Source organism: Actinomadura luzonensis (genome assembly GCF_022664455.2).
Classification (GTDB): domain Bacteria; phylum Actinomycetota; class Actinomycetes; order Streptosporangiales; family Streptosporangiaceae; genus Nonomuraea; species Nonomuraea luzonensis.
This window is the reverse complement of record NZ_JAKRKC020000003.1, coordinates 341,660-397,047: the sequence shown is the minus strand read 5'-3', so window position 1 is coordinate 397,047 and position 55,388 is coordinate 341,660. Positions and strand designations below refer to the sequence as shown.

At 72.9% G+C, this 55,388-nt stretch carries 57 protein-coding genes (2 of these 57 running past the window's edge); 34 read left to right on the top strand and 23 right to left on the bottom strand.

Annotated elements, in window-relative coordinates; translation table 11 throughout:
* Positions 1-715, bottom strand: the beginning of a protein-coding gene (locus MF672_RS46890; RefSeq protein WP_247815793.1) for an FtsK/SpoIIIE domain-containing protein. The gene continues 4,316 nt to the left of window position 1, outside the view; only the first 715 of its 5,031 coding nucleotides appear in the window; its start codon is at positions 713-715; its stop codon lies off the left edge, out of view.
* A gap of 747 nt (positions 716-1,462) precedes the next feature.
* On the opposite strand from MF672_RS46890, the gene MF672_RS46885 reads away from it, so the two are divergent.
* The 12 genes from MF672_RS46885 to MF672_RS46830 all read left to right on the top strand — a co-directional run bounded on the left by MF672_RS46885 (position 1,463) and on the right by MF672_RS46830 (position 11,821).
* Positions 1,463-2,131, top strand: a complete 669-nt coding sequence (locus MF672_RS46885; RefSeq protein ID WP_242375636.1) for a hypothetical protein — start codon at positions 1,463-1,465, stop codon at positions 2,129-2,131.
* A 1-nt stretch (position 2,132) separates the two neighbouring features.
* Positions 2,133-2,849: a hypothetical protein gene (locus tag MF672_RS46880; RefSeq protein ID WP_242375635.1), complete on the top strand. Its 717-nt coding sequence runs from the start codon at positions 2,133-2,135 to the stop codon at positions 2,847-2,849.
* Positions 2,846-4,141 (top strand): TadA family conjugal transfer-associated ATPase, encoded by a 1,296-nt coding sequence (locus tag MF672_RS46875; RefSeq protein WP_242375634.1) that lies wholly within the window; start codon positions 2,846-2,848, stop codon positions 4,139-4,141. The genes MF672_RS46880 and MF672_RS46875 overlap by 4 nt, the downstream gene beginning before the upstream one ends.
* Positions 4,142-4,144: 3 nt before the next feature.
* Positions 4,145-4,996, top strand: a complete 852-nt coding sequence (locus MF672_RS46870; protein WP_242375633.1) for a type II secretion system F family protein — start codon at positions 4,145-4,147, stop codon at positions 4,994-4,996.
* Positions 4,989-5,912 carry a type II secretion system F family protein gene (locus tag MF672_RS46865; RefSeq protein WP_242375632.1) on the top strand — a complete coding sequence of 308 codons (924 nt, stop codon included), beginning with the start codon at positions 4,989-4,991 and terminating at the stop codon, positions 5,910-5,912. Before MF672_RS46870 ends, MF672_RS46865 begins: the two co-directional genes overlap by 8 nt.
* Positions 5,909-6,142: a hypothetical protein gene (locus tag MF672_RS46860; RefSeq protein WP_242375631.1), complete on the top strand. Its 234-nt coding sequence runs from the start codon at positions 5,909-5,911 to the stop codon at positions 6,140-6,142. Before MF672_RS46865 ends, MF672_RS46860 begins: the two co-directional genes overlap by 4 nt.
* Entirely contained in the window at positions 6,123-6,611 is a 489-nt protein-coding gene (locus MF672_RS46855; protein ID WP_302893410.1) for a TadE/TadG family type IV pilus assembly protein, read from the top strand. Before MF672_RS46860 ends, MF672_RS46855 begins: the two co-directional genes overlap by 20 nt.
* On the top strand, positions 6,608-7,015 hold the full coding sequence (locus MF672_RS46850) for a TadE/TadG family type IV pilus assembly protein (protein ID WP_242375630.1): 408 nt from the start codon (positions 6,608-6,610) through the stop codon (positions 7,013-7,015). The genes MF672_RS46855 and MF672_RS46850 overlap by 4 nt, the downstream gene beginning before the upstream one ends.
* Positions 7,012-7,413, top strand: a complete 402-nt coding sequence (locus tag MF672_RS46845) for an Rv3654c family TadE-like protein (protein WP_242375629.1) — start codon at positions 7,012-7,014, stop codon at positions 7,411-7,413. The genes MF672_RS46850 and MF672_RS46845 overlap by 4 nt, the downstream gene beginning before the upstream one ends.
* 69 nt (positions 7,414-7,482) lie before the next feature.
* Complete coding sequence (locus MF672_RS46840; RefSeq protein ID WP_242375628.1) at positions 7,483-10,248, top strand: bacterial transcriptional activator domain-containing protein; 2,766 nt, start codon at positions 7,483-7,485, stop codon at positions 10,246-10,248.
* Positions 10,245-10,892 carry a hypothetical protein gene (locus MF672_RS46835; RefSeq protein WP_242375627.1) on the top strand — a complete coding sequence of 216 codons (648 nt, stop codon included), beginning with the start codon at positions 10,245-10,247 and terminating at the stop codon, positions 10,890-10,892. The genes MF672_RS46840 and MF672_RS46835 overlap by 4 nt, the downstream gene beginning before the upstream one ends.
* A complete protein-coding gene (locus MF672_RS46830) occupies positions 10,889-11,821 on the top strand; it encodes a hypothetical protein (RefSeq protein ID WP_242375626.1) in 933 nt (310 codons plus the stop codon). Before MF672_RS46835 ends, MF672_RS46830 begins: the two co-directional genes overlap by 4 nt.
* 29 nt (positions 11,822-11,850) lie before the next feature.
* On the opposite strand, the gene MF672_RS46825 is transcribed toward MF672_RS46830, so the two are convergent.
* The 7 genes from MF672_RS46825 to MF672_RS46795 all read right to left on the bottom strand — a co-directional run bounded on the left by MF672_RS46825 (position 11,851) and on the right by MF672_RS46795 (position 18,091).
* A complete protein-coding gene (locus MF672_RS46825) occupies positions 11,851-12,282 on the bottom strand; it encodes a MarR family winged helix-turn-helix transcriptional regulator (protein ID WP_242375625.1) in 432 nt (143 codons plus the stop codon).
* Positions 12,283-12,348: 66 nt separating this feature from the next.
* Positions 12,349-13,230, bottom strand: coding sequence for a hypothetical protein (locus tag MF672_RS46820; RefSeq protein ID WP_242375624.1), 882 nt, complete (start codon positions 13,228-13,230; stop codon positions 12,349-12,351).
* A gap of 37 nt (positions 13,231-13,267) precedes the next feature.
* Positions 13,268-13,774 carry a methylated-DNA--[protein]-cysteine S-methyltransferase gene (locus MF672_RS46815; RefSeq protein WP_242375623.1) on the bottom strand — a complete coding sequence of 169 codons (507 nt, stop codon included), beginning with the start codon at positions 13,772-13,774 and terminating at the stop codon, positions 13,268-13,270.
* The gene (locus tag MF672_RS46810) at positions 13,771-15,165 is read right to left on the bottom strand and encodes a DNA-3-methyladenine glycosylase 2 family protein (protein ID WP_302893409.1); all 1,395 of its coding nucleotides are present in this window, start codon (positions 15,163-15,165) and stop codon (positions 13,771-13,773) included. Before MF672_RS46810 ends, MF672_RS46815 begins: the two co-directional genes overlap by 4 nt.
* 81 nt (positions 15,166-15,246) lie before the next feature.
* Complete coding sequence (locus MF672_RS46805) at positions 15,247-16,185, bottom strand: NYN domain-containing protein (RefSeq protein ID WP_242375622.1); 939 nt, start codon at positions 16,183-16,185, stop codon at positions 15,247-15,249.
* Between the two features lie 107 nt (positions 16,186-16,292).
* The gene (locus tag MF672_RS46800) at positions 16,293-16,505 is read right to left on the bottom strand and encodes an acyl-CoA carboxylase subunit epsilon (protein ID WP_242375621.1); all 213 of its coding nucleotides are present in this window, start codon (positions 16,503-16,505) and stop codon (positions 16,293-16,295) included.
* Positions 16,502-18,091: an acyl-CoA carboxylase subunit beta gene (locus tag MF672_RS46795; protein WP_242375620.1), complete on the bottom strand. Its 1,590-nt coding sequence runs from the start codon at positions 18,089-18,091 to the stop codon at positions 16,502-16,504. Before MF672_RS46795 ends, MF672_RS46800 begins: the two co-directional genes overlap by 4 nt.
* A 36-nt stretch (positions 18,092-18,127) precedes the next feature.
* Here MF672_RS46795 and MF672_RS46790 point away from each other — a divergent pair, with 36 nt between their 5' ends.
* From MF672_RS46790 to MF672_RS46780, 3 genes are all read left to right on the top strand, one after another.
* Positions 18,128-18,937, top strand: coding sequence for an ABC transporter ATP-binding protein (locus MF672_RS46790; RefSeq protein ID WP_242375619.1), 810 nt, complete (start codon positions 18,128-18,130; stop codon positions 18,935-18,937).
* Positions 18,934-20,499 (top strand): hypothetical protein, encoded by a 1,566-nt coding sequence (locus MF672_RS46785; RefSeq protein ID WP_242375618.1) that lies wholly within the window; start codon positions 18,934-18,936, stop codon positions 20,497-20,499. Before MF672_RS46790 ends, MF672_RS46785 begins: the two co-directional genes overlap by 4 nt.
* Positions 20,500-20,567: 68 nt before the next feature.
* Positions 20,568-23,189, top strand: a complete 2,622-nt coding sequence (locus tag MF672_RS46780; RefSeq protein ID WP_242375617.1) for a phosphoenolpyruvate carboxylase — start codon at positions 20,568-20,570, stop codon at positions 23,187-23,189.
* Between the two features lie 7 nt (positions 23,190-23,196).
* On the opposite strand, the gene MF672_RS46775 is transcribed toward MF672_RS46780, so the two are convergent.
* The 4 genes from MF672_RS46775 to MF672_RS46760 all read right to left on the bottom strand — a co-directional run bounded on the left by MF672_RS46775 (position 23,197) and on the right by MF672_RS46760 (position 28,644).
* A complete protein-coding gene (locus tag MF672_RS46775; protein WP_242375616.1) occupies positions 23,197-24,360 on the bottom strand; it encodes a hypothetical protein in 1,164 nt (387 codons plus the stop codon).
* Between the two features lie 90 nt (positions 24,361-24,450).
* Positions 24,451-25,536, bottom strand: a complete 1,086-nt coding sequence (locus MF672_RS46770) for an epoxide hydrolase family protein (RefSeq protein WP_242375615.1) — start codon at positions 25,534-25,536, stop codon at positions 24,451-24,453.
* 64 nt (positions 25,537-25,600) lie between these two features.
* A complete protein-coding gene (gene fdhD / locus MF672_RS46765) occupies positions 25,601-26,443 on the bottom strand; it encodes a formate dehydrogenase accessory sulfurtransferase FdhD (protein ID WP_242375614.1) in 843 nt (280 codons plus the stop codon).
* Positions 26,440-28,644, bottom strand: a complete 2,205-nt coding sequence (locus tag MF672_RS46760; protein ID WP_242375613.1) for an FdhF/YdeP family oxidoreductase — start codon at positions 28,642-28,644, stop codon at positions 26,440-26,442. Before MF672_RS46760 ends, fdhD begins: the two co-directional genes overlap by 4 nt.
* Before the next feature lie 33 nt (positions 28,645-28,677).
* Here MF672_RS46760 and MF672_RS46755 point away from each other — a divergent pair, with 33 nt between their 5' ends.
* From MF672_RS46755 to MF672_RS46710, 10 genes are all read left to right on the top strand, one after another.
* On the top strand, positions 28,678-29,499 hold the full coding sequence (locus tag MF672_RS46755) for a biotin--[acetyl-CoA-carboxylase] ligase (protein WP_242375612.1): 822 nt from the start codon (positions 28,678-28,680) through the stop codon (positions 29,497-29,499).
* A gap of 64 nt (positions 29,500-29,563) precedes the next feature.
* The gene (locus tag MF672_RS46750) at positions 29,564-30,076 is read left to right on the top strand and encodes a PH domain-containing protein (protein WP_242375611.1); all 513 of its coding nucleotides are present in this window, start codon (positions 29,564-29,566) and stop codon (positions 30,074-30,076) included.
* On the top strand, positions 30,073-31,032 hold the full coding sequence (locus MF672_RS46745) for an adenylate/guanylate cyclase domain-containing protein (protein WP_242375610.1): 960 nt from the start codon (positions 30,073-30,075) through the stop codon (positions 31,030-31,032). Before MF672_RS46750 ends, MF672_RS46745 begins: the two co-directional genes overlap by 4 nt.
* Positions 31,033-31,047: 15 nt before the next feature.
* Positions 31,048-32,136 carry an S-(hydroxymethyl)mycothiol dehydrogenase gene (locus MF672_RS46740; protein WP_242375609.1) on the top strand — a complete coding sequence of 363 codons (1,089 nt, stop codon included), beginning with the start codon at positions 31,048-31,050 and terminating at the stop codon, positions 32,134-32,136.
* Positions 32,133-32,753, top strand: a complete 621-nt coding sequence (locus MF672_RS46735) for an MBL fold metallo-hydrolase (protein ID WP_242375608.1) — start codon at positions 32,133-32,135, stop codon at positions 32,751-32,753. The genes MF672_RS46740 and MF672_RS46735 overlap by 4 nt, the downstream gene beginning before the upstream one ends.
* A gap of 121 nt (positions 32,754-32,874) precedes the next feature.
* The gene (locus MF672_RS46730) at positions 32,875-33,051 is read left to right on the top strand and encodes a (2Fe-2S)-binding protein (protein ID WP_080042937.1); all 177 of its coding nucleotides are present in this window, start codon (positions 32,875-32,877) and stop codon (positions 33,049-33,051) included.
* A 23-nt stretch (positions 33,052-33,074) separates the two neighbouring features.
* Positions 33,075-33,566: a bacterioferritin gene (bfr, locus tag MF672_RS46725; protein WP_242375607.1), complete on the top strand. Its 492-nt coding sequence runs from the start codon at positions 33,075-33,077 to the stop codon at positions 33,564-33,566.
* A gap of 130 nt (positions 33,567-33,696) precedes the next feature.
* The gene (locus MF672_RS46720; RefSeq protein ID WP_242375606.1) at positions 33,697-34,686 is read left to right on the top strand and encodes an NAD-dependent epimerase/dehydratase family protein; all 990 of its coding nucleotides are present in this window, start codon (positions 33,697-33,699) and stop codon (positions 34,684-34,686) included.
* Positions 34,687-34,804: 118 nt separating this feature from the next.
* On the top strand, positions 34,805-35,473 hold the full coding sequence (locus MF672_RS46715) for a response regulator transcription factor (RefSeq protein ID WP_043620820.1): 669 nt from the start codon (positions 34,805-34,807) through the stop codon (positions 35,471-35,473).
* A gap of 4 nt (positions 35,474-35,477) precedes the next feature.
* Complete coding sequence (locus MF672_RS46710) at positions 35,478-36,755, top strand: ATP-binding protein (protein ID WP_242375605.1); 1,278 nt, start codon at positions 35,478-35,480, stop codon at positions 36,753-36,755.
* Here MF672_RS46710 and MF672_RS46705 read toward each other — a convergent pair.
* Positions 36,739-37,224 carry a GtrA family protein gene (locus MF672_RS46705; protein WP_242375604.1) on the bottom strand — a complete coding sequence of 162 codons (486 nt, stop codon included), beginning with the start codon at positions 37,222-37,224 and terminating at the stop codon, positions 36,739-36,741. The genes MF672_RS46710 and MF672_RS46705 overlap by 17 nt on opposite strands.
* Before the next feature lie 191 nt (positions 37,225-37,415).
* Here MF672_RS46705 and MF672_RS46700 point away from each other — a divergent pair, with 191 nt between their 5' ends.
* The 3 genes from MF672_RS46700 (at position 37,416) to MF672_RS46690 (ending at position 40,043) form a co-directional block, all read left to right on the top strand.
* A complete protein-coding gene (locus MF672_RS46700; protein WP_302893408.1) occupies positions 37,416-38,564 on the top strand; it encodes a 5-(carboxyamino)imidazole ribonucleotide synthase in 1,149 nt (382 codons plus the stop codon).
* A gap of 85 nt (positions 38,565-38,649) precedes the next feature.
* Positions 38,650-39,126, top strand: coding sequence for a 5-(carboxyamino)imidazole ribonucleotide mutase (gene purE, locus MF672_RS46695; RefSeq protein WP_242375639.1), 477 nt, complete (start codon positions 38,650-38,652; stop codon positions 39,124-39,126).
* A 32-nt stretch (positions 39,127-39,158) separates the two neighbouring features.
* The gene (locus MF672_RS46690; protein WP_242375602.1) at positions 39,159-40,043 is read left to right on the top strand and encodes a GNAT family N-acetyltransferase; all 885 of its coding nucleotides are present in this window, start codon (positions 39,159-39,161) and stop codon (positions 40,041-40,043) included.
* Here MF672_RS46690 and MF672_RS46685 read toward each other — a convergent pair.
* The gene (locus MF672_RS46685) at positions 40,040-41,353 is read right to left on the bottom strand and encodes a UDP-glucose dehydrogenase family protein (RefSeq protein ID WP_302893407.1); all 1,314 of its coding nucleotides are present in this window, start codon (positions 41,351-41,353) and stop codon (positions 40,040-40,042) included. The genes MF672_RS46690 and MF672_RS46685 overlap by 4 nt on opposite strands.
* A gap of 155 nt (positions 41,354-41,508) precedes the next feature.
* On the opposite strand from MF672_RS46685, the gene MF672_RS46680 reads away from it, so the two are divergent.
* Positions 41,509-42,672 (top strand): acyl-CoA dehydrogenase family protein, encoded by a 1,164-nt coding sequence (locus MF672_RS46680; RefSeq protein WP_242375600.1) that lies wholly within the window; start codon positions 41,509-41,511, stop codon positions 42,670-42,672.
* A gap of 467 nt (positions 42,673-43,139) precedes the next feature.
* Here the strand turns inward: MF672_RS46680 and MF672_RS46675 are convergent, their stop codons facing one another.
* Complete coding sequence (locus MF672_RS46675; RefSeq protein WP_242375599.1) at positions 43,140-43,913, bottom strand: MerR family transcriptional regulator; 774 nt, start codon at positions 43,911-43,913, stop codon at positions 43,140-43,142.
* A gap of 201 nt (positions 43,914-44,114) precedes the next feature.
* Here MF672_RS46675 and MF672_RS46670 point away from each other — a divergent pair, with 201 nt between their 5' ends.
* A complete protein-coding gene (locus MF672_RS46670; RefSeq protein ID WP_242375598.1) occupies positions 44,115-45,353 on the top strand; it encodes a serine hydrolase domain-containing protein in 1,239 nt (412 codons plus the stop codon).
* A 4-nt stretch (positions 45,354-45,357) separates the two neighbouring features.
* Here the strand turns inward: MF672_RS46670 and MF672_RS46665 are convergent, their stop codons facing one another.
* From MF672_RS46665 to MF672_RS46650, 4 genes are all read right to left on the bottom strand, one after another.
* Positions 45,358-45,912 carry a VOC family protein gene (locus MF672_RS46665; protein WP_242375597.1) on the bottom strand — a complete coding sequence of 185 codons (555 nt, stop codon included), beginning with the start codon at positions 45,910-45,912 and terminating at the stop codon, positions 45,358-45,360.
* Positions 45,913-45,945: 33 nt separating this feature from the next.
* Positions 45,946-46,911, bottom strand: a complete 966-nt coding sequence (locus MF672_RS46660) for a helix-turn-helix transcriptional regulator (RefSeq protein WP_242375596.1) — start codon at positions 46,909-46,911, stop codon at positions 45,946-45,948.
* A gap of 71 nt (positions 46,912-46,982) precedes the next feature.
* Positions 46,983-47,414, bottom strand: coding sequence for a GvpU-like protein (locus MF672_RS46655; RefSeq protein WP_242375595.1), 432 nt, complete (start codon positions 47,412-47,414; stop codon positions 46,983-46,985).
* A gap of 20 nt (positions 47,415-47,434) precedes the next feature.
* Entirely contained in the window at positions 47,435-48,283 is an 849-nt protein-coding gene (locus tag MF672_RS46650; protein ID WP_242375594.1) for a GNAT family N-acetyltransferase, read from the bottom strand.
* 95 nt (positions 48,284-48,378) lie between these two features.
* Between MF672_RS46650 and MF672_RS46645 the strand changes: the two genes are divergently transcribed.
* Positions 48,379-49,932, top strand: a complete 1,554-nt coding sequence (locus MF672_RS46645) for a serine/threonine-protein kinase (protein WP_242375593.1) — start codon at positions 48,379-48,381, stop codon at positions 49,930-49,932.
* On the opposite strand, the gene MF672_RS46640 is transcribed toward MF672_RS46645, so the two are convergent.
* Positions 49,933-50,367, bottom strand: coding sequence for a hypothetical protein (locus MF672_RS46640; RefSeq protein WP_242375592.1), 435 nt, complete (start codon positions 50,365-50,367; stop codon positions 49,933-49,935).
* Positions 50,368-50,770: 403 nt separating this feature from the next.
* Here MF672_RS46640 and MF672_RS46635 point away from each other — a divergent pair, with 403 nt between their 5' ends.
* From MF672_RS46635 to MF672_RS46625, 3 genes are all read left to right on the top strand, one after another.
* On the top strand, positions 50,771-51,196 hold the full coding sequence (locus MF672_RS46635) for a VOC family protein (RefSeq protein ID WP_242375591.1): 426 nt from the start codon (positions 50,771-50,773) through the stop codon (positions 51,194-51,196).
* A 63-nt stretch (positions 51,197-51,259) separates the two neighbouring features.
* On the top strand, positions 51,260-51,985 hold the full coding sequence (locus MF672_RS46630; protein ID WP_242375590.1) for an MBL fold metallo-hydrolase: 726 nt from the start codon (positions 51,260-51,262) through the stop codon (positions 51,983-51,985).
* Between the two features lie 98 nt (positions 51,986-52,083).
* Complete coding sequence (locus tag MF672_RS46625; protein ID WP_242375589.1) at positions 52,084-52,896, top strand: hypothetical protein; 813 nt, start codon at positions 52,084-52,086, stop codon at positions 52,894-52,896.
* Between the two features lie 18 nt (positions 52,897-52,914).
* Here the strand turns inward: MF672_RS46625 and MF672_RS46620 are convergent, their stop codons facing one another.
* The 3 genes from MF672_RS46620 to MF672_RS46610 form a co-directional block, all read right to left on the bottom strand.
* Complete coding sequence (locus MF672_RS46620) at positions 52,915-53,658, bottom strand: DUF4097 family beta strand repeat-containing protein (protein WP_242375588.1); 744 nt, start codon at positions 53,656-53,658, stop codon at positions 52,915-52,917.
* Between the two features lie 119 nt (positions 53,659-53,777).
* On the bottom strand, positions 53,778-54,617 hold the full coding sequence (locus MF672_RS46615) for an LLM class flavin-dependent oxidoreductase (RefSeq protein ID WP_242375587.1): 840 nt from the start codon (positions 54,615-54,617) through the stop codon (positions 53,778-53,780).
* A protein-coding gene (locus tag MF672_RS46610; protein WP_242375586.1) for a GNAT family N-acetyltransferase crosses the window boundary here: on the bottom strand, positions 54,614-55,388 show its 3' portion. It continues 56 nt past the right edge of the window; only the last 775 of its 831 coding nucleotides appear in the window; its start codon lies beyond the right edge, outside the window; the stop codon is at positions 54,614-54,616. Before MF672_RS46610 ends, MF672_RS46615 begins: the two co-directional genes overlap by 4 nt.

Below are 55,388 nucleotides of genomic sequence, written 5' to 3'. Positions count from 1 at the left end.
TGATGACCGGCGTCATCAGCGCGACGAGCAGGTAGTAGGGCTGCTTGAGCGCGAAGGCGAGGGTGACGCCGAGCACGGCGGGCAGCAGCGCGGCCAGCAGCTGCAGGCGCATGCCCTCGCTCCTGACCGGCTCCTTCGGCCGGACGAACGCGCGCTCGGGCTCGGGCCGCCGCAGCCGGGGCGGCCGGTTGTAGGCGACGCCGCCCTCGCCGAGCGGCGCCAGGTGGGCGTCCTTGGGCTCGACGGCGGTCAGCACGAACACCGACGTGCCGCAGGTGAGCACCGCCTGGTCGGGCCAGGGGACGGGCTCGGTGAGCGGCCGGCCGTCGAGCTGCGGCACCTCGGTGTAGCCTGCGGCGTGCTCGGCCGCCTCGCGCTCGGCGACCCGCGCGGTCAGCTCGGCCACCTCGTCGGCCCACCGCCCCTTGAGCTTGGGCCTCGGGGCCTCCTGCTGCGCCCGCCAGGTGCGCTCCACGGTGATCGCGTCGGGCGTCACGCGTACGGTGACCGCCTCGGGCGCGAGCGCCGGGTCGGCCACGGCGATCGCGCACATGGGGTCGGCGCCGATGACGTGCGCGCCGAGCCCCAGCCGGTGGACGGCGCCCGCCCCCGGCCCGCCCACCACCCGCACCTCGGCCACCCCGCCGGGCTCCTCGATCACCGTGGCCCTGGACAGCCGGGGGTCGAGCGTGACGAGGTCGCCGTCGCGCAGCACGGACGCGGCCCGGCGCGGGGTCGAGCGGCCGCCCGTCGCGCCACATGACCGGCGGCTCCGGCCCGGCCGCGTGCTCGGGCCGGCGCGGCGGAGGCACGTGCGGCCCGCCGCCGGCACCCGAAGGCCCGCCGACGGCACCCGAAGACCCGCCGCCGGCACTCGAAGGCCCGCCGCCGTGGCTCGAAAGCCCGCCGCCGGCGCCCGCAGGCCCGCCGCCGTGGCGCCCGGGGGCGCCGCCCGCGTCAGGGGCCAGGCCGTAGGGGGCGCGCGCCCTGGGCAGGCGGACGACCTGCGCCAGGGGCCCGTGCCCGTCGAGCGCCGCGCAGACCCGGCCCACGGTGGCGTCGTCGTCGCCGTCGATCACGACGTCACGGCCGCCCTGCCCGCCGAGCACGGTGAGCATGATCCGCATCGTTGGGTCTCCTCGCTCGACGACGGAGGGCATGATCCGGGCGCCAAGGTAGCGCCCGCAGCGAGGCTAGACCCGCTGGTTGACACGGATGGCATGAGAACGCGGTTCTGTGGATAAACGCGCGGGAAGGGTGTGACTTATGTGACGCAAGAGGCCGACTTAGCGGAGTAAATGCCGTTCCGTCAACTCGGTAGCGACAATAGGCATCGCTTATTCCTCATTGACATCCCGCCACCTGCGAAACGAGCATTGGTCCTCGCATTCCGCCCCCGCCACCCCGGCATGCCCCACATAATGGCGTGGATTCCGCAATTCACTTTGGGAGCCCCCCACCCATGAGGACCAGTGAAAAGCCTGCCGTCAACGCGACGGCCGGGCTGTCCGGCCCGGCCTCGCGCAAGCTCCCGGTGCCGCCCAGGGAACGCAAGCCGGCCCTGGCCGCGCTGGCCGTCCTGCTCATCCTCGGCGGCGCGCTGGCCACGACTCTGCTCGTGCTCAACAGCGGCGGCCGGGTGTCCGCCATCAGGGTCACCCAGCAGGTCGGCGCAGGCCAGCGGTTCCCGGCCGCGGCGCTGGAAGAGGTCAAGATCGCGGGCGAGGGCGTCGACTACGTGAGCTGGTCGCAGCGCCAGCAGGTCGCCGACAGCTTCGCGGCGGTCACGATCCTGCCCGGCACGCTGCTGACGAACCGGATGGGCGCCCGCACCAGCACCGAGCTCGGCGAGGGAAAGGCCACCGTCGGATTGGCGCTTAAACCCGGGCAAATGCCAGCGGGCATTCAGCAGGGCGACCGCGTTCAGGTCATTTACGTACCGAGCCGGACGAGCCAGGGCCAAACCCGCGTGCTCGCCCCCGACGCGCTCGTCTTCGCCGCCGGCGACAAGTCCAGGTCGGGAAATTCCGGCCAGCTCACGGTCGTGGTGGATTCCAGCGCCGCACCGGAAATAGTGGGTTTCGCCTCCACCGGCGAGATCGCCGTCGCCGAACTCCCGGGAGCACGCTGACGTGGGACTCATCGTGCTGGCCGCCGACAAGGGCGCGCCGGGCGTGACGACGGCCGCCACGGCGCTGGCCGCGGTGTGGCCGCGGCCGGTGCTGCTGGCCGAGTGCGACCCGGCCGGCGGCGACCTCGCCTACCGCCTGCCCGCCGCCGACGGCGGCGTGCTCAATCCCGGCAAGGGCCTGCTCACGCTGGGCGCCACCGCCCGGCGCGGCCTGGAGCCCGCGCAGATCCACCAGCACACGCAGAAGATCGTCGGCGGCCTCGACGTGCTGGCCGGGCTCACCCACGCCGAGCAGGCCACCGGGCTCACCTGGCTGTGGGGCCCGCTCGGCCGGGCGTTCGCCGCCATCCCCGACGCCGACGTGATCGCCGACTGCGGCCGCCTCGGCGCCCACCCCCAGATCGGCGACCTGCTGGCCGAGGCCGAACAGGTCGTGCTGCTCACCCGCGCCACCCTCGACCACGTCGCCCACCTGCGCGAACGCCTCCAGGTCAGCAAGGCGCACGGCGTCGTCGTGATCGCCGACCCGCGCGCCTACCGCGCCTCCATCGACGACGTGCGCCGCATCGTCGGCCCGTCCGTCCAGTTCGTCTACGGCCTGGCCCACGACCCCAAGGGCGCCGAGCTGCTGCGCGGCCAGTGGGGCGGCCGCCTCGACCGCTCGCTCCTCATCCGCACGGCCCGCGACCTCGCCGCGAGGCTGGTGAGCCACCGATGATCGATCACCTGCTGGTCAAGCGCTTCCGCCAGGAGGTCGGCGACCGCCTGGCCCACCAGCGCCGCCTCGACCAGGCCAACGGCCTGCCCGCGATGACCGGCGAGGACGAGCGCCAGTTCGCCAGGGCGCTCATCTCGCAGGTCCTGGAGGAGCACGCGCGCAGCGAGATCGGCCTCGGCCGCACGCCGCCCACCGCCGAGGAGGAGGAGGCGCTGGCCGCCGGCATCCACGCCGCGCTGTTCGGCGTGGGCCGCCTCCAGCCGCTCCTCGACGACGCCCAGGTCGAGAACATCGACATCAACGGCTGCGACCGCGTCTTCGTCAGCTACGCCGACGGCCAGGAGCTCATGCACGACCCGGTCGCCGAGTCCGACGACGAGCTGATCGAGCTGATCCAGATCCTGGCCGCGTACTCGGGCCTGTCGAGCCGCCCGTTCGACACCGCCAACCCGCAGCTCGACCTGCGCCTGCCCGACGGCTCGCGGCTGAGCGCGGTCATGGACGTCACGGTGCGCCCGGCGGTCTCCATCCGCCGCGCCCGCCTCGGCAAGGTCTTCCTCAGCGACCTCGTGGGCAACGGAACGATAGGCCCCGACCTGGGCCGCTTCCTGAGCGCGGCGGTCGCCGCCCGCAAGAACATCATGATCGCCGGGTCCACCAACGCCGGCAAGACCACGCTCCTCCGGGCCCTGGCCAACGAGATCCCGCCCAGCGAGCGCCTCATCACCGTCGAACGTGCCCTGGAGCTGGGCCTCGACCAGTTCTCCGAGCTGCACCCCAACGTCGTCGCCTTCGAGCAGCGCCTGCCCAACTCCGAGGGCCAGGGCGAGATCACCATGGCCGAACTGGTCCGCCGCTCGCTGCGGATGAACCCCAGCCGCGTCATCGTCGGCGAGGTCCTCGGCGACGAGATCGTCACCATGCTCAACGCGATGACGCAGGGCAACGACGGCTCCCTGTCGACCATCCACGCCAACTCCAGCATGGAGGTCTTCAACCGCATCGCCACGTACGCGCTGCAGGCGAGCGAGCGGCTGCCCATCGACGCCACCCACATGCTCATCGCCGGCGCGATCGACTTCGTGGTCTTCGTCGAGAAGCGCAACGACTACCACCGCGGCGGCAAGCTGCGCCGCTACGTCTCCAGCGTCCGCGAGGTCAACGGCTGCGACGGCCGCGTCCTGTCGAGCGAGGTGTTCGTGCCGGGACCGGACGGCGGCGCGGTGCCGCACGCCCCGGTCTCCTGCCTGGACGAGCTCATGGCGCACGGCTACACCCCGGGAGGCTGGTGACCGATGGGCCTGTCGACGAACCCGTTCGCCCTGCTGGCCGGCGCCCTCGCGGGCGGCGGGCTGTTCCTGCTGATCCTCGCGGTCCACGGCGTGCGCCCCCGCCCGCCGCGGCCGCGCCGCCACCTGGTCAAGACGCTGACCACGCGCGGCGCGATCGCCACCGTGACCGGCTCGCTGGTCCTGGTCATCACGCAGTGGCCGGTGGCCGCGGTGGGCTCGGTGCTGCTGGTGTTCGCCTGGCGCGGGCTGTCGGGCGGCGCGGCCGAGGAGCGGGCCGCCATGCGCCGCCTCGAAGGGCTCGCCGCCTGGACCGAGTCGCTGCGCGACACCATCGCCGGCGCCGCCGGCCTGGAGCAGGCGATCCCGTCGTCCATCAGGGCCGCCGCGCCGACCCTGCGCCCGCACCTGCGGGCCATGATCGACCGGCTGCACACCAGGATGGCGCTGCCCGAGGCGCTCGCGCTCTTCGCCGACGAGCTCGACGACCCCTCGGCCGACCTGGTGGTGGCCGCGCTCATCCTCAACTCCCGGCTCCGCGGCCCCGGCCTGCGCGACGTGCTCGGCGCGCTCGCCGTCTCCGCCCGCGAGGAGCTGGACATGCGCCGCCGCGTCGAGGCCGAGCGCCGCTCGACCCGCCGCAGCGTGCAGATCGTGGTGGTCACCGCGCTCGGCTTCGCCGCGCTGCTCGTGCTGTTCAACGGCGAGTACGTCGAGGAGTACCGCGGCCCGCTCGGCCAGGCCGTCCTGGCGGTGGTCGCCGGGCTGTTCGGCGCGGGGTTCGCGTGGATGCGGCGGCTGGCCAGGTTCGACAAGCCGACGCGGCTGCTGATGACCGGAAGGGGCGGCGATGGTTGAGGGCGCGCTGGCCGGAGCCGCGCTCGGGCTCGGCCTGTTCGTGCTGGTACGGGCGATCTTCCCGGCCCGTCCCGGCCTGGTGGCGCGGCTGCTCGCGCTGGACGCCGTCCGCGAGGACACCGGCGCGCCCCGCCTCCAGCTGCTGCTGCCCGAGGAGGAGGTCGGCGCGTTCCGCCGCAACCTCGGCGTGCGGATGGCCGCCTTCTACGCCGCCCGCGGCTGGGAGGTCAGGTCGGTCAAGTCGGACCTGGCGCTGGTCGGCCGCTCGTTCGAGGCGTTCCTCGCGACCAAGGTGCTGCTGGCCGCCAGCGGCCTGCTGGCGTTCCCGCTGCTGCTCGGCTGGCTCGTGCTCATGGGGTGGGGCGCCTCGCCGGCGATCCCGTTCTGGGTGGCGGTGCTCGCCGCGATCGTCTTCTTCTTCCTGCCCGACCTGCAGATCCGCAAGGAGGCGGCGGCCAGGAGACGCGACTTCCGGCACGCCGTCGGCGCGTTCCTCGACCTCGTCTCGATGAACCTGGCCGGTGGCCGCGGCGTCCCCGAGGCCCTGATGATGGCGGTCACGGTCAGCGGCGAGCAGCCCAACTGGGCGATGGGCCGCATCCGCGACGCCCTCAGCGGCGCGCGCATCGTCGGCATCACCCCCTGGCAGGCGCTCGGCCAGCTCGGCGAGGAGATCAACGTCGACGAGCTGCGCGACCTGTCCGCGGCGCTCGGCCTGGTGGCCGACGACGGCGCGAAGGTCCGCTCCTCGCTCACGGCCAGGGCCGCCACGCTGCGCCGCCGCGAGCTGGCGGAGATCGAGGGCCGGGCGGGCGAACGCTCGCAGTCGATGCTCGTCGCCCAGCTCCTGCTGTGCGCCGGTTTCGTGATCTTCCTGAGTTATCCCGCCGCGATGAAGATGTTGGGGGTCTCATGAACCATCCCTGGATCGACTATCTCCGCGCGTGCCTCGCGGTGCGCGTCCACCGGGCCAGGACGGCGCCCACGCGAGGCGCCTCCGCCGTCGAGTGGGTGATCATCACCGCCATCATCGCCGGGGTCGCGCTCGGCCTGGCGACCCTGATCAGGACGCTGGTGGAGCAGCAGCAGGGGCAGATCGAGCAGAGCTTCGGCGGTGGCGGCGGCGGTGGCGGCAACGGCGGCTAGGCCGCGCCCGGGCCGCGCCGCCCGAGCAGGTGAGCGCCCGGGCCGCCCGGCCCGGGCCGGTGAGCGCGGCTCGAGCGCGGTCGAGCTGGTGCTGCTCATGCCGGTCGTCCTCGCCGTGGCGCTGCTCATCGTGCAGGTGGCGCTCTGGTTCCACGCCCGGCAGGTCGCCGAGGCGGCCGCCCAGGAAGGAGCCAGGGTGGCCAGGGCGGCGCCGATCGACTCGGGCGCCTGGCAGGACGCCGCCACGGCCAAGGCCACCGAGATCGTCCGCGCGATCGGGCCCAAGCTGCTCGGCGGCGCGAACGCCACGACGTCCGAGAAGGAGCCCGACGAGCGGTTCGTCACCGTGACCGGCAGCGCCGTGCAGGTCATCCCGCTGCTGCCGCCGCTGGCGTTCACCATCAGCGCGACCGCGGGCGGGCCCGTCGAGTGCTTCCGTCCCGACAACGGCGGCGAGGACTGCCAGTGAACGCCGGCGGAGAAGGCGCGGAGCGCGGGTCGATGGCCGTCGAGACGGTCATGCTGGCCCCGGTCTTCCTGCTGTTCCTCATGTTCCTGGCCGGCGCCGGGGTGCTGGTGGAGTCGCAGGGCCGGGTCAACGGCGCGGCCAGGGACGCCGCCAGGGCCGCGTCCGTGCAGCGCACGTTCGACGAGGCCGAGGGCGCCGCCGAGGCCATCGCCACCGGCACGCTGACCGGCCCCTGCGGCTCGCCGCAGGTCTCGCTGGACGGCTCGCGGTGGCAGGAGGGCGGCCGGGTGGAGGCCGTCGTCACCTGCCGGCTCGACCTCGGCTTCCTCGGGTTCGGCGCGACCAAGGAGCTGACCGGCACCGCCGTGGTGCCGCTGGAGCAGTTCAGGAGGGTCGAGCGGTGAGGGAACGCGGGTCGATGTCGGTGTTCACCGTGCTGTTCTCCGTGGTCGCGTTCCTGCTGGCGGGGCTGCTGGTGGACGGCGGCGGGGCGATCAACGCCCGGCTGCGCGCCGCCGACGTGGCCGAGCAGGCCGCGCGGGCCGGCGCCGACCAGATCGACGTCGACCAGCTGCACGCCGACGGCGAGACCCGGCTGCTCGGCGAGGACCAGGTGTGCGCCCGCGCCGACGAGATCGTCGCGGCCCAGGGCGACGACGTGCGCGGCGGCCGGTGCGCGGTCGAGCAGAACCAGGTGACGGTGACCGTGTCGGTGCGCTGGCAGGCGTTCTTCCTCGGCGCGATCGGCTTCCCCGGATCGGACCTGACCGGCGAGGCCACGGCCGCGCCCCAAGCGAGATAGACCGAACGGCTTCACCCAGTGGCAGGCGGAACGCGCGAGGCAGGACGCTGAGGGCGGAAAGGAGAGGCGATGCCGACGCGAGAGCCGACGCGAGAGCCCGCGCGTCCCCACGGGCGTCACACCCCCGCGCGCATCCCGGCCAGGCGCCGCGCCGGTGACGTGCTCGCCGGCCTCGGCGCGCTGGTCCTGCTGGTCGCGCTCGTGGGCGGGGTGCCGTACGCGCTGCTCAGGTTCGGGCCGCGGATCAGTCTCAGCCAGTTCAGCCTGGAGACGTTCACCGGTCAGCTCGGCCCCTCCACGATCACGGCGCTGCTGGGCGTGCTGGTGTGGCTGGCCTGGTTCCAGCTCTTCGTGTGCGTGCTCGTCGAGGTGTACGCCGGCGTCCGCAGGATCGGCATGCCCGCCCGCGTGCCGCTGTCCGGCGGCACCCAGGCCATCGCCAACAAGCTCGTCGGGGCCGTGCTGCTGCTGTTCACGACCGGCGCCATGGTCGCGCCGATCGCGAAGCTCGCGCCGCAGCCGGCCGCGCCGCCGGTGACCGCGGTCGCCTACTCGGCGCCGATCGTCGAGAAGACGACGCTCGACACCCACAAGACCAAGAAGGTGTACGTGGTGCAGCCGCCGCACGGGCGCCACCACGAGAGCCTGTGGGAGATCGCGGAGAAGTGCCTCGGCGACGGCCGCCGCTACCACGAGATCTACCGGCTCAACCAGGCCAAGGAGCAGCCGGACGGCTCCCGGCTGCGCATGGCCGACCTCATCAGGCCCGGCTGGGTGCTCGACATGCCGGACGACGCCCGGCACGCGCACATCGTCCCGGTGGACCAGCCGCGCGAGCAGACGTTGCGCGAGCACCCGGGCCGGGCGCACGTCCCCGCGGACCGGCACGCCGAGCAGCGGACCGAACCCGAGCGGACCGAACCCAAGAAGGACACCGAGCACCGGGGCGGCGCCAAGCACCGGCTGCCCGAGCAGGAACAGCGCCAGGAACAGCGCCAGGAGCAGGGCCGCGACGCCGGGCCGCGCCGCGAGCAGCCCGTGCTGCGCGAGGCCCCGTCCGGCGAGCTGGTCGAATACCTCGCCTCGGCCTCGCTGGCCGCCGCCGGGCTGCTGTTCGTGCTCGCCCGCCGCCGCCGTGAGCAGCTCTGGAACCGGGTGCTCGGCCGCCGCATCGCCCGCCCGCACGGCGACGCCGCCGAGGCCGAGGTCGCGTTGCGGCTGGGCGGCGACGCGCCGGGGGCCCGCATCCTCGACATCGGCCTGCGGCTGCTCGGCGCCGAGCTGGCGGCCCAGAACCGCACCCCGCCCACCGTGTACGCGGCCCACCTGTCCCCCCGGACGCTCGACCTGTGGGTGCACCCGCCCGACCCCGACCCGCCCGCGCCGTGGACCGCGCAGGACGGCGGCCAGGTGTGGCGGCTGCCCGCCCACGAGGGCCGGCTGCTGGAGGACCAGCCGGGCGGCGCGCCGTACCCAGGGCTGGTGTCGATCGGCACCAACGCGGGCGGCCGGGTGCTCGTGGACCTGGAGGCCGCGCAGGGGCTGATCAACGTACGCGGGCCGCAGACCACGGCCGCGCTCGCCGCCATCGCCGTCGAGCTGGCCACCAACCGGTGGTCCGACCGCATGCGGGTCACGCTCGTCGGGTTCGGCGCGGAGCTGACCGCGATCGCGCCCGACCGGATCAGGGCCGTCGGCGGGCTGGCCGAGGTGCTGCCCGAGCTGGAGGCCGCCGCGGCCCCCCGCAGGGAGGTGCTGACCGGCCGGGTGACCGGCAGCCCGCGCGAGGCCCACTACCTGCTGTCCGCGGTCGCGCCCACGCACGAGGAGGCGCGCCGCCTGGCGCTGCTGGCCCGCCGCGACACCGCCGGGTACGTGGTCGCGGGCGACGTCCCGCACGCCACCTGGACGCTGGAGATCACCGAGGACGGCAAGGCCCGCATCGCCGAGCTGGGCTTCGAGGTGCAGGCGCAGCTCCTGCCGCGCCGCCACTACCGGGCGCTGGTCGAGCTGTTCCGCACCGCGGGCCGCATGGACGGCGAGCCGATCCCCGGCCCCGAGCCGCTGACCGGGCTGCACCCGCCGGCCGTCGAGATCCGCGTGCTCGGCCCCGTCGAGATCCTGGGCGTGCGGCCGCTGGAGGAGGGCCGGATGGCGCTGGCCGCCGAGATGCTGGTCTACCTGGCCACGCATCCGGGCGGCGTGCATCCCGTCGTGCTCGGCGGCGTGTTGTGGCCGCGCGGCGTGCAGTCCATGGTCAGGGACGCCACGATCGCCCGCGTCGCCGAGTGGCTGGGCCCCGCCCACCTGCTCACGGACGAGGCGGGACGGTTGCGGCTCGGGCCGGGCGTGCGGACGGACTGGATGTTGTTCAGGGAGCTCGTGCGCCGCTCGCACGGCGACCCGACGGCCCGGCCGATCCTGCTGGAGAAGGCGCTCGGCCTGGTCCGAGGGCCGCTGCTGACCGGCCGGCCGCCCGGCAGGTACGCCTGGCTGGCGGCCGAGGACCTGGAGTACGACGTCGCGGCCGAGGTGGCCGACGCCGCGCACCAGCTCTGCGAGCTGCGTCTCGCCCAGGGCCAGGCGGACGCCGCGGTGGCGGCCGTCCGCCAGGCGCTGCTGCTCGCGGCCGACGACGAGGGGCTCTGGCGCGACCTGCTGCGGGCCACCCACGCCACGCAGGACAACGTCCGGCTGCGGGCCGTCGTCGAGGGGCTCACCAGGCGGGCCGCCTCGCACCCGTACGGCGGGGGCCTGGCCCCCGAGACCGAGGCGCTGATCGAGGAACTGCTGCCCACGTGGCGCATCCACGTCGTGAGGGAGTCGTCGGCATGAGACGGATGACCGCTCTGATCGGGTTCGCGTTGTTGCTGCCGGCGGCGTGCGGGCAGGCGGAACGGGCGTACACGCCGGGGGAGGCGGCCACCGCGAGCGCCGCCGCCTCCCCGGCCCGGCCGGCGCCCACCGGCACCGCCCCCGCCACCCCCACCACCGCCGCCACCCCCGCGTCTGGCCCGGGGGCCATCGTGATGGGCGGCGGCAAGTTCCAGGTGCGCATCGACTGGCCCGCGAAGCCGGACCCCCTGCTCCGCCTGGTCACCGGTTACCTGGTCGCCACCAGGAAGGCGCTCGTCGCGGGTGACGATCGATACCTGCAGGATCTGGATCTCGAACTCTCGGCCGCTCCGCTGGCGTACGACTGGGTGCACGGCTACCTCGAGAAGGAGCAGACGGTGAGGGGCGTCACCCGGCTGTACAACCTGCGCGTCGCCGCCAAGGTCGGCAACGGCGTCCAGGTCAACGCATGCGTGGACGAGACGGGCGCGCGGGTCGTCTCGGCACGTACCGGGAAGGCCGTCTCGCCCCGGCCCCAATGGGTGCTCGCCCCCTACCTCCAGGCAGTGATCGCGCACCGGGGTGACGACGACGTGTGGCGGATCAGGGACATCCGCTACGACTTGAAAGGGTGCCCAGGATGAACCGACTCCTGTCGATGGCCGTCGCCGGTCTGCTGACGTTCCCCGGCGGGGCGACCCCGCCGCCGTCCGGCCAGACGATCGACGAGGGGCGGACGAAGGGCGTCGTGCTCAGCAACTCGAAGATCGTCATCTCGGGCAGCGGGGCCAGGGGCGGCAAGTCCGACGGTTACGTGCTCAAAAGACCCTGCTGGTACGAGCCCGGCATGGACGCGAGCGACATGCTCAAGTCGCAGGAGTCGCTGCGCGCGTACTTCTTCAGGTTCACCAAGAACGCCACGGAAGAGAAGTTCGAGAAGTTCATCAAGCAGTTCAAGGACAAGATCGGGCAGCCGGGCCGCTGGTGGGGGCCCGCGTACAACGCGGCCGACCCCAAGGGCGAGGCGTGCTTCGCCGATCTCGACCCCTTCGTCTTCGTCCCGCCGAACAACACGCCGCCCGCCGGCATCACCATCCAGGAGCTGGCCGAGATCGCCCGGGCCGCGCTGACCGTGCCCGAGCCCACGGTCCGGCTGAGCCCCGACGCCAAGAGCTACGTCAACCTGCCGACCTGGGTGTGGCTGGAAGGCATCGGCGAGCCGCGCAGGTCGGTGACCGCGACGATCCCCGGCGTCATGAGCGCGACCGTGGTCGCCACGCTGCGGGACGTCAAGATAGATCCCGGCACCACCGCCGACCGGGCCGAGGTGACCGAGAGCGGCTGCGGCACCGCCGGGAAGCCGTACGTGAAGGGCGGCACGTTCGCCTGCGGCGTGCGTTACCTGCGCTCGTCCATCGACCAGCCGCAGGAGAAGTACACGCTGACGGTCACCACCGTGTGGCCGGTCGCCGTCCAGGGGGACGTGGTGCCGTTCCAGTTCGCCCCGGTCGAGGTGGGCACCACCCGGGACGTCCCGGTCGGCGAGATCCAGAGCAACGTCCGGCCCGGGTAGGCCCCGCCCGCCTCAGGTGAGCGGGCCCTTCAGGTGAGGACGGCGGCGAGCGGGGCCAGCTCCGGCTGCTCCGCCGCCTCGGCCAGCACGTCCTTCAGCACCGCGTCGTGCGTCGGGCCCGCCTCGGCCAGCAGCTCGCGCCCGGCCGGGGTGACCTCGGAGTAGATGCCGCGCCGGTCGTCCTCGCACAGGTAGCGCCGCAGCAGACCGCGGTTCTCCAGGCGGGTGACCAGCCGGGTGGTGGCGCTCTGGCTGAGCACGACCGCGCGGGCGAGCTGCTGCATGCGCATGTGCCAGCCGTCCTGCCGGCCCAGCACGTCCAGCACGGTGTACTCGCTCACGCTGAGCCCGTGCTCCTTCTGCAGCGCCCGCTCCAGCCGGTCCTCGATGCGCGCGTGCAGCGCCGCGAGAGTACGCCAGCCCTGGGCACGCGCCTCGACGGCGTCATCGGCGAGGGGCATCTTCCAGTCTCCTTGGCGATAGTGGGCGTGTGCAAACACCACACCCGCCCACTCTATGCCGTCGCCTCAGTCGAAGAGCTCGTCCACGCTCTCGACGGTGACCGCCTTGGCCACCCAGGAGAGCAGGAGGTCACGATCCTCGCAGGCGCGGATGCGCTCCTGCGCCTCCTCCGGCACGGAGAGCCCCCTCGTCCTCAGGACGGTGAGGATCGATTCGGCTTCTCCTTGCGCGATGCCTTGCTCGACGCCTTGCGCGATGCCGTCGTCGATCAACTCGCGGAACAGCTTGCTGCGAGGCTCCTTGAAGGTGCCCATAACCATCATGATCTCCTTGAACGTGGCGACGGCGGACTCGGGTAGCACCGAGAGCACGAGGTCAGAGTAACCCTGCGCCTCCTCCGGCAGGTGCTCTTGTGACTCGTGCAATGTTTGCAGGACCTTAAAGCCCTCCTCCGTGGAGCCGTGCACGATCGCGGACAGGGCGGTGAGCTCGGGCTCGGCGATCGCCTGTTCGAGATCGGTGATCATCGGCACCTGCTGCGGACCGAGGACGATCGGGCGGAGGGTCCATCCCGGATGGCCCATCTCGATGGGCTTCGCGCAGCGCAGGGCTTCCTGCGGATCGGGGCAGAAGACCAGCAGGATGCACGGGCACTTGATGCGGGCCCGCAGGGTGGTCAGGTAGACGGGCCAGGACCAGGTCTTCTCCTCCCGGTGCTGGCGTTGCACTTCCAGGACGACGCCGGAGACCGGCTTGCTGCCGTCCAGGACGACGACCGAGTCCGCCCGGTATTCGGTGGGGACGCAGTTGGTGAAGTCGGTGCTTTCGAGCCGTGCCTGGGTGAAGGACGGCACCGGCACGCCCATCTCGGTGAGCAGAGTGGCCACCAAAGACGGGCGATGCCGGACCAGTTCGATCAGGAACTCGTGTTCCTGGGTGGGGGACATGGCGAACACATTACCGAATGTGCTCGACCTATTACGTTCAGTAGACGTTACGTCCCGATTCGTGGGCGATCAGCCACTCCTTGACCGGTACGCCGTAGTAATACCCGCCGTACCCCCCGCCGCTGGGCAGCACCCGGTGGCACGGCACGAACGGGGCGATGAGGTTCTGGGCGCAGGCCGAGCCGGCGGCGCGGGCGGCGCTCCGCGGCAGGCCGGCGCGTTCGGCCAGCTCCGCGTACGACACGGTGGTGCCCGCCTTCACCTCGCGCAGCGCCGCGTGGAGGCGCCGCCGGGTGGGCGAGCCGGGCTGCTCGACGGGTACGGCGTCCAGCGCGTCGAGGTCGCCCGCCAGGTACGCCCGGGTGGCCTCGGTCGCCGCCCCCAGGTCGTCCACCACGTCCAGCCCCTCCGCCTGCAGCGCGGGCGTGAGCCGGACGAACATCTCGGCGGGCTCGGCGGTGAAGCCGGCCGCCACCAGCACGCCGTCGCGGGCCAGCAGGGCCAGCGGGCCGACGGGGGTCGGGACGAGCTGTGCAGCGATCATGATGAGCTCCAGAGGTGAAGTGCGGCGTAGGCCCGCCAGGGCCGCCACCGTTCGGTTTCGTCGTCGGGGATGCCCAGGGCGGCCATCCGCTTCCTGAGCACGAGGTCGCCCGCGGGCCAGGCGTCCGGGTCGCGCAGCGCCCGCAGCGCGACGTAGCCGGCGGTCCACGGGCCGATGCCGGGCACGTCCAGCAGCGCCGCGACGGCCTCGGCGGGGTCCTGGCCGCCGTCCAGGTCGAGCTGGCCGCCGGCGAGGCGGGCGGCCAGCTCCTTGAGGGTGGCGATGCGGCGGCCGGTGAGGCCGAGCCCGGTGAGGTCGGTCTCCAGCAGGTGCTCGGGCGTGGGGAACAGGCCGCCGGGGGCGGCGGCGCGGGCGACGATGCGGCCGAGCAGCGTACGGGCCCCGGCGACGGACACCTGCTGCCCGACGACCGCCCGCACGGCCAGCTCGAACCCGTCGAACGCCCCCGGCACCCGCAGCCCCGGCCGGGCCGCGACCAGCGGCCCGAGCGAGGTGCGGCCGAGCGCCTCGGAGATCGCGTCCGGGTCGGCGTCCAGGTCGAGCAGCCGGCGGCAGCGGGCGACGACCCGGGCGAGCTGCCGCGTGTCGGTCACCGCCACGTCCAGCGCGACGTGGCCGGGCCGGGGCGTGAGCGTGATCGTCCCGCCGGGGACGGCCCGCTCGTAGGAGTCCCGGTCCGCGCGCTCCAGCCCCGGGATCGCCCGCGCGGCCAGGAACGCGAAGACCGCGTCGGCGTCGAACGGCTCCCGCCGGTGCAGCCGCAGCCGCAGCAGCGCGGGGTCGGAGGCGTCCGGGCGGCGGCCGGCCGTGGCGCGCAGCTCGCTCGGCGTGAAGCCGTACGTCTCCCGCATCGTCGCGTTGAACTGCCGCACGCTGCCGAACCCGGCCGCGAACGCCACGTCGGTGACCGGCAGCCCGGTCTCCGTCAGCAGTTGCTTGGCCAGCAGCAGCCGTTTCGTCCTGGCCACCGCGAGCGGCCCGGCCCCCAGCTCGGCGGTGAACAGCCGGTGCAGGTGCCGCTCGGTGATGTGCAGCCGCCGGGCGAGCCCGGCGACGCCCTGCTCGTCGGCGGCGCCGTCGTCGATCAGCCGCAGCGCGCGGCCGATGAGGTCGCCCCGCAGGTCCCACCCGGGGTCGCCGGGCGAGAGCTCGGGACGGCACCGCTTGCACGGCCGGAACCCGGCCGCCTCCGCCGAGGCCGCGTGCCGGTAGAAGCGCACGTTCCTGGAGGAGGGGGTGCGGGCCGGGCAGATCGGACGGCAGTAGATGCGGGTCGTCGTCACCGCCGTGTAGAAGCGCCCGTCGAACCGGGCGTCCCTGGCGGAGACGGCCCGGTAACAGGAGTCGAAGTCAAGCTCCAGTGGCGACATGCCTTCGACGGTACGCCCTGCCCGCGAGCGGTGACTGGCGGATTTCGGACGTCAGCGTCCCTCCCCCGGACGCGGGCGTCCCTACTTGGACGAGACCCCGACCCCCAGGTCGAACTCCCGGTACACGCGCGCCCAGAACCCGTCACGCAGCCACACCCGCGCCTCCGGGAACGGCCGCAGCGAGTGGCCCAGCTCCTTCTCCGCCTCGATCAGCAGCTCGGTGTCGATGACGGTCGGCAGGATGGGGCCGGGCAGCAGGTCACGGATGTTGTCGCGGCCGCGGGTGAGGATCCACTTCTGCGCCACGTGCTCGCCCACGTCCTCGACGCGCGGCCTGGACGGGCCCAGCTTGGCCACCTGCCCTGGCTTGACGTGCGGCTTGACCGGCGCGCGGCCGGCGAAGACCTGCGCGGGCGACGGCGTGACCGGCGGGGCGACCGCCACGGGCTGCGGGGCGCGGCTGAAAAACGGTCTTAGGAAATCAGCGGAGATCACTTCAACGGTGTCGGACTCCCACACCAGGCGCTCGGCCTGGTTCGTGCCGTACGGGGGCTCGACGCCCCACAGGTGGATGCGCACCCCGTACGCCTGCGCCGCCTCGACGGCCGGGACCATGTCCTCGTCGCCCGCCAGCAGGATGGTGTCGGTGACCGCGTGGTGGCGGGCCAGCGCCTCAAGATCGCTCCTGATCTGCGCGTCCACGCCTTTCTGCTGGCCACGGGCGTTCAGGTTGCCAAGTCGTACCTTGACCCAGGGAAGCTGGGCGATGACTCGCTGGTCGACGGTCGGCACACGGTCGCGGGCGGCGTCATACCAATAGATCCGCAAGAGTTCGCCAGAAATACGTTCCTCTGCATGTTTCTGCAGGCTCTGGATGAGCTCATCTGCGGCCACCCGATATTCCTTGCGTTCCTTCGCACCCAGCAGCACTTCACCAGCCGCCGCGTACAGATAACCGACATCCACCAGGACGGCGTACTTGGCTGCCACAGGATGCGGCATGAGGTCTGGGATGGCCATGTCGTCCTCCAGGCCGCGGTGTTAGTTGATCGGCTGACTATATACGCCTACTTTCTCTAGATAGTCCCAACTCCCGGGGAACTTGACACCCGATTCCCAGGATCTATCTAGGGTAGGGCGCTCATCCGCCATGCCGACTTCCCGGGAAGGACAGGCTTACGCATACCTCTAGCTGGGTTTCGCCACCTTTGCGGCTGGGGTCGCGGAGCGGGCTCCGGCGCCGCCTGCCGGGTGGCCAGCGCGACCACCAGGGCGGCGAGCTCCTCGGGTGTGGCGTCGCCGCGGACGACGCGCAGGTGCGGGGTGTCGGGCCGGCTCACAGCGGGATGTTCCCATGCTTCTTGGGCGGGAGCGAGGCGCGCTTGTTGCGCAGCGCGCGCAGCGCCCGGACGACCTGCGGGCGGGTTTCGGACGGCCGGATCACCGCGTCCACGTAGCCGCGCTCGGCGGCGATGTACGGGTTGGCCAGCGTGTCCTCGTACTCGGTGACGCGCCGGGCGCGCTCGGTGTCGGGGTCGTCCGAGGCGGCCAGCTCGCGCCGGTAGAGGATGTTGACCGCGCCCTGCGCGCCCATGACCGCGATCTGCGCGGTGGGCCAGGCGAGGTTGACGTCCGCGCCGAGGTGCTTGGAGCCCATGACGTCGTACGCGCCGCCGTACGCCTTGCGGGTGATCACGGTGATCAGCGGGACGGTGGCCTCGGCGTAGGCGTAGAGGAGCTTGGCGCCGCGGCGGATGATTCCGTTCCATTCCTGATCGGTGCCGGGCAGGAATCCCGGAACATCGACAAAAGTCAGGATCGGAATATTGAACGCATCACATGTTCGAATAAAGCGGGCCGCCTTCTCCGATGCGTTGATATCCAGACAACCTGCGAAATGCATCGGCTGGTTCGCGACCACGCCCACCGACTGGCCGTCCACCCGCCCGTAGCCGACCACGATGTTCGGCGCGAACTGCGCGTGGACCTCCAGGAACTCCCCGTCGTCCAGCACGTGCCCGATCACCTCGTGCATGTCGTACGGCTGGTTCGGCGAGTCGGGGATCACCTCGTCCAGCTCGGGATCGGGATCGAGGTCGTCGGCCGCCTGGTAGGCCGGGGGCTCGTCGAGGTTGTTGGACGGCAGGTACGACAGCAGCGCCTTGACGTAGTCGAGCGCGTCGTTCTCGTCGGCCGCCTGGTAGTGGGACACGCCCGACCTGGTGCTGTGCGCGTGCGCCCCGCCCAGCTCCTCGAACGTGACCTCCTCGCCGGTCACCGTCTTGATGACGTCGGGGCCGGTGATGAACATGTGCGACGTCTGGTCCACCATCACCACGAAGTCGGTCAGCGCGGGGGAGTAGACGTGGCCGCCGGCGGCCGCGCCCATGATGAGCGAGATCTGCGGGATGACGCCGGAGGCGTGCACGTTGCGCTTGAAGATCTCGGCGTACAGGCCGAGCGCGACCACGCCCTCCTGGATGCGCGCGCCGCCGCCCTCGTTGATGCCGATGATCGGGCAGCCGGTCTTGAGCGCCAGGTCCAGCACCTTGACGATCTTCTCGCCGTACACCTCGCCGAGCGAGCCGCCGAAGACGGTGACGTCCTGCGAGAAGACGCAGACCTGCCGCCCGTCGATCGTGCCGTGCCCGGTGATCACGCCGTCGCCGTACGGCCGCCGCTTCTCCAGCCCGAACATCGTCGAGCGGTGCCGGGCGAACTCGTCGAACTCCACGAACGAGCCCTCGTCCAGCAGCGCGAGCACCCGCTCCCGCGCCGTCATCTTGCCCTTGGCGTGCTGTTTCTCCACCGCCGCCGCGGAACCGGCGTGCACGGCCTCGTCGAGCCGCCGCTCCAGATCGGCGATCTTCCCTGCGGTGGTGTGAATGTCCGGCTGCTCCGGCAGTGGCTCCGCGGTCGCACTCATGCGCGCAAGGCTAACCCTTCCTCCTAGAGTGGGGCCATGACGGATGCCGTTCGCACGCACGGCCTGGTCAAGAGATACGGGCAGCAGGTCGCGGTGGCGGGGGTCGACCTGGTCGTCCCGGCCGGCAGCTTCGCGGGCCTGGTCGGCCCGAACGGGGCGGGCAAGACCACCACGCTGAGCATGATCACGGGGCTGCTGCGGCCGGACGGCGGCACGGCCGAGGTCGACGGGTTCCACGTCTGGCGCGACCCGGTCGAGGTCAAGGCGCGCATCGGCGTGTTACCGGAGGGGCTGCGGCTGTTCGAGCGGCTGTCCGGGCGCGAGCTGCTGGTGTACGCCGGGCGGCTGCGCGGCATCCCCAAGGCCGAGGTCGAGCGGCGGGCGAGCGAGCTGCTGGCCGTGATGGACCTGACGGGCGCCGCCGACAAGCTCGTGGTCGACTATTCCACCGGCATGCGCAAGAAGATCGGGCTCGCGGCGGCGCTGCTGCACAACCCGTCGGTGCTGTTCCTGGACGAGCCGTTCGAGGGCGTCGACCCGGTGAGCGCGAACACGCTCACCGAGGTGCTGCGGGGCTTCACCGCCTCCGGTTCCACCGTGATCTTCTCCAGCCACGTGATGGACCTGGTCGAGCGGCTGTGCGACTGGGTGTCGGTGATGAACCAGGGGCACATCGTCGCGCAGGGCCCGCTGGAGCAGGTCCGCGGCGGGCGCAGCCTGAACCAGGCGTTCCTTGAGCTGGTCGGCGGCACGGCGCACGCCCGCGGCGGCGGCCTCGCCTGGCTCGGCGCCAAGGCCCGCGACCTCCAGCGACCCACGCGGGCCCGCGACGAGGGCACGCCGTGACCACGGTGGCGCTGTTCGCGCAGCTCAAGCTCCGCCTCCTCGCCGGCAACCTGCGCGGCGACCTCCAGCGCAAGCTCGGCTTCCTGTTCACCACGGCCCTCGCCCTCGGCCTGGCCGCGCTCGGCTTCTTCCTGATGAGCCTGCTGCGCCTGGCCCCGCCCGACGTCGCGGCCGAGCTGGTGATCGTCGCCTTCACCCTGTTCCTGTTGGGCTGGATGATCGTGCCGCTGATGGCGTTCGGCCTGGACGACACGCTCGACCCGGCCAAGCTGGCGCTGTTCCCGCTGCCGACGCGCCGCCTCGCGGTGGGCATGTTCACCGCGTCCGTGACCGGCGTCTGGCCGCTCGCGATGCTGGCCGTCACCGCGGGCGCGCTCGTCGCGCTGCCGGCCGGGCCCGGCGGGGTGCTGCTCGGGGTGCCCGCCGTGCTGCTGCAGTTCGCGCTCTGCGTGGTGACCTCGCGCCTGATCACCACGTCGCTGTCCAGCGCGCTCCGCACCCGGCGCGGCCGGGACGTGCTGGCCGTGGCCGCCCTGCTCGTCGTGCTGCTCGCCCAGCTCCCCAACCTCATCGTCAACCGCGGGCTCGGCGATCCCGCGGCCATGCTGCACGCGCTGGCCGGCGTGCTGCGCTGGACCCCGTCCGGCATGGCCGCGCACGCCATCGCCGACGGCGGCCTGACCGGCCTCGGCGAGCTGGCGGTCGTGGCGGCGCTGGTGGCGGCGGTCGGCTGGCTGTGGATCAGGGCGCTCGGCCGGGCGCTGGTCACGCCGGACGTCTCCACCCAGGCGGCCTCCGTCCGCAAGGACAGCGGCTGGGCCGACCGCGTCCTGCCGGACGGGCCGCTCGCGGCCGTGGTGGCGAAGGAGCTGAAGTACATCAGGCGCGAGCCGAGGTTCCGGGTGGGCTGGTTCAGCGCGGTCGTGGTCACGCTGGTGTTGTCGTTCTCGCTCAGCCGCACCACCGAGGGCGGCCCCGGCCAGGCGACGCCCATCGTCATCACCACCGTCGGCGCGCTGATGATCGCCATCCAGTCGGGCAACGCGTTCGGCGTGGACGGGCGCTCCCTGTGGATGAACGCCGTCACCTTCGGCTCGGAGCGCGGCCTCGCCACCGACCTCGCCGGCCGCCACCTGGCCAACGCGATGATCGCGGTGCCGCTGCTGGCCGTGATCGGGGTCGGCGCGGGCCTGTTCAGCGGGCAGCCGGGGTCGATCCTGCCCGCCGTGCTCGGCGGGTGGGGCGCGCTCGGCGTCGGGCTCGGGGTCGGCTCGGTGACCAGCGTCGTGCTGCCGTACTCGGTGCCCGAGCGGATGAACGCCTTCAGCAGCGCCGCGCCCGGCCAGGGCGGGCAGGCGTTCGCGTCCTCGCTCGGGGCGATGGCCGGCATCGCGCTCCTGGCGCTGCCGTTCCTGGTGCCGCTGGCGTTCGGGCTGGTGTGGGTCGCCGCGGTGGCTCCGTTCTACGGCCTGCTGGTCGAGACGCTGGGCCGCCGCCTCGCCGCGAAGATCGGCTTCGCCCGCCTGCCCGAGCTGATGGCGGCCGTCTCCAAGGGCACCTGAGCAGTGGTCTAGTCCAATAAGTGAGACCGGTCTACGGGCTCAGAAATCGACTCGCTACCCTTCGAAGCATGATTGACCAGGGGCTCGAACGTCGCAGCGCGGCCGTGACGGAGATGCCGGACGAGCTGCGCCACGATGTGCGGCTGCTCGGCAAGCTGCTCGGCCAGGTGCTCGCCGAACAGGGCGGCGAAGACCTGCTGGCCGACGTCGAACGGTTGCGCAAGGCCGTCATCGCGGCGCGCAAGGGCGAGATCTCGGCCGATGTGATCACCGACATGGTCGCCGGTTGGGAGATCGAGCGGGCGGTCGAGGTCGCCCGCGCTTTCACCTGCTACTTCCACCTGGCCAACCTGGCCGAGGAGCACTACAGGATCCGCACGCTGCGCGAGCGGGACGCCGAGGGCAGGGTCCAGCGCGAGTCGCTGGCGCAGGCCGTCCACGAGCTGGGCCACGACCGCGTGACCGAGCTGCTGGACGGCCTGGAGCTGCACCCGGTGCTCACCGCGCACCCGACCGAGGCGCGCAGGCGGGCCGTCGTCACCGCCATCCAGCGCGTCAGCCACCAGCTCACCGAGTACAACACTCCCGGCCGCGGGGCCTCGGAGCGCGCCGAGAGCAAGCGGCGCATGCTGGAGGAGATCGACCTGCTGTGGCGCACCGCCCAGCTCCGCTCCACCAAGCTCGACCCGCTCGACGAGGTGCGCACCGCGATGGCCGCCTTCGACGAGACGCTGTTCCGCATGGTGCCGCAGGTCTACCGCGCGCTCGACGCCGCGCTCGACCCGGCGACCGGCACCCGCCCGCCGCAGGCCAGGCCCTTCATCCGGTACGGGAGCTGGATCGGCGGCGACCGCGACGGCAACCCGTACGTGACCGCCAAGGTCACCCGAGAGACCATCCAGATCCAGTCCGAGCACGTGCTGGCCGCGCTGGAGACCGCCTGCGCGCGCATCGCCCGCACGCTGACCGCCTCCGCCCAGTTCGCGCCGTGCTCGCCCGAGCTGAAGACGGCGCTGGCCGAGGCCGTGGCCGCGCACCCGGAGACCGTCTCCGAGCTTGCCACCCGCTCGCCGCGCGAGCCGCACCGGCAGTGGCTGCTGTTCGTGGCCGCGCGCATCGCCGCCACCCAGCGCCGCCACCTCGACCTGGCCTACCGCTCGCCCGCCGAGCTGCTGACGGACCTGCGGCTGGCCCAGGACTCGCTGGCCGCCTCGGCGCCGCGGCAGGCGTACGGGGAGCTGCAGCACCTCATCTGGCAGGTCGAGACGTTCGGCTTCCACCTCGCCGAGCTGGAGGTGCGCCAGCACTCCCAGGTGCACGCGAGCGCGCTGGAGGAGCTGCGGGCCGGCGGCGAGCTGTCGGAGCGCACCGAGGAGGTGCTGGCCACGATCCGGGTGATCTCCTGGATCCAGGAGCGCTTCGGCACCACCGCCTGCTCCCGCTACGTGGTGTCCTTCACCCGCTCGGCCGACGACATCGCGGCCGTCTACGAGCTGGCCCGGCACGCCCTCGGCGACCGCGCGCCGGTGCTGGACGTGGTGCCGCTGTTCGAGTCCGGTCAGGACCTCGCCAACTCGCCGGACGTGCTCAGCGGCATGCTGGAGATCCCCGAGATGCGGCAGCGGCTGGCCGACAACGGCCGGCGCATGGAGATCATGCTCGGCTACTCCGACTCGGCCAAGGAGCTCGGCCCGGCCGCCGCCACCCTGCGCCTGTACGAGGCCCAGGAGGCGCTGACCAGGTGGGCCGCCGAGCACGACGTCAAGCTGCGGATGTTCCACGGCAGGGGCGGCGCGCTCGGCCGCGGCGGCGGCCCGGCCAACCGGGCGGTGCTGGCCCAGGCGCCGGGCTCGGTCGCGGGCCGGTTCAAGGTCACCGAGCAGGGCGAGGTCATCTTCGCCCGCTACGGCCACATCGCGATCGCCCGCCGGCACCTGGAGCAGGTCACGAACGCGGTCCTGCTGGCCTCCTCGCCCACCGTGAGCACCCGGACGGCGGCCGCCGCCGAGCGGTTCCGCGGGCTGGCCGAGCGGGTGGCGGTGGCGTCGGAGCAGGCGTACCGGGCGCTGACCGAGGCCCCGGGCTTCCCCGAGTGGTTCGGCCTGGTCAGCCCGCTGGAGGAGATCGGCACGCTGCGGCTCGGCTCGCGGCCGGCCCGGCGCGGCCTTGGCGCGCCGCGCTCGCTGGACGACCTGCGGGCGATCCCGTGGGTCTTCGCCTGGGCGCAGACCCGGGTCAACCTGCCCGGCTGGTACGGCCTCGGCACCGGCCTCGCCGCCGTCGGCTCGCTGGACGAGCTGCGGGCGGCGTACGCGGAGTGGCCGCTGTTCAACGCGCTGCTGGACAACGCCGAGATGTCGCTGGCCAAGACCGACCGCTCGATCGCCAAGCGCTACCTGGCGCTCGGCGGGCGCGAGGACTTCGCCCGGCAGGTCATGGAGGAGTACGACCGCACCCGCGACCTGGTGCTCCGCGTGACCGGCCACACCCGGCTGCTGGAGAACCGCAAGGTGCTCTCGCGCGCCGTGCAGCTCCGCGACCCGTACGTGGACGCGCTGTCGCACCTGCAGCTCCGCGCCCTGCGCGCGCTGCGCACCGAGAACCCCTCGGAGCGCGAGCGCGACCGGCTGTCCACCCTGCTGCTCCTGTCGGTGAACGGGGTGGCGGCCGGCCTGCAGAACACCGGCTGACGCCCGCTCAGCCCTCCCCGGCGGCGGGGGCGGGCGGCTCTCCCCGCAGCAGGCGGGCGAGCCGCCGCACGCCCTCGCCGTCGAAGGCGGCCTCCCGGTCGCCGAAGCACACGCCCTTGCCGCGGAAGTCGTTGAGCACCAGCGGGGCGCCCTGCGCGACGGTGAGCCTGAGGCCGCTCTCGTACTCGGCGGCCGACTCCGCGGGGTCCTCGACGGCCGTCACGTCCGCCCATCGGACCAGGCCCGAGGTGGTGGCGGACATCATGCTCTCGCGGGCCCACGCGAGGTGCGTCGTGGTGAACAGCAGCGCCACGTAGCGGCCGAACTCGCCGGGCAGCGCGCACCGGCACATCGCGACCAGTTCCTCCTCGCCGGTCAGGGTGCCGGCGAGCGCGTCGCGCTGCGTGTCGCGCAGGCCCTTCTCGAACTCGCCGGCCCGCGCGGCGAGCAGCGCGACGGCGCGGGCGCGCCTGGCCTCCGCGGGGCTCCGCCAGACGGGGGCCGCCGCCGCCGCGCCGCGGAAGTCGTGCCCGCACTCCGGGCAGGTCAGCAGGACGGTCTCGGTGCGCGGGGCGCGGCAGCCGGGGCAGAAGGCGGTGAGCCCGGCGGTCTCGAAGTCGGCGCTGTCGCACGCGGCGCAGACCCGGGACAGCGCCTTGTCCTTGACGTCCTGCTTGCCGGCCTCGTCCTCGACGAGTTGCAGCAGGAGCAGGGCGATCGACCGGTAGGGGTGCTCGACGTCGAACCCGGCGGCGCTCTTGGCCAGGCCGCTGGTCTGCTTCGCCTGCGCCGCGTCGGACTGCTCCTCGTTCGTCCGGCTCTCGCGGTCGGGGTCGACCAGCAGCGTGCGGTCGCAGACCCGGCAGCGGTGGCGGACCCGGAGGCGGCCCTGCTCGCGCAGCGCCTCCCTGATCAGGGACTGCCCGTGGATGAGCTCGATCCACGCGGCGGCCTCGCCGGGCATCCGGACCGGCTCCTCGCCGGGAGCCGTGGCGCCGAGCAGGCGCACCAGCTCCTTGAGCGCGCCGGCGTCGGGGGTCTGCCCGGCGGCCGAGGGCTCGGCGAGGATCTCCTGGGCCGCCTCCTGGAGCGCCGTGACCTCGGCCGGGCCGAGGAACAGCGCCTGGCCGGTGTCGTCGCGCGTGAATAAGCACCCTGGCGAAACGCTCATGGCTTCCCCTCCCCTTGCCAGGCCGTAGGGCAACGATAGGGCGGCGCGCCCCGGCGAGGAGGGCGCCGCCTGTGCCCTTTTGGTGACTGTTCAGTCACTCAATGCGGTGAAGAAGGCGATGATGTCGTCGGTGAGCGCCTTCGTCGCGGTGTGGGCCGTGTAGTGGCCGTGCGCGGGGGCGGGCAGCGTCTTCCAGGACACGATGGCGGCGTGGTCGCGGTCGGCGAAGCGGCGGATCGACTTGAAGTCGCCCTCGGCCATGGCCAGCGCGAGCGGCACCGTCGTCGGCTCCTTCGGCTGCTCCGCGCGGGCGTTCTCCCAGTACAGGCGGAGGGCTGAGCCGGCGGTGCCGGTGAACCAGTAGACGGCGGCGTTGGCCAGCACGAACTCGTCGTCCAGGTCCTCGTCGAAGAGCTGGGCCAGCCAGCCGACCAGGCCGGCGGGGGAGTCGGCGAGGGCGTGCGCGAGGGTCTGCGGCTGCTGGGACTGCAGGACGTTGAAGGCGCCCTTCTCCTTCCAGAACCAGTCGAGGACGGCGAGGCCCGCCTGGTCCTCCTCGCTCAGCCCGGCGAACTCGGCCGGGTCGCCCGAGGGGAAGGAGAAGACCTGGGTGACGTGCACGCCCACCACCTGGGAGGGGGCGAGCCGGCCGAGCTCGGGGGAGATCATCGAGCCGGCGTCGTTGCCGGCCGCGCCGTAGCGCTCGTAGCCGAGCCGGGACATCAGCTCGGCCCAGGCGGCGGCGATGCGCTGGTTGCTCCAGCCGAGCTCCTTGGTCGGGCCGGAGAAGCCGTAGCCCGGCAGCGACGGGATGACCAGGTGGAAGTGGCGGGAAAGGGGCTCGATCGCGTCGAGGTACTCCATGACCGAGCCGGGCCAGCCGTGGGTGAGCAGGAGCGGCAGGGCGTCCGGGTTCGCGGAGCGGATGTGCAGGAAGTGGATCCGCTGCCCGTCGATCTCGGTGGTGAACTGCGGGTGGGCGTTGAGCCGGGCCTCCACCGCGCGCCAGTCGAAGCCGTCGCGCCACCGGGTGACCAGGCGCCGCACGCGCTCGACGGCGACGCCCTGCTCCGCGCCCGGGATCTCGTCGGTGAAGCGGGTGAGGGCGAGGCGGGCCTGGAGGTCGTCGAGGTCGGCCTGGGGAACGGCGACGCGGAAGGGGGTGATCGTCGACATGACGCGATCCTCTCGGAAGTGCGGAACGGTTCGTTCTGTTCCAACAGTAGCAGAACGGAATGGTTTATTCCATAGCTAGCCGCTCCTCGCCCGCGTACACGTTGCACCTCTCGCCCCGCAGGAACCCGACCAGCGTCATCCCGAACTCCCGGGCCAGCTCCACGGCCAGCGACGACGGCGCCGAGACCGCGCACACCACGGGCACCCCCGCGGCCAGCGCCTTCTGCATGATCTCGTAGCTGGCCCGGCCGCTCACCACGAGCACGTGCCCGGCGAGCGGCAGCCGGCCGGTCAGCGCGGCCCAGCCGGTCAGCTTGTCCACGGCGTTGTGGCGGCCCACGTCCTCGCGCACCCCCACCAGCGCGCCCTCGCCCGTGAACAGGCCGGCCGCGTGCAGGCCGCCGGTCTTGCCGAACACGCCCTGACCGCGCCGCAGCGCGTCCGGCAACCCGTACAGGACGCCGGGGGAGAGCCGCAGCGGGTCCGCGGGCAGCGGCCGGCAGCGGTCGCGCAGGGCCTCCAGGCTGGCCGAGCCGCAGACGCCGCACGCGCTGGAGGTCAGGAAGTGCCGCTCCAGCGCGGGCAGGTCGGGAAGGGGTCCGCGCAGCCGCACGGTGACGGTGTTGTAGCGCGCCTCGGGCGGCAGGTCCTCGTCCGTGCAGTACGCGATCGCCGCGATGTCGCCGGGCCCGGCCAGCCCCTCGCCGTGCAGGAACCCGGCGGCCAGCTCGAAGTCGTGGCCCGGCGTCCGCATGGTGATCGCGACCGTCCTGCGCCCGCCGTCCGGCGCGGTCACCCGGATCTCCAGCGGCTCCTCGGTGGCGAGGTCGTCGCGCCGCTCGCGCGCGGTGGCGCCGTTCAGCTCGCGCACGCGGGCCCGCGTGGTGGGCCCCGGCCGGGTCCTCACAGCGCCCGCACGGTGACGAGGGCGTTGTAGTCGGGGATGCGCGCCTGCGGCGAGCGGCGGCTCTCGTCCAGTAGCACGTTGCCCTCCGGCCAGTGCACCTGGAGGTTGCCCGGCAGCAGCGGCGCCCGCAGCACCCTGCCCCGGTACGTCCGCCCGCCCGAGCGCAGCTCGACCGGCGCGCCGTCGGGCAGGCCGAGCCGGTCGGCGTCGTACGGGCTCATCAGCACCGCCTCGCGCACCGCGCCGTTGAAGCCGTCGCGCCGCTCGTGGACCATGCTGTTGAACTGCTTGCCGCGCCGGGTCGCCACCATGAACGCGCCGTCCGGCCGCTCCAGCGCGGGCGGCTCGACGACGGAGAACCGGCCGCGCCCGTCCGGCGTCTGGAAGCGGCCGTCGGCGAACAGGTGCCGCCCGCCGTACTGCACGTTGTCGCCGAAGCGGGCCAGGCCCGCGATGCCCGCGTAGAACGGCACCGCCCGCTCGATCTCGGCCCTGATCTGCGGCGTCCCGGCGAAGCGGACCTGGCGGGCGAGCTCCGGACGCACCCGGGCGGCCAGCTCGCCGAAGATCTTCCACTCCGGCCACGCCTCGCCGACGCGCGGCCCCTCCACCTCCGGCGAGAAGATGATCCGCCGCTCGGTGGAGGTCTCGGTGACGCCGCCGGTCATCTCGTAACGCGTCTGCGCGGGCAGCAGCAGCACGTCGCCCGCGCCCTCCACCAGCATCTGCGACGACAGCACGATGTCGATGTGCACCCGGAGCGGCAGCCGCGCCAGCGCCTCCCTGCAGTAGGCCGGGTCGGGCAGCACCTCCAGGAAGTTGCCGCCGGAGGAGACGAGCGCGTCCAGCTCGCCCCGATGCGCGGCGTCGATCATGTCGGTGGCGGTCAGGCCGGGGGTGTCCGGCACCTCGAAGCCCCACAGCTCGCTGAAGCGGGCCGCGTTCTCCGGCGTGATGGGCAGGCCGCCGGGCAGGCCGGTCGCGTACGCGCCCATCTCGGCCCCGCCCTGCACCCCGCTGTGCCCGCGGATCGGCATCAGCCCGCACTTGTCGCGGCCGAGGAAGCCGCGGGCCAGCGCCAGGTTGACGATCGCGCGCACGTTGTCCTCGCCGTAGGCGTGCTGGGTGATGCCCATCGACCACACCAGGACGGCCGAGCGCGCCTCGCCGAGCAGCCTGGCCAGCCGGAGCATGTCCTCGCGCGAGGCCCCCGACAGCGCCTCCAGCTCCTCCCACGACTGCCCGGCCACGGCCCGGCGCGCCTCCTCGAAGCCGCTGGTGCGCCGGTCGACGAACGCCTTGTCCACCCAGTCGTGCTCGATCAGGTGCTTGAGCACGCCGTTGAGGAAGCCGATGTCGCCGCCCACGTTGACGCCGAAGAACTCGTCGGTGATCCTGGTGCCGAACAGCGCGGACTCGGCGTTCGACGGCACCCAGTAACGGTCCATGCCGGGCTCGCGGTAGGCGTTGACCATGGCGATCCTCGTGCCGGCCTTCTTGGCGTGGTAGAGGTACTTCATCGCGACCGGCTGGTTGTTCGACGGGTTCGAGCCGATGAAGACGATGAGGTCGGAGCCGATCCAGTCGCTGTAGGAGCAGGTGGTGGCCGCCGCGCCGACGGTCTGCTTGAGCGCGACCGTCGAGGGTGAGTGGCAGATGCGGGCGGCGTTGTCCACGCTGTTGGTGCCGAGCGCGCGCACCGCCTTCTGGGCCGCGTAGTAGTTCTCGTTCGGCATGCCGCGGCTGGTCAGGTAGGTCCCGAACCGGCTGCCGCGCAGCCCGTCGGCGGCCACGCGCAGCGCCTCGTCCCAGGAGACGCGGGTGAAGCCGGGCTCGCCCGCGCGCCGCAGCATCGGGTACGGCAGCCGCCCCAGCTCCCGCAGCTCCGCGCTGCGCCGCCCGGCCAGCGCGGACACGTCGCCGAGCAGCGAGACGTCCAGGGCGGGCATGGTGTTGAGCGGCAGCAGCCGCAGCCTGATGTTGCACAGGTGGATCTCGTCCATCGTCCAGTCGCGCATGCCCTGCGTGCCGAGCGCGCAGCCGTCGCAGGTGCCCTGGTTCAGGATCCGCCAGGCGTAGCCTCTGCGTCCCTTGACCGACTTGAACGCCTTCCACAGCTCCAGGTAATTGTTCGGCTTGCGCAACCCCATCCCGAACGGCCGCCAGGAGGCCCAGTTGCGCGGATCCAGACGCTTGCTCATCTCTCCATCCTCCCTCGCTGCCAAGATAGGGGGATGCCCGACTCGCGCTATTCCGACCTCGACCGCCCGCCGCTGTCCGAGACGGCGCTCAACCGCGCCCTCGTCCGACCCGGCGGCCTGTGGACGGGCGTCACCGTCGTGGACAGCACCGGCTCCACCAACGCCGACCTCGTCCACGCCGCCAAGGAGGGCGTCCCGGAGGGGGCGGTCCTGGTGGCGGAGGCGCAGGAGGCCGGCCGGGGCCGGCTCGGCCGCACTTGGAGCGCCCCGCCGCGCTCGGGGCTGACGTTCTCGATCCTGCTGCGGCCGGAGGCGCCGGTGGCCGCGCACGGCTGGCTGCCGCTCCTGTACGGCGTCGCCGCCGCCTCCGCCGTCCGCCGCCTGGCCGAGGTGGACGTGCGCCTGAAGTGGCCCAACGACCTGCTGATCGGCGAGCGCAAGCTGGCCGGCGTGCTGGCCGAGCGGGCCGACGGCGGGGTGGTCGTCGGCATGGGCATGAACGTGTCGCAGCGCGCCGACGAGCTGCCCGTCGCCACCGCGACGTCGCTGGCCGTCGAGGAGGCCGCCTGCCTCGACCGCGACCCGCTGCTGCGGGCCGTGCTGCGCGAGGTCGAGGCCCACTACCGCGAGTGGGCGGCGGCCGGCGGCGACGCCGAGGCGTGCGGGCTGCGCTCGGCGTACCTGGCGGCCAGCGCCACCGTGGGCCGCGACGTCAGGGTCGAGCTGCCCGGCGAGCAGGCGCTCGTCGGGCGGGCGAGCGGCGTCGACGCCTCCGGCCGCCTCCTGGTCGAGGGCCCGGGCGGCGAACGCGCGCTCAGCGCCGGCGACGTCGTCCACGTGCGCCCCGCGCACTAGCGGGTGCCCGCGGAATGGGGCGTCGGCGTGGCCCCGGGGCGGCGTTGGTGGCACGATTTGGGCCATGACCCTTCCCGACCACCATCTGACGCAGGGTGAGCGGCGCATCCGGTCCTTCCATCCGCACTGGAAGCGGCTCATCGGACCGGTCGTCGCCCTCGTGCTCATCGCCGCCGCCTCGGGCGTGGCTCTGTGGTTGATCCCCTCGGACTGGCAGTTCGCCCTCTACGGGCAGGCCGCCGTCGTCGTCATCGCGCTCATCCTGCTGACGATCTGGTCGTTCACCCCCTACCTGCGCTGGAAGAACACCGGCTACGTGCTCACCACCCACCGCTTCACCATCAGCCAGGGGGTGCTCAACAAGTCCACCGACGAGATCCCGATCGCCAAGGTCAACACGGTCAGCTCCGACCAGACCCTCACCGAGCGCCTGCTCGGCTGCGGCACGCTGACCGTCGAGTCCGCGGGCGACCGGGGTGAGATCGTGCTGCGCGACATCCCGCACATCCAGGACGTCCGGATGGACCTGTTCAGGCTCGTCGAGGACGCCTCGGACGGCCAGCTCGACGGCCGTTGAGCACCCAGGGGCGGCCGACCGCCGAGGACATCGAACGCCTGCTCGTCGGCCTGCCGCCGCGCTACACCCGGGCCGAGGTGGCTGAGCTGAGCGGCGTGCCGCAGGCGCTGGCCGCGCGCATCTGGCGGGCGCTCGGCTTCGCCCAGCGGGCCGACGACGCGGTGGCCTTCACCGAGGCCGACGTGAAGGCGCTGCGCCGGGTCCGCCACATGCTCGACTCCGGCGCCCTGGACGAGGAGACCGCCGTCCGCATGGCCCGCGCGCTCGGCCAGACCACGGCCCGGCTGGCGCAGTGGCAGGCCGAGATCATGACGACCGCGATGCTGCCGCCCGAGCCCGGCGACGACGACCTCGCCAGGATGCTCGACGCCGCCCGCGGCCTGCTGCCCGACTTCGAGCGGGTGCTCATCCACGTCTGGCGGGCGCAGCTCGCCGCGGCCGGCACCCGGCTGCTGGCCCTCGCCGACCTCAACGACGAGCCGCTGCCCACCCGGGTGCCCATGGCGGTGGGCTTCGCCGACCTGGTGTCCTTCACCCGGCGCTCGCGCGAGCTGGACGAGCGCGAGCTGGCCGGGCTGGTGGAGGGGTTCGAGTCGCGGGCCTCCGACGTGGTGGCCTCGCACGGCGCGCGGCTGGTCAAGACGCTGGGCGACGAGGTGCTGTTCACCGCGCCGGCCCCGGAGCAGGCGGCGGCCATCGCGCTCGACCTGATCGAGGCCGACGAGCTGCGCATCGGGGTGGCGTACGGGCCGGTGGTGCCGATGATGGGCGACGTGTTCGGCACCACGGTCAACCTGGCCGCCCGCCTCACCGCGATCGCCCGTCCCGGCACCGTCCTGGTGGACGCCGCACTGGCCGCCGAGCTGGCCGGCCACGACCTGCACAAGATCAGGAAACGCCCGGCCAGAGGGCTCGGCGTGGTGCAGCCCTATGTCTTGCGGAGATCATCCTCCTGACACAAGATGGCTGCCATGCCGTACGAAGTGCAGGGCGTCGTCGCCCGGGGCAAGGGCCAGGAAGTCTCACTCGAAACCGTTCTCGTGCCGGACCCCGGGCCGGGCGAGGCGGTGGTGAACGTGCGGGCCTGCGGGGTCTGCCACACCGACCTGCACTATCGGGAGGGCGGGATCAGCGACGACTACCCGTTCCTGCTGGGGCACGAGGCGGCGGGCACGGTGGAGGCGGTCGGCGAGGGCGTGACCGAGGTCGCGCCGGGCGAATTCGTGATCCTCAACTGGCGGGCGGTGTGCGGCCAGTGCCGGGCGTGCCTGCGCGGCCGCCCCTGGTACTGCTTTAACACGCACAACGCCAAGCAGCGGATGACGCTGAAGGACGGCACCGAGCTGTCCCCGGCGCTCGGCATCGGCGCGTTCCTGGACAAGACGCTGGTGGCCGCCGGGCAGTGCACCAAGGTCTCGGCCGACGCCCCGGCGGAGGTCGCGGGCCTGCTGGGGTGCGGCGTGATGGCGGGCATCGGCGCGGCGATCAACACCGGCGGCGTCACCCGCGGCGACAGCGTCGCGGTGATCGGCTGCGGCGGCGTCGGCGACGCGGCGGTCCTCGGCGCCTCGCTGGCCGGCGCGGCCAAGGTCATCGCGGTGGACGTGGACGACCGCAAGCTGGAGTGGGCGCGCGGCTTCGGCGCCACCCACACGGTCAACTCCCGGTCGGCGGACCCGGTGGCGGCGATCCGCGAGCTGACCGGCGGCCACGGCGCGGACGTGGTCATCGAGGCGGTCGGCCGGCCCGAGACCTACGAGCAGGCGTTCTACGCCCGCGACCTGGCCGGCACGGTCGTGCTGGTCGGCGTCCCGACCCCGGAGATGCGCATCGACCTGCCCTTGCTGGACGTCTTCGGCCGCGGCGGCGCGCTGAGGTCGAGCTGGTACGGCGACTGCCTGCCCTCGCGCGACTTCCCGATGCTGATCGACCTGTTCCTGCAGAACCGGCTGCCGCTCGACAAGTTCGTCACCGAGACCATCGGGCTCGACCAGGTCGAGGAGGCGTTCGCCAAGATGCACCGGGGCGAGGTGCTGCGTTCGGTGGTGACGTTCCCGTGATCGACCGGGTCATCACCTCGGGCACGTTCTCGCTGGACGGTGGCACCTGGGACGTCGACAACAACGTCTGGCTGGTCGGCAACCACCGCGAGGTCGTCGTCATCGACGCCGCCCACGACGCCGCCGCGATCGCCGAGCGGGTGGGCGGGCGCCAGGTCCGGGCCATCGTGTGCACGCACGCCCACAACGACCACATCAACGCCGCCCGCGAGCTGTCCGAGCGCACCGGCGCCCCGATCCGGCTGCACCCGGCCGACCAGGTGCTCTGGGAGCAGGAGTACGGCGACAAGGCGAGCTACGAGCCGCTGGCCGACGGCGAGCGGATCGAGGTGGGCGGCTGCGTCCTGGAGGTCCTGCACACGCCGGGCCACTCGCCGGGCGCGGTGTGCCTGCACGGGCCCGAGCTGGGCGCGTTGTTCAGCGGCGACACGCTGTTCAAGGGCGGGCCGGGGGCGACCGGGCGGTCGTACTCGTCGTTCGGCACGATCATCGACTCGATCAGGACGAGGCTGCTGACGCTGCCGCCGGAGACGGTCGTGCACACGGGCCACGGCGAGTCGACCTCGATCGGCGCGGAGGCCCCGCACCTGGAGGAGTGGGTCGCGCGCGGCCACTGACGATCACCGGGAGGTAGCTCACTGTGGCCCACCTAACATAGGCAAGCCTTACCGAAGTGAGCTATCTTAGGTGTGCCTAACCTAAAGGCGCCCGTCCCTGCGTGAGAGGCCGCTCCCCGGTATGTATGTCTGCATCTGTCGTGCTGTGACCGAGAACGAGGTGCACGACTGCATCGCCGCCGGGGCGAAGAGCGCGAAGCAGATTCGCGACACCACTGGTGCCGGTGGGGACTGTGCCCGATGTGTGCGGAAGATCTGTGCGATCCTGAAACGGTCTGAAGAACTGACGACCGCATAGCCGGATAGCAGGGGGCCCGTCACATGCAGGGCGACAAGCAGATCATCGAGTTGCTCAACGAGCAGTTGACCGCCGAGCTCACCGCGATCAACCAGTACTTCCTGCACGCCAAGATGCAGGAGAACTGGGGGTACACCAAGCTCGCCGAGCACACCCGCGACGAGTCGATCGAGGAGATGCGGCACGCCGAGCGCCTCACCGACCGCATCCTCTTCCTGGAGGGGCTGCCCAACTACCAGCGCCTCGGCACCCTGCACATCGGGCAGACGGTCGAGGAGCAGCTGCGCGCCGACCTCGAGGTCGAGATGTCGGTCGTCGAGCGCCTGCGGCCGGCGATCCAGCTCATGCGCGAGAAGGGCGACATCACCTCGGCCAACATCTTCGAGGACATCCTGCGCGACGAGGAAGAGCACATCGACTACCTGGAGACCGAGCTGGGCCTGATCAACAGCCTCGGCATCCAGCTCTACCTGGCCCGCTACGCCAAGCCGCAGCACAAGGACAAGGACTTCTAGCCGCTTCCGGCCGCGCGGCCGCCCGGCCGTCCGGCCGCGCCGGGCCCGCCCCGGCGGGTCCGAGTGGTCCGGCGGAACTCCCGCCAAGTGGCTCGCCGCGGCGAGGCGCCCGGGTCCTACGGTGGACGGCATGACGAGCGAGAACGTTCCCGGCCTGCGTGTCTTCCTGGCCGGCGGCGCGGGGGTGCTCGGCCGCCGCGTCATCCCGTTGCTGACCGCCGCGGGCCACACCGTGGTCGCCACCACCCGCTCCCCGCGCCGCACCGGTCTGCTGCGCGACCTCGAGGCCGAGCCGGTGCGCGTGGACGCCCACGACGCCGGCGCCCTGGCCGCGGCCGTCCGCGCGGCGGCCCCGGACGTGGTGCTGCACCAGCTCACCGACCTCGCCGGGGGCGACCTGGCGGCCAACGCCCGGCTGCGCGAGCAGGGCACGCGCAACCTCGTGGCCGCCGCCCTGGCCGCCGGGGTGCGCCGGATCGTGGCGCAGAGCATCTGCTGGACGTACGTGCCGGGCGACGGGCCGGCCGCCGAGTCCGTCCCGCTGGACCTCGGCGCGACCGAGCCGCGCCGCACCACGGTCGCGGGCGTGGCCGCGCTGGAGGCGGCGGCGCGCGAGCTGCCCGAGTGGGTGGTGCTGCGCTACGGCATGCTGTACGGGCCCGGCACCTGGTTCGCGCCGGACGGCCTGCGGGCCGCGCAGGCCCGCGAGGGGGCACTGCGGGCGGGGGCCGACGTGACGAGCTTCGTGCACGTGGACGACGCCGCGACCGCCGCCGTGACGGCCCTCGGCTGGCCGTCGGGGGCGGTGAACGTCTGCGACGACGAGCCCGCGCCGGCCCGCGAGTGGCTGCCCGCCTTCTGCCGCGCGGTGGGCGCCCCGCCGCCGCCCGCGAGCGACGCGCCGCGCGACCCGGCGGCGCGCGGCGCGGACAACCGGCACGCGCGCCGGGAGCTCGGCTGGAGGCCGGCGTACCCGTCGTGGCGGGAGGGCTTCGCGACACTCGCCATTGATCGCGATATTCCGGACAACGGCCATTCCCGGCAATTCATCAATGGCAGGGTTGAGAATTCCGGTGACGGGCATGATGAGCCGATGCCCGCCCCCGGGAAAGTGCGGTAATTTAATCACGACGAACCGTATTTTAGTCGTGTTTGCCCAGGTCAATGGATAGGTCAACGACAAGTCAAACCGCGCGCTGCTGCCGGGAAACGATCGCCTAAGGTCCTACGATCGCTTCATGACCTGCGTACTTCTCGCCGAGGATGACACCTCGATCTCGGAGCCACTCGCGCGTGCCCTGCGCCGCGAGGGCTATCAGGTCGAAGTGAGTCCCGACGGCCCGCAGGCCCTTGAGCGGGCCTTGTCGGGCGGTATCGACCTCATAGTTCTCGACCTCGGGCTGCCCGAGATGGACGGCCTGGAGGTGGCCAGGCGCATCCGCGCCGAGGGCCACGGCACCCCGGTCCTGATCCTCACCGCCCGCGTGGACGAGGTGGACACGGTCGTCGGCCTCGACGCCGGGGCCGACGACTACGTGACCAAGCCCTTCCGGCTGGCCGAGCTGCTGGCCCGGGTGCGGGCGCTGCTGCGCCGCGGCACCTCCGAGACGCCGGTCGTCCAGGGGGTGCGCATCGACGCCGACTCCCGCCGCGCCTGGATGGGGGAGAAGGAGCTGCACCTGACCACCAAGGAGTTCGACCTGCTGCGGGTGCTGGTCCGCGACGCGGGCAAGGTGGTCACCCGCGAGCAGATCATGCGCGAGGTCTGGGACACCAACTGGTGGGGCTCCACCAAGACCCTCGACATGCACATCTCCTGGCTGCGGCGCAAGCTCGGCGACGACGCCGCCAAGCCGCGCTACATCACGACCGTCCGGGGAGTCGGCTTCCGGTTCGAACGCGAGTAGGCGGATGCGCCGTCGACTGCTCACCTCCACCCTGGTCGTCGCGGTGATCGCGGTCCTGTTGCTGGGGGTCCCCCTGGGCGTCGTGGTGAGCCGCCTGATCGTCGACGAGGCGGCTCAGGAGCTCGGGGCGGAAGCCAAACGTCTCGTGGGAGAGGTCGAGTACGCCCGCGTCCAGGAGACGCCGCTCGACCCTCAGCAACTGGAACAGAAGTACCCGGGCAGGTACATACAGATCTGGGAACGCGGAACCCCCCTCCGGGTGACGGTCGTCGGCACGGCTCCGGCGTCCGGTCACCTCATGACGGAGGACGCGCAGACCAACACCGGCGTCTACGTCCGGATCAGCCGTGACCGGGACCAGGTCGAGCGCGACGTGCGCGCTCGCCTGCTGCTCATCGTCGCCCTGGCGGTCGCCGCGCTGGCGGTGGCCGTGAGCCTGGCCGTCGTGCAGTCCCGCCGGCTGACGCTGCCCCTGCAGGACCTGGCGAAGATCGCCGACCGGCTGGGCTCCGGCGACGCGCGGCCGAGCAAACACCGGTACGGCATCCCCGAGCTGGACCGCGTGGCGCAGGTGCTCGACCGCAGCGCCGCCCGCATCTCCGACCTGCTGACGCGCGAGCGTGAGTTCGCCACCGACGCCTCCCACCAGCTCAGGACCCCCCTGACCGGCCTCACCATGCGCCTGGAGGAGATCGTCGCGGCGGCCGGCGAGCCGGAGGTCGTCCGCGAGGAGGGCGAGGCGGCGATCGTCCAGGCCGAGCGGCTGACGGCGGTCATCGACGAGCTGCTGGCCGCCGCGCGCCGCCAGAGACACGCGCAGGCCGAGCCGGTCGCCATCGACGAGGTGCTGGTCCAGCAGGTCACCGAGTGGGGGCCGGTGTTCCGCGACGCGGGCCGCGCCCTGCGGCTGGAGGGCACGCGCGGGCTGAAGGCCCTCGCCACGACCGGCGGGTTCGGCCAGGTGGTGGCGTCCCTGCTGGAGAACTCGCTGCGGCACGGCGGCGGCACGGTCACCGTCACCAGCACCAGCGGCGACAACTACGTGGTGGTGGAGGTGGCCGACGAGGGCCCCGGTATCGCCGACGAGATCGCCCCCAAGATCTTCGAGCGGAACGTCAGCGGCGGCGGCGGCACCGGCCTCGGCCTGACGCTGGCTCGCGCGCTCGCCGCGGCCGACGGCGGGCGGCTGGAGCTGGTGCGGCGGCGGCCGGCGACGTTCGCCGTCTTCCTGCGGCCGGCCGAGGAGGACAGCAGGAACCGGGTGGTCAGCGGTCCTGCGTGACGCCCGGCTGCTCGGGCAGCTCGACCGGGATGGGCTCGGTGGCCTCCAGGAAGACCCACTTCTTGTACGACCAGTAGCGGAAGAGGGTGCCGAGCCCCACGCCGACGATGTTGGCGATGTTGACGCTGAGCGCGTCGTCGAGGCCGAGCGTGTAGGTGGTGAAACCGATCGTCAGGATGCCGAACAGCAGGGCGATGCCGTTGAGCAGGAAGAACAGGAAGTACTCGCGGCCGAGGCCGGTCTGCTCGCGGTGGCGGAACGTCCAGAAGCGGTTGCCGAGATAGGCGAACGTGGTGGACACCGTCGTCGCCACGAGCTTGGACGTCAGCGGGCCCAGCCCGATCGGGCCGTGGCAGAGGTTGAGCAGGCCGGTGTCGATCACGAAGGCGATCGCTCCGATGCTGCCGAACTTGGCCAGCTCGTGGACCAGGGACGAGAACCGCTCGTAGAGGCGCTTGACGACTTCCACGTCTGTGCTTCGGTCCCTTCTTCGAGTCCTTCGCCGAGCTCGATCACCCCAGCGTACCGGCCGTCGTGGAGGGCCGGTGTCAGACGGATGAACTTACCCCGTAAAGCCGTACTTATGAAATATCGGGCAATCGGGGCGGTGTCCGGCCTGCGTGGAAGGGCTGTCGGGGCGTCCGGGTAAGCTCACCTGGCGTGAGTTCCTACCGCCCCATCGGTCCGGTCGTCGGCATCGTCGGCGCAGGTCAGCTGGCCAGAATGACACAGCCCCCCGCCATCGCGCTGGGCGTCGAGCTGAGGGTGCTGGCGAACGCGCCCGACGAGAGCGCCGCCCGGGTCATCGTCGACACGCGCATCGGCGACTACCGCGATCTCGACGTGCTGCGGGAGTTCGCCCAGGGCTGCGACGTCATCACCTTCGACCACGAGCACGTGCCGACCGAGCACATCGAGGCGCTCATCGCCGAGGGGCACCACGTGCAACCGGGTGCGGCGGCCCTCGTGCACGCCCAGGACAAAGCGGTCATGCGCGAGCGGCTGAGCGCCATCGGCGTGCCCTGCCCGGCCTGGGCGCGGGTGTCGTCCCCGGCCGACGTGACGGCCTTCGCCGAGCAGCACGGCTGGCCGGTCGTGCTCAAGGCGGTGCGCGGCGGCTACGACGGCCGCGGCGTCTGGGTGTGCCGCGACGCGGCCGAGGCCGAGGAGGCGTTCGCGTCGGGCGCGCCGCTCATGGCCGAGGCGTTCGTGCCGTTCGAGCGGGAGCTGGCCGTCATGGTGGCCCGCTCGCCGCATGGCCAGGGCGTCAGCTACCCGGTGGTGGAGACCGTCCAGCAGGACGGCATCTGCGTCGAGGTGCTCGCCCCCGCGCCCGGCCTCGACGCCGAGCAGTCCGCGCAGGCCCAGCGCATCGGGCTCACCATCGCCAATGAGCTGGGCGTCACCGGGCTGCTGGCGGTCGAGCTGTTCCAGACCGCGACCGGGCTCGTGGTCAACGAGCTGGCCATGCGCCCCCACAACAGCGGCCACTGGACCATCGAGGGCTCCCGCACCTCGCAGTTCGAGCAGCACCTGCGGGCCGTGCTCGACCTGCCGCTCGGCTCGCCCACGATGACCGCCCAGGTCGTCGTCATGGCCAACCTGCTCGGCGGCGACGACCCCGACCTGTTCAAGCGCTACGAGCACGTGCTCGCCCACGATCCCGGCATCAAGCTGCACTTCTACGGCAAGCAGGTGCGGCCCGGCCGTAAGATCGGGCACGTCACGGCCGTCGGCTCCAACCTCGACGAGGTCCGCGCCCGCGCCCGCCACGCCGCCGTCCACCTCATGACAGGGGAGTACACGTGAGTGAGCGCAGCGAACGAACCATCGGACACAGCATCGTGATCGTCACGTTGCCGACGAAGGAGGCAGCGTGACGATCGGCATTGTCATGGGGTCGGATTCCGACTGGCCGGTGATGAAGGCGGCGGCCGAGGCGGTCGCCGAGTTCGGGGTGCCGTTCGAGGCCGACGTGGTCTCCGCGCACCGCATGCCCACCGAGATGATCGACTACGGCCGGCAGGCCGCGTCCCGGGGCGTCCAGGTGATCATCGCGGGCGCCGGCGGGGCCGCGCACCTGCCCGGCATGCTGGCCTCCGTCACGCCGCTGCCGGTCATCGGGGTGCCGGTGCCGCTGAAGTACCTCGACGGCATGGACTCCCTGCTGTCCATCGTCCAGATGCCGGCCGGGGTGCCGGTGGCGACGGTCGCGGTGGGCGGTGCCCGCAACGCGGGGCTGCTGGCCGTCCGCATCCTCGCCGCCGCCGACCCCGTGCTGCGCGGGCGCATGGAGGAGTTCCAGCTCCGGCTGAAGGAGCAGGCGTACGAGAAGGGCGAGCGCCTGCGGGCCGAGGCCAAGCACCTGTAGCGGCGTTCCCCGGCGGCGGCTATCGTGCCGGGATGGACGCCGTGATCAGGGCGCACGCCGCCCGCGTCCGGGCCGCCGATCCGCTGGTCGCGGGCCAGGACGAGCTGCGGGGCAAGGACCGGCTGGAGACGCGCGACGCCGTCGGCCTGGCCACCGTCGAGCGGATCGACCCCGGCAGCATGCGGGCCTCCTGGTCGCCGCTCGTCGTGCACCGCCTCCAGGCCCGCGTCGCCGGGCCGTCGCCGGAGGCCGCGCTCGGCGCGCTGCTCGACCGGTGGCTCGCCGGGCTGCGGCTGGACGAGCCGGGCCAGGCGCTCACCGTGACCTGGCCCAGCCGCGACGTCGCGCCCCTGCGCGCGCTCGCGGCCCGCAACTTCGCGCCCGTGGTGGCGCAGGCCGTGCGCGCCGGGATCGCCGGGACGTCGCAGGGCGCCGGCGTCCGCCGGGTCACGCCGGACGACCTGGAGACCCTGGCCCGCCTGTACGAGCGCCTGATCGCCTACGACGCGCACTTCGGCTGGGTGGCGGTGCGGGCCTCGACCGCCTCCCGGCTGCGGGCGTTCCTGGCCTCGGAGGTCATGCCCACGGAGTGGTGCTGGCTGGCCGAGGACGCCGACGGCACGCCGCTGGGCTGCGTGCTCGTGCAGCCGCCCGCGCACTGCGGCTGGATCGCCTCCAGCGTGGACGCCTCGCCGCTGGCGTACCTGAGCGTCCTCTACGTGGACCCGGCGGCGCGCGGGCGGGGCGTCGGGGCGCTGCTCGCCGACGTGGCGCACGGGTACGCGGCGGCGCAGGGCGTGCGGGTCATGCTGCTCCACCACGCCCTGCCGAACCCGCTCTCGACCCCGTTCTGGTCGCGCCGCGGCTACCGGCCGCTGTTCACCCAGTGGGTGCGCCACCTCGGGGCGCGGTTCTAAGGCCGGCCCAGCGCGCGGTAGTGCCAGCCCGCCGAGCGCCAGGTCTCGGCGTCCAGCGCGTTGCGCCCGTCGACGATGCGCCGCGTCGCGACGACCCCGCCGAGCCGCTCGGGGTCGAGCTCCACGAACTCCTGCCATTCCGTGAGCAGCAGCACCACATGCGCCCCGCGGACGGCCTCGACGGCCGACTCGCCGTAGCTCAGCTCGGGATGCGCCTTGCGGGCGTTGTCGAGCGCGATCGGGTCGTAGACGGTGACCCGGCCGCCCTGGTGCCCGATCGTCACGGCCACGTCGAGGGCGGGGGAGTCGCGGATGTCGTCGGAGTCCGGTTTGAACGCCGCTCCCAGCACGCCCACCACGCATCCGTGGAAGGAGCCGCCGGCCAGCTCTCTCGCCAGGTCGACCATGCGGGCGCGGCGGCGCATGTTGATGGCGTCCACCTCGCGCAGGAACGTCAGCGCCTGGTCGGCCCCCAGCTCCCCGGCCCGCGCCATGAACGCCCGGATGTCCTTGGGCAGGCAGCCGCCACCGAAGCCCAGGCCGGCGTTGAGGTAGCGCCCGCCGATGCGGTCGTCGTACGACAGCGCCTCCGACAGCTTCTGCACGTCGGCGTGGGCCGCCTCGCAGACCTCGGCCATGGCGTTGATGAAGGAGATCTTGGTGGCCAGGAAGGCGTTGGCGGCGGTCTTGACCAGCTCGGCGGTCGCGAAGTCCGACACCACGATCGGGACGTCGCCGAGCGGCTCGTACACCTCGCGCAGCACCTTCTCGGCCCGCTCGCTGCGCACGCCGAAGACGATGCGGTCGGGACGCAGGGTGTCCTGGACCGCGTGCCCCTCGCGCAGGAACTCCGGGTTCCAGGCCAGCTCGGCCTGCACCCCGGCGGGGGCCAGCCGGGCGAGCTTGTCGGCCAGGCGCTCGGCGGTGCCCACGGGGACGGTGGACTTGCCGACGACCAGGCACTCGCGGTCGAGGAGCGGGGCCAGGGTCTCGACGGCGGCGTCCATGTAGGAGACGTCGGCGGCGTACTCGCCGCGCTTCTGCGGGGTGCCGACGCAGATGAAGTGCACGTCGCCGAAGGCGGCGACCTCCTCGTAGGAGGTGGTGAAGCGGAGGCGGCCGGCGTCGAGGCCGCGCCGCAGCACGGGTTCGAGGCCGGGCTCGTGGATGGGGAGCTCGCCGTCGTTCAGCCGCCGCACCTTGTCGGCGTCGACGTCGAGGCCGAGGACGTCGAATCCGAGGTCCGCCATGCAGGCAGCATGCGTGATCCCGAGGTATCCGGTCCCGATCACCGTGAGGCGATATGGCACTAGAGGGCTCCTTTCATCGCGCACGCATGCTATCGGCCCCCGCTATCTCCTACGTGCCACCTGCACCTGGGCGCAAACCGTACCGGCGGGCAAGAGGTGCGACGCGATCCGTACCGGCTGGTAACAAGTTGCTCGGACGTCCTAGTATCTGAGGTATGAGCTTCCCTCTGTACGCGCCGGCCGAAGAGCACGACATGCTCCGCGAGACGGTCCGCGCCCTGGCCGACGAGAAGATCGCCCCGCACGCCGCGGAGGCCGACGAGACCGAGGAGTTCTCCTGGGACGTCTACAAGGCCCTGGTGGCGGCCGACCTGCACGCCGTCCACGTGCCCGAGCAGTACGGAGGCGCCGGGGCCGACGCCCTCGCGACCGTGATCGTCATCGAAGAGGTGGCGCGGGCCTGCGCGTCGTCCTCGCTCATCCCGGCGGTCAACAAGCTCGGCACCGTCCCGCTGCTCCTGTCCGCCTCGGAGGAGCTCAAGGCGCGCTACCTCGCGCCGGTGGCGAGGGGGGAGGCCATGTTCTCGTACGCGCTGTCGGAGCCGGAGGCGGGCTCCGACGCCGCGTCCATGAAGACCCGGGCCGTCGCCGACGGTGACTCCTACGTCCTCAACGGCACCAAGATGTGGATCACCAACGCCGGCGTCTCCGAGTACTACACCGTGATGGCCGTCACCGACCCTGCCGCCGGCGCCCGGGGCATCTCCGCCTTCGTCGTGGAGAAGTCCGACGAAGGCGTCTCCTTCGGCCCGAAGGAGAAGAAGCTCGGCATCAAAGGCTCGCCCACCCGGCAGGTGATCCTGGACAACGTCCGCATCCCGGCCGACCGCATGATCGGCGCGCCCGGCACCGGCTTCAAGACCGCCCTCGCCACCCTCGACCACACCCGCGTCACCATCGCGGCCCAGGCCCTCGGCATCGCCCAGGGCGCCCTCGACTACGCGGTCGGCTACGTCAAGGAACGGCAGCAGTTCGGCCGCCCGGTCGCCGACTTCCAGGGCGTGCAGTTCATGCTCGCCGACATGGCGATGAAGCTGGAGGCGGCGCGGCAGCTCACGTACCACGCGGCGGCCAAGTCCGAGCGCGCCATGGCCGGCGAACCCCAGAAGGACCTCACCTTCCTGTCCAGCGCCGCCAAGTGCGCCGCCTCGGACGCGGCCATGGAGATCACCGTGGACGCGGTGCAGCTGCTGGGCGGGTACGGGTACACGAAGGATTTCCCGGTGGAGCGGATGATGCGCGACGCCAAGATCACCCAGATCTACGAGGGCACCAACCAGATCCAGCGTATGGTGATGGCCCGGCAGCTCCTGAAGTAAGGCGAGGTCTTCGCGGGGGGCGCTGCGCGCGGGAAGCTCAGGCAGCGCACATCGGGAGCACGGCTCCCCAAGCCCCCAGTCCAAAGGCGAGGTCCTTCCGTGGGGGCGCTTCGCGCCATGGGGCTCAGGCTGTGACATTGGGGGGCGCAGCCCCCCAAACCCCCAGCTCACAAGCCGCTCTCGCCCATGCGTAACGCCTGAACGCGCCTCGGCTATCACGCAGAGCCATGGCCCGCCGGTTGTTGAAGTAGACGTTGACGCGCTGAAACCCGGCTCTCCTGACGTGGTGAGCCGGGTCCGCTGAAACACTGGCTGATCTTCGGTGTCCGTCTGTTCCGGCCCTGTTCCGCGATCTTGAACTTCTTGTTGTCGGAACTGCAGCACACACTTGCCAGCGCAGTGCTCCTGGAGGGCGCTCGGGCAACCTCTCGGCCCATCGTCGGATCTGGAGGTGCGGTGGGCGGTCGTCACTGGCGGGGGACGTTGACGCCGGCCGCGCGCAGGTGTGCCTCCAGCAGGGCGTTCAGGCGGGCGAGGGACGGCTCCTCCTCGCGGTGGTGGTTGACCAGGCCGTAGCGGGTGGCGGCGTCGGGCTGGTGGAGGAAGGCGGGGGGCAGGGCCAGGGTCGTGGGGTCGGTGAGGAGTTTGCCGGCCAGGGCGGCGGCCAGGTCGTCGATGCGGGGGTCGTCCGGGGGCCAGGAGCGGGCGGCGAGGGCGCGTTTGGTCAGCTCGACGAGGTCGGGGTCGGCGAGTGAGCGTTCGAGCTGGGTCAGGAAGGTGTCGAGGAGCGCGGGGATGAGGGCCCGGGTCAGGACCAGGGCCTCGCGTTGGGCGGACACGTAGTCGGGGTCGAAGCCCAGGTCGGCGAGGCGGTCCAGGACGGCGCAGGCGCGGTCGGGGAGCAGGACGCGGTCGCCGTGGGCGAGGCGGTGCAGGGTGGCGCGGCGGGCGGTCAGGTCGTCGATGGTGGCGGTGAGGCGGCGGTGGACGTCGTCCAGGGCGGCGGTGAACTGTTCGGGGTCGGCGTCGAGCAGGTCGCCGATCTCGGCCAGCGGCACGCCGGCCCCGGCCAGGGTGCGGACCTGGACCAGGCGGAGCAGGTCGGCGGAGCGGTAGCGGCGGTAGCCGGAGCTGTCCCGTTCCGGCTCGGTGACCAGGCCGAGCCGGTGGTAGTGCCGGATGGTCTTGATGGTGACGCCGGCGAACGCCGCCGCCTGGCCGATCGTGAGCCCGGACGTCATCGGTTCACCACCTCTTCCAGTCGGGTCGGGTCGAAGGTATTGGGGCGAGGGTAGCGGGGCTGGTCGGGTGGTGGGTTGACCTTGACCTAAGGGCAGGGTGGAGGGTCGTCGCATCGCCACCCCGGAGGTGCGGGCAGCGTCCGACAGGGGCTGTCGCTTCGCGGGGTGAGGCGCCGACACCAAGCCAAGGGATGAGAAATCATGGTGGGTACGGTTAAGGGCGGTTTCTCCGCGACCGGGTTGCGGAGGCTGCGCGCGGTGCTGGCGCGGCATGTCGAGTCAGGGAAGATCCCGGGGCTGGTCGCGCTGGTCAGCCGGGGCAGCGGCGAGACGTACGTCGAGGCGGTCGGGACGATGCGGCACGACGGCGGCCCGCCGATGCGCCGGGACACCATCTTCCGGATGGCGTCCACGTCCAACCCGGTCACGATGGCGGCGGCCATGGTGCTGCTGGACGAGTGCCGGCTGCGGCTGGACGACCCGGTGGACCCGTGGCTGCCCGAGCTGGCCGGCCGCCGGGTGCTGCGGCGGCCCGACGGCCCGCTGGACGACACCGTCCCGGCCCGGCGGCCGATCACCGTACGGGATCTGCTGACCTCGACGTTCGGGCTCGGGGTGGACTTCGCGTCGCTGGACGCCCCGATCAGGGCCGCGACGTTCGAGCGGACCGACTACAGCGTGGCGTCCGGGCCGGCGCCCGACCCGGACGAGTGGATGCGCCGTCTCGGCGAGCTGCCGCTGTCCTGCCAGCCGGGCGAGCGGTGGCAGTACGACCTCAGCAACGAGGTGGTCGGCGTGCTCGTCGCCCGGGTCGCGGGCCGGCCGCTGGAGGCGTTCCTGCGCGAACGCGTCCTCGACCCGCTGGGGATGGAGGACACCGCCTTCCACGTGCCCGCCGGCAAGATCGACCGGCTGCCGCCCCTGTACGGGCCCGACCCGCGGACCGGCGAGTTCCTGGTGTGGGACGAGGCCGAGGGCGGCAGGTCCAGCCGGCCGCCGGCCTTCCAGGGCGCGGGCGGCGGGCTGGTGTCCACGGCCGACGACTACCACGCCTACTTCCGCATGCTGCTCAACGGCGGCCTGCACGACGGGCGGCGCATCCTGTCGCGGCCCGCGGTCGAGCTGATGACCACCAACCGGCTCACCCCTGAGCAGCAGGCCGCCAGGGACGCCATGTACCGGGACATCGCTCACGTGTCGGGCGGTCAGGGGTTGCAGGGCGGCTGGGGCTTCGGGATGGCGGTGCGCACCCGCCGCGGCGACTACGCCTCCGTCGGCCAGTTCGGCTGGGACGGCGGCACCGGCACCAGCGTGTACGCCGACCCGGGCAAGCAGCTCACCGGGGTCCTGCTCACCCAGGTCGGGATGTCCACCCCGGACTCGATGCGGCTCATCAACGACTTCTGGACCACGCTCTACCAGGCCGTCGACGACGACTGACCATTCACGATCCGTGCGGGTCGCGGGGGTCGCGGGGGAAGATCTCGGTCTCGGGGCGCTGCATGTACGCCATCGCCGCGGTGAACGCCGGGTCGCTGTAGCGGCGTTCCAGCTCCTCGGGGGTGACGTCCTCGATGCGGGTCTGGATCCACCAGACGTTGCCGAACGGGTCGCGTACCCGGCCGACCAGGTCGCCGAAGGCGAGGTGGGTGACCTCCGAGACGGAGACGCCGCCCGACTCGACGGCGCGGCGGTGCACCGCGCGGGCGTCCTCGACGTAGAGGCGGAGGAAGGCGGGCGTCGGGGGCCAGCTCGGGTCGCCGTCGAAGAGCATCACGATCGCGTCGCCGATGCGGACCTCGGCGTGCCCGATCCGGCCGCGGGCGTCGGTCACGCGGCCCAGCTCCTCGGCGCCGAACGCCTCCTTCAGGTAGTCGATCACGGCGGCCGTGTCGCGGGAGATGATCCACGGCGTGACGGTCGTGTAGCCGTCGGGGATGGGTTTGACGTCGGACATGCCGGGTGGCTCCTCGAAGCGGTGGAAGAGGTGTGCGGTCACCGACACTAGGAGCCGAGTAGGGCGGGTTCTGTCCTACACGGCACGCAGGGTTCTGGCGGCCAGCTCGCGCAGGTACGCGATGAGTTCGGGCGGTTCGTGCACCTCGAACTCGCAGCCGAGCGTGACCAGCCGGAACGCCAGCCACTCCAGCGTGTCGGCCTGCCCGGACAACCGGCAGCTGCCGGCGTCGACCGGCTCCAGCTCGCCCGCCGCGTCGCCGAGGCGGCGGGCCACCCACTCGGCCGGGGCGCGCAGGGTGGCGACGGCGCGGTAGGTGGGGGCCGTCGAGTACAGCCGGGCGGTGACGAAGGCCGCGGCGTCCTCGGCCGGCGGCGTCCTCGGCGTCACCCGCACCCCCGTCGGGCGGGGCTCGCGCACCCGCTCCACGCGGAAGATCCGCCAGTCGTCCCTTTCGTTGTCGAACGCCAGCAGGTACCACCGTCTGCCCACGGTGACCAGCCGGTACGGCTCCACCAGCCGCCGGCTGGCGACGCCGTCGCCGGACTCGTAGGCGAAGCGCAGCCGCTCGTGACCGGCCGCGGCGGCGGCGATCACGGTCAGGACCTCAGGGTCGATGGCCGGCCCAGAGAACGGGCCGGAGAACGGGGAGGGGGGCTCGGTCGCGGCGTCCAGCGCGCCGACCCGGTGCCGCAGGCGGGCGGGCAGCACCTGCCGCAGCTTGGCCATCGCCCGGACGGACGCCTCGCCGATGCCCGCGACGGGATGCCGGGTCACCGTACGCAGGCCGACCGCGATGGCCACGGCCTCCTCGTCGTCGAGCAGCAGCGGCGGCATGGCGGTGCCCGCCGTGAGCCGGTAGCCGCCGTCGCCGCCCATCGTGGCGTGCACCGGGTAGCCGAGGTCGCGCAGCCGTTCGATGTCGCGGCGGATCGTCCGCGGGGTGACCTCCAGGCGCGCCGCGAGTTCGCTGCCGGGCCACAGGCGGGGGATCTGGAGCAGGGACAGCAGGCTCAGCAGGCGTGCGGAGGTGCCGGACATGTCATCCAGGATGCCGGGTGGCGCGGCGGCCCCGGTGCGTCCAGCGGGTGCTGTCACCCCCGGCGGAAGCCTCAGCGCCTGGGCGAGCCCAGCATCCAGCTGTGGACGTCCTCTCGCCGGCCCCTCCAGAGCGGCACGTACCACGAGTCCCGCAGGCCGACCGGGATGAAGGCGTCCTTCAGGTGCACGAAGCGGTCGGCGGACGACGGCCCGCGGTCGTGCTCGGCGAGCTGCGCCCGCAGGTCGGTGAGGTACGGCTGCACCCACGGGGGCGCGACCGGCCCGGACGGGCTGTACATGGCGACGTGCTCCGGGAACTGCTGGAAGAACAGGCGTCTCCACGCCTCGTAGGTGATCAGCGATCCGGAGATCGGGCCCGCGCCGGCGAACAGGGTCACCCCGATGGACCCGTCCGGGCCCATCCGGGTGACGGCCTCGGTGAGGTGGTCGAGGAACGGGTCCGCGCACGGCTCGTTACCGGGACTGCCGGGCTCGGTGGTCATGAGGGCCAGTATGCCTGGGGTCAGGCGTCCGGACGGCAGTGGTCGCGGATCTCGGGGAGCGGCTGGAAGCCGGCCGCGCGGTAGGTGGCGACGGCGCCGGCGTTGGAGCTCGGGGTGCAGACGGTCGCGCTGGACGCGCCCAGCTCGCGGAGCGCGGCCGCCGCGGCGAGGACGATCGCCGTGCCGTGGCCCTGGCCGCGGTGTTCGCGGTGCACGCCCATCGGTTCGAGCAGGCCGGGCCTGCCGGGGCCGATCGACCACACCGTCACCGCCGCCACCGGCTCGTCCCGGTCGTCGTGGGCGACCAGGCAGCGGGCGCCGGCGTACGGCGGCCCGGCGGCCATCGCGTGCCAGCGCTCGTCGGTGAACGTCGACCCGTCGAACGAGGCCCGCTGCAGCGCTGCGCGCACGTGCGCCCGCTCCGGGCCGATCACCTCGATCCGCCGGCCGGGGTCCGGCACCGGCTCGGCGAGGTCGCGGCGCAGCGGCGTCCACGGCTCGCCGGGGCGCCAGCCGTCCTCGGCCAGCAGCTTCTCGACCCGTGGGCACATGGACGCGTCGACGTCCGTCTCGGCCCCGGCCAGGATGTCGGCGGCGAGCCGCCGCGTCAGCTCCTCGTCGTCGCGGGCGTCCGGGGCGAGCGCCAGGCGCAGCAGACCGGGCCCGTCCAGCAGGCCGACGGCGAGGACGCGGCCGTCGCGGCTCCAGGTGCGGACCGCCGCGGCCGTCTCCGCCGCGCCGTTGCGCCAGAACCAGCCCAGATCTCCCGGGTGGAGCTGCGGCGGGATGCCGTCGTGCTGCCAGGCGCGCAGGACGTCCGCGACCTCGGCCAGGCCGCCGGCGTCCGGCTGGGACAAGATGATCGTCACACCGCCGATCACACACCAGCGCGCGGGCGGCCCGCACCTGGTTTTCGTAAGATCGCTGCGAGTTGCGATGATCCGGCGAACGGACGGGAGCCCCGATGAGCGACCCTGGCGGCTTCGGGCCCCTGGAGATGGACGGGCGCGAGGCGATCGGGCCGTACCGGATCGTGGGCCGGATGGGCGCCGGCGGCATGGGGGTGGTCCACGCCGGGGTCGCGGAGGACGGGACCCGGGTCGCGGTCAAGGTCATCCATCCGGGGCTGGCCGCCGATCCGCAGTTCCTCGCCCGGTTCGTCCGGGAGGTCGAGCTGCTGTCGCGGGTGCGGGGGCGGTGCGTGGTGTCGGTGCTGGCGTCCGACACCGGGGCGATGCCGCCCTGGCTGGCCACGGAGTTCGTCCCGGGGCCGACGCTCAGCGCGTACGTGCGGGACCAGGCGCCGCTGGAGGCGGCGGAGCTGCTGGCGTTCGGCGTGGACATCGCGGAGGCGCTCACCGACATCCACCGGGCCGGCATCGTGCACCGCGACCTCAAGCCGGGCAACGTGATCCTGTCCGGCACCGGGGCCAAGGTGCTGGACTTCGGGATCGCGCGGGCGCTCGACGAGAGCGGGCTCACCGGCACCGGGGCGCTGATCGGGACGCCCGGCTGGATCAGCCCCGAGCAGTACCGGGGCGACCCGGCGGACGCCGCCGCCGACGTGTTCGCCTGGGGCGCGCTCATGGCGTACGCGGCCACCGGGCGGCCGCCCTTCGGGATCGGGGCTCCCGATGTCATTGCTTATCGGGTCATGAGCGTCGAGCCGGATTTATCCGAGGTGCCGGGCAGAGTGCGCGAGCTGGTACGCGGCGCCCTCGCCAAGGACCGCGCGGCCCGGCCCCGGGCGGACGAGGTGCTCGCCAGGATCAGCGCGCTCAGGGCGGGCGGGGAGAGCGAGCCGGACACCGAGGTCATCGCCGGCGACACGAAGGTCGAGACCGGCCCGGGGCCCGTGCCTGGCACCCGTGTGCTGCCACCGCCACCACCGCCGCCGCCGTCACCGCCGGTCCGCGGCAAGCGCCCGCTGTGGCCGGCGGCGGCGGTCGTCACGGTGGTCGTGGCCGCCGGGGCGGTGTTCGCGGCCAACCTGGACGGGACGTGGGCGGCGTTCCGGAGCCCGAGCAGCACGCCGACCTCGTCGTACGAGGAGAGCCAGGACCCGGACACCAGCGAGACCCCCGAGGAGACGCCCACCGAGAGCGACACCCCCGAGGAAGAGCCGACCACGGAGGAGCCGACCACGGAGGAGCCAACCACGGAGGAGCCGCCCGAAAAGGAGACTCCCACCCCGAAGAAGACGCGCACCCGCCGCGCCGCCCCCGCCGTCCCCTGCGTGTCGAAGGGCTCGATCCTCCAGGAGGCCGCCGCGCTGAACGGCGGCGGGCTGCCGGGCGACGCCGTGGTCGCCCGCAAGCTGTGCGTGGGCTGGTGGATCGCCGCCGAGATCGACTCCCCGAGCGTCGGCGGCATCGCCCTGATCGCGACGCGCGACGCCACCCGCTACACGGACGGCGCCATCGGCAGCAACTTCTGCTCCCTGGCGAACCGGCCCGCCCTCCTGGCGCGGGCCCCGGCCCGGGTCAGGTCGTTCCTCTGCCCGGACGGCATCCACTGATCAGGCGGGCCGGATCTGGACGCAGCGGGGCAGGTCCGCGATGCCGCCGCCCTCGGGGATCATGCCCCAGAGGAACGGGACCAGGTAGCGGGGTGGTTCGCCCAGGAGCTCGGTGAGCTCGTCCTCCGTGAGGGTCAGCCGGAAAGCGCCCGAGGAGGTGCCGGCGGGGTCCCAGCCCTGGCCGAGGGCGCGCCGGACGCAGGAGGCGACGAGCGCGGGCCGGACGACGATCGTCCTGGCCTCCAGGCCGTTGTCCGGGCGGGCGCAGGGCAGCGACACCAGCAGGGGACGCCCCGCCCCAGAGGCCGCCTCCACCGCGAACGTCAGCGCCCGCCACGCCCGGCCGTCGCGCCGGGTCGGCTTGGGGCGGACGCGCCAGCGGTAGACGGCGCCGTCGACGGTGATGAGCCGCGAGCCCTTGCCGGGCATCGCCATGGGACCGCCTCCAGAAGTGTTCCGACCCTGACCGGTGGGAGCCTACCGCGCCGCTCGTCCGGCGCTGGCGAGCGCAGCCCGGCAGGTGGACCTGCTGGACGTCCTCGGGCAGGGACACCTCTGCCGGGCCGGTCCGCCCGGTGCCGAGGCCGACGCGGTAGCGGCCCGGCCGGTAGCCGTACGCGGAGTTCACCCGGTCAGGCCCGAGGAACGGGCCCGGCGTCGAGCCGGTTCACCGTCGGAGGCGCCGGCGGCCGCCCGCCGGCGCGCGGAAACAGGCCGCGGTTAATCCGGCGATCGTCAGCCGAGGATGGTAAGGCAGAGCCGCGGCCAATCGTCCGGCAATGCGCGGCGCTCCCGAATTCGACCCGCGTGCCGGAAAAGATTCTCGTAGGGTGGCGGCGTGGATGGCGGGGAGATCGCGCCCGGCGGCGCCGGGGTGCTGCATCACGTCGAGATCTGGGTGCCCGATCTGGGGCGGGCGGTCCGGAGCTGGGGGTGGCTGCTGGAGTCGCTGGGTTACCGGACGTTCCAGGAGTGGCCGGACGGGCGGAGCTGGCGGCTCGGGGAGACGTACCTGGTGCTGGAGCGGTCGCCGGCGCTGAGCGCCGACCGGCACGACCGGCGCCGTCCCGGGCTGAACCACCTGGCCTTTCACGCGGGCGGCCGGGCCGAGGTGGACGCCCTGACCGCGCGGGCCCCGGCGCACGGCTGGACGCTGTTGTTCCCCGAGCGCCATCCGCACGCCGGCGGCGAGCGCCACTACGCCGCCTATTTGGCGGACGAGGATGGCTTCGAGGTCGAACTCGTCGCAACGGGAAAAGGCTGAAATGGGCCTGTATCCCGTTAATGGGGTGTGAGATTCTTCGGAACGGAACCACGGGGGGCGGTATTGAGCAAGGTCACCTTTCTGGGGACGGGGAATTTCTGCGGCGTCGAGCGCTACTGGAACGGTTTCGTCCTCGACGATCACATTCTGGTCGAGCCGTCGCCCACCGTGGTGCCGCACCTGCGGCGCTGCGGCATCGACGTGGCCGGCATCGACGTCGTGGCCATCTCGCACTTCCACGCCGACCACACCTTCGGCTGGCCGTTCCTGCTGCTGGAGCTGCTGCACCGGCACCGCGCGACGCCGGTCCACGTGGTCGGCCCGCCGGGGGTGGCGCGGTTCCTCGAAAGGATGATGGACGTGGCCGGCGTGCTCGGCATCCACGAGGAGGCGCACGAGAAGCTGGACCTCCGCTACGTCGAGGTCGACTGCGGGCGGCAGGAGGCCGGCCCGCTGCGGTTCCGGGCCGTGGAGGTCGACCATGTGGCCCATCTCGACTGCTACGGGTACGTCTTCGAGCGCGAGGGCGGCCTGACCGTCGGGTACTCGGGCGACACCCGGCCGGGGGCCGGGCTGGACGCGCTCGCCGCCGCCAGCGACACGCTGATCCTGGAGTGCAACGGCCCGCACCACCCGGCCGCCGGGCACATGGACGTCGAGCACGTCGAGGCGTTGCGGAGGCGGTTCCCTGACGTGCCGTTCGTCCTGACGCACCTGGGGCCCGAGGTCGAGGCGGGGCACATCGAGCGCTGCGTGGTGCCGGAGGACTTCCAGACCGTGGAGATCTAGCAGGTCAGCCAGTCGCGATTGCCGGTGGGCGGTCAGGAAGGGCTGTTAAGGTCGTTCCCGTTCTCTTGGACACGTCAAGATTCCGGCATGGGAGGGTCATGGGAACCACGGGGAAGATCGCTGTCGTCACCTCGGTGCTCGCGGCGGCGGTGACGGCGGCCCCGGCGGCGGGCGCGCAGGCGGCGGCTCCGGCCTTCGCGGCCTACCACAACGTGAGCGCCGCGCAGAGCGTCCAGAAGGTGAGCGCGCTCAAGGAGCAGGGTTTCCGGCCGCTCACGGTAAACGTTTCGGACGGGGAGCGGTACGCGGCCGTCTGGGTCAAGGGCGGGTCGTCGCAGTGGGGCATCTGGCAGGGCATGTCGGCCTCCGGGTACCAGAAGCGCTTCGACGCGGCCGTGAAGGAGGGCGCCCAGCCGGTGTCGGTGTCCGCGACGGGCCCGGCCGGGTCGGCGGTGTTCACCGCGGTCTTCGAGAAGAAGGGCGGCAAGTTCTACGCCCGGCACAACCTGACGGGCAGCCAGTTCGCCGCGGCCAACAAGTACGCGACGGGCCAGGGGCTCATGCTGTCGTCGGTCGACGCGTACGGCACGGCGGACGACGTCCGCTACGTCGCGGTGTGGACGCCGAACCCGGGCGGGGCCTGGTACTACACCTACGGCAAGAGCCGCGAGCAGCACGAGGCCGAGTTCTACGCCAAGAAGGAGAAGGGCTTCCGGCCGGTCAAGGTCGCGGTCGCGCCCGACGGGACGTACACGGCCGTGTGGCGCAAGGACGGGCTCAAGTCCTGGGCGCACTACGTGGACATGAGCGCGTCGGGCTACCAGGCCCGCTTCGACCAGCTCAAGGCCAAGGGGCTGTACCCCGTCCAGGTCAACGCCGAGGGCGGCAAGTACGCCGCCGTCTGGGAGTAGCGGCCACGGCCTGCGCCGTCATCGCGCCAGCACGCGCACGTCCCCCGTGCCGCTGCGGGCGTCGATGGCGGCGGCGGCCTTCGGGTCGTTCTTGACCGAGGAGGTGGCGGTGCCGTCCGTGCTGCGGGCGGTCACCGCGTACGAGCCCTTCGGCACGGTCGCCGTCACCCGGCCGTCGGCCGAGCGCAGGTCCAGGTCGGCCGGGGCGGTGACGAACGAGACGTCGATCGCGCCGTCCGCGGTGCGGCAGCGGACGGCCGCCGAGCGCAGGCCGGAGCCGGTGATCGGGCCCTCGCTGCGGAGGCGTAACCGGCCTGACGCGCCGGTCACCTCGATGCGCTCGCGCGAGACCGCGTCCACGTCCTGCGGCAGGTCCTGGAGGATCACGCCGTCCTCGGCCTCGACCGAGACGCGCACGGCGGGCGGCACCCGGACGTGGTAGCGGGCCCCGCAGTCGCCGACGACCATGTTGCAGTCGGCGCCGAGCCGGAGCACGCCGTCGCGCAGCGACCAGGTGGCGTTGCCGTCGCGGGCCGCCTTGCCGCGGACCCAGCGCTCCACCTGCACCGAGCCCGCGGAGCCGGGCAGGACGCGGACGCCGCCCAGCGTGGAGACGATCCTCAGCTCGGTGCCCGCCGTCACAGGGAACGCGCGGGCCGAGCGGACCTCCTCGGCGTCCAGGTCGAGAGCGCAGCCGGCCGCGGCGAGGGCGGTGACGACGGCGCAGGCCGATGATGCTGCCAGCGCAGCGAGTCGTGTCATGCCGTCGATCGTGGCCGAGCGCGCCCGGCCCCCCATCGGCCATCCGGCCGACCCCCCTCGTCCATTCGGCCACCCCGCCCCCGGACGCGCCCGCCCCCGCGCGGGCGGCCACGGCGCGGCTAGAGGGCCGCGAGCAGCGCCTCGACGTGGGCCAGCGGGTCCACCCGGTCCAGGGGGCGCACCACCACGGTGTCCGCCCCCGCCGCCGCCAGCGCCTTGATCCGGGCCGCGGCCTGCCCGGCCGTCCCGGTCGCCATCGCCAGGTCCTCCGGCGCCACCCCGAGGAACGCGGCCTGCCCCTCGATGAGCGCCCGGTCGACGGTGTGGGCGTCGCCGACGCCGAGGAAGGTGAACACCACCACCTCGTGCCCGTCGCCGCCGCCGATCAGCCCGCGCATGGCGGCGAGCCGGTCCGGGCCGATCCCTTCGGGCAGGATCGTGCCCTCCGCCACCCGTCCCGACAGCGCCAGCGACCGCGGCCCCTTCACCCCGGCCAGCACCGGCGGCACCACGGACGGCGGGTGCACGAGCGAGACCCCGTCCAGCCGGACCTCCCGGCCCTCCAGGGTCACCCGCTCGCCCCGCAGCAGCGCCCGAACCGCCGTGATCGTCTCCCCCAGCAGCGCCAGCGGCGAGGCCGGCGCGGCCCCCACCTGGGCCATCCACTCGCTCACGCCGTGCCCGACGCCGGCGGCGAGCCGCCCGGGGTGCAGCCGGGCCAGGTTGCCCAGCTCCATGGCCAGCAGCATCGGGTTGCGCAGGGGCGCGGGGGTGATGCCGACGCCCACCCGCAGGCGGGAGGTGGCCGCGAGGGCGGTGGCGGCCGAGGTGAGGCCCCCGGTCCAGCCTAGGTCCTCGACCACCCACAGGTCGTCCACGGACGTCCGGTCGAGCGCCTGGGCGAACGGCACCAGCCGCTCGGGCGGCAGGTCGCGGTCGAACATCACGCCAAGTCTCACGTCTTCCTCCAGTAGTAGCGGAACACCCGGCCGACCACCGAGTATCCGGCACGGAGGAAGGCGTTGGCAGAGGGGACGTTGCCGGCGTCGGTGGCGGCGGCCACGCGCGGCAGCCCGGCCTCGGCGAGCGTGCGGGTGCCGCGGGCCAGGAGGTCGTCCACGTAGCGGCGGCCCCGGTGCTCGGGGACGACGCCGATGTAGGCGATGGAGTAGTCGTCGGGGGCGACCAGGCCCACCGGGGAGTCGCCGAGGTAGCCGATCACGAACCAGCCGGGCTTGCCCTTGCGGGCGGTCAGGTCGTCGTACATCCAGCGGGCCTCGGCGGCCTCGCCGCTGCGGGCGACCTCGACGCGGGTGTCGTGGTCGAGCGAGCCGCGCGAGATGCGGACGAGCAGGTCGATCACCTCGGCGGCGGGCAGCCGGCGGGCCGGCCGGTACGTCAGCCGCCCGGGGTCGGGCGGCAGGTCGGTGCCGGCCGTCCACTCCAGCGCCAGCCGCTCGACCGCCATCTCGAACCCGGCCAGGGTCAGGGCCTCGTGCTCGACCGCGCGGTCCACGTCGGGGGTGAGTCCGGGCTGGAGGGGGATGTCGCAGATGATCTTGTCCAGGCCCATCGCCGCGCGGCTGCGGCGCAGCAGGCCGGCGGCGGCGACCGGGTCGGGGCCCGGGTCGAACTGCCACACGACCGCCGGCGGCGCGCCGGGGAAGGGCGCCCAGTAGGCCAGGCGGGCCTGGCCCTCGGCGAAGCACCACTCGGGCCGCGTCCTGCCC

Bases quoted from the DNA above. Each gene is read 5' to 3' on its own strand.
- MF672_RS46750 (WP_242375611.1), top strand. From the start codon at position 29,564: ATGACCCTTCCCGACCACCATCTGACGCAGGGTGAGCGGCGCATCCGG.
- MF672_RS46820 (WP_242375624.1), bottom strand. From the start codon at position 13,230: ATGTCCCCCACCCAGGAACACGAGTTCCTGATCGAACTGGTCCGGCAT.
- MF672_RS46740 (WP_242375609.1), top strand. From the start codon at position 31,048: ATGCCGTACGAAGTGCAGGGCGTCGTCGCCCGGGGCAAGGGCCAGGAA.
- MF672_RS46775 (WP_242375616.1), bottom strand. From the start codon at position 24,360: ATGAGCGTTTCGCCAGGGTGCTTATTCACGCGCGACGACACCGGCCAG.
- MF672_RS46870 (WP_242375633.1), top strand. From the start codon at position 4,145: ATGGGCCTGTCGACGAACCCGTTCGCCCTGCTGGCCGGCGCCCTCGCG.
- MF672_RS46670 (WP_242375598.1), top strand. From the start codon at position 44,115: ATGGTGGGTACGGTTAAGGGCGGTTTCTCCGCGACCGGGTTGCGGAGG.
- MF672_RS46865 (WP_242375632.1), top strand. From the start codon at position 4,989: ATGGTTGAGGGCGCGCTGGCCGGAGCCGCGCTCGGGCTCGGCCTGTTC.
- MF672_RS46770 (WP_242375615.1), bottom strand. From the start codon at position 25,536: ATGTCGACGATCACCCCCTTCCGCGTCGCCGTTCCCCAGGCCGACCTC.
- MF672_RS46830 (WP_242375626.1), top strand. From the start codon at position 10,889: ATGAACCGACTCCTGTCGATGGCCGTCGCCGGTCTGCTGACGTTCCCC.
- MF672_RS46835 (WP_242375627.1), top strand. From the start codon at position 10,245: ATGAGACGGATGACCGCTCTGATCGGGTTCGCGTTGTTGCTGCCGGCG.
- MF672_RS46660 (WP_242375596.1), bottom strand. From the start codon at position 46,911: ATGTCCGGCACCTCCGCACGCCTGCTGAGCCTGCTGTCCCTGCTCCAG.
- MF672_RS46645 (WP_242375593.1), top strand. From the start codon at position 48,379: ATGAGCGACCCTGGCGGCTTCGGGCCCCTGGAGATGGACGGGCGCGAG.
- MF672_RS46620 (WP_242375588.1), bottom strand. From the start codon at position 53,658: ATGACACGACTCGCTGCGCTGGCAGCATCATCGGCCTGCGCCGTCGTC.
- MF672_RS46875 (WP_242375634.1), top strand. From the start codon at position 2,846: ATGATCGATCACCTGCTGGTCAAGCGCTTCCGCCAGGAGGTCGGCGAC.
- purE (WP_242375639.1), top strand. From the start codon at position 38,650: ATGGGGTCGGATTCCGACTGGCCGGTGATGAAGGCGGCGGCCGAGGCG.
- MF672_RS46760 (WP_242375613.1), bottom strand. From the start codon at position 28,644: ATGAGCAAGCGTCTGGATCCGCGCAACTGGGCCTCCTGGCGGCCGTTC.
- MF672_RS46780 (WP_242375617.1), top strand. From the start codon at position 20,568: ATGATTGACCAGGGGCTCGAACGTCGCAGCGCGGCCGTGACGGAGATG.
- MF672_RS46655 (WP_242375595.1), bottom strand. From the start codon at position 47,414: ATGACCACCGAGCCCGGCAGTCCCGGTAACGAGCCGTGCGCGGACCCG.
- MF672_RS46715 (WP_043620820.1), top strand. From the start codon at position 34,805: ATGACCTGCGTACTTCTCGCCGAGGATGACACCTCGATCTCGGAGCCA.
- MF672_RS46810 (WP_302893409.1), bottom strand. From the start codon at position 15,165: ATGTCGCCACTGGAGCTTGACTTCGACTCCTGTTACCGGGCCGTCTCC.
- MF672_RS46710 (WP_242375605.1), top strand. From the start codon at position 35,478: ATGCGCCGTCGACTGCTCACCTCCACCCTGGTCGTCGCGGTGATCGCG.
- bfr (WP_242375607.1), top strand. From the start codon at position 33,075: ATGCAGGGCGACAAGCAGATCATCGAGTTGCTCAACGAGCAGTTGACC.
- MF672_RS46840 (WP_242375628.1), top strand. From the start codon at position 7,483: ATGCCGACGCGAGAGCCGACGCGAGAGCCCGCGCGTCCCCACGGGCGT.
- MF672_RS46815 (WP_242375623.1), bottom strand. From the start codon at position 13,774: ATGATCGCTGCACAGCTCGTCCCGACCCCCGTCGGCCCGCTGGCCCTG.
- MF672_RS46755 (WP_242375612.1), top strand. From the start codon at position 28,678: ATGCCCGACTCGCGCTATTCCGACCTCGACCGCCCGCCGCTGTCCGAG.
- MF672_RS46860 (WP_242375631.1), top strand. From the start codon at position 5,909: ATGAACCATCCCTGGATCGACTATCTCCGCGCGTGCCTCGCGGTGCGC.
- MF672_RS46795 (WP_242375620.1), bottom strand. From the start codon at position 18,091: ATGAGTGCGACCGCGGAGCCACTGCCGGAGCAGCCGGACATTCACACC.
- MF672_RS46730 (WP_080042937.1), top strand. From the start codon at position 32,875: ATGTATGTCTGCATCTGTCGTGCTGTGACCGAGAACGAGGTGCACGAC.
- MF672_RS46625 (WP_242375589.1), top strand. From the start codon at position 52,084: ATGGGAACCACGGGGAAGATCGCTGTCGTCACCTCGGTGCTCGCGGCG.
- MF672_RS46720 (WP_242375606.1), top strand. From the start codon at position 33,697: ATGACGAGCGAGAACGTTCCCGGCCTGCGTGTCTTCCTGGCCGGCGGC.
- MF672_RS46790 (WP_242375619.1), top strand. From the start codon at position 18,128: ATGACGGATGCCGTTCGCACGCACGGCCTGGTCAAGAGATACGGGCAG.
- MF672_RS46885 (WP_242375636.1), top strand. From the start codon at position 1,463: ATGAGGACCAGTGAAAAGCCTGCCGTCAACGCGACGGCCGGGCTGTCC.
- MF672_RS46825 (WP_242375625.1), bottom strand. From the start codon at position 12,282: ATGCCCCTCGCCGATGACGCCGTCGAGGCGCGTGCCCAGGGCTGGCGT.
- MF672_RS46675 (WP_242375599.1), bottom strand. From the start codon at position 43,913: ATGACGTCCGGGCTCACGATCGGCCAGGCGGCGGCGTTCGCCGGCGTC.
- MF672_RS46640 (WP_242375592.1), bottom strand. From the start codon at position 50,367: ATGGCGATGCCCGGCAAGGGCTCGCGGCTCATCACCGTCGACGGCGCC.
- MF672_RS46680 (WP_242375600.1), top strand. From the start codon at position 41,509: ATGAGCTTCCCTCTGTACGCGCCGGCCGAAGAGCACGACATGCTCCGC.
- MF672_RS46805 (WP_242375622.1), bottom strand. From the start codon at position 16,185: ATGGCCATCCCAGACCTCATGCCGCATCCTGTGGCAGCCAAGTACGCC.
- MF672_RS46690 (WP_242375602.1), top strand. From the start codon at position 39,159: ATGGACGCCGTGATCAGGGCGCACGCCGCCCGCGTCCGGGCCGCCGAT.